Genomic DNA, 56577 nt, shown 5'->3' with positions numbered 1-56577 from the left:
TACTGCGACGATATGCGCCATAAAAACCGCCTGCTCGACCACATCTTGCGTGATGCCAATATCGATCAATGTGTGATTTTCACATCGACCAAAGCCATGACCGAAGTTATCGCGGATGAATTGTACGAAAAAGGTTTTGCCGCCAACTGCCTGCACGGCGATATGCCGCAAGGCTGGCGTAACCGCACGCTGATGGACTTGCGCAAAGGCCGCTGCAAAATTTTGGTTGCCACCGACGTTGCCGCACGCGGTATCGACGTACCAACCATTACCCACGTTATCAACTACGACTTGCCGAAACAGGCAGAAGACTATGTTCACCGCATCGGCCGTACCGGCCGCGCAGGCCGTACCGGTATTGCGATTACTTTTGCCGAAGTGAACGAATACGTCAAAGTACACAAAATCGAAAAATACATCGGCCGCAAATTGCCTGAGCTGACCATCGAAGGCATGGAGCCGACACGCAAACGCAAATCTGCCGGCGGCAAACCGAAAGGCAAAGGCGGCTGGGGCGATCGTAAATCCGGCGGCTGGCGCGGCGATAAGAAACCGGCTAAAGAAGGCTTCGGCGGTAAAGCTCGCGGCGAAGGCCATAAAAAAGACGGTTTCAAGAAAGACGGCTTTAAGAAAGACGGTTTCAAGAAGTCTGACGGTTTCAAAAAAGGCGGCGAAGGCTTTAAAGGCAAACGTAAGTCTAACGACGGCTTTGGCGGCAAACATAAAAAAGGTTGATTGCTTCAATCTTAAGGCCGTCTGAAATAAGACGAAAGGGCGTGTGAAGACACGCCCTTTTTTATGGTTTCGAGTTTTCGCATATAAAAAAGCGTGGGATTGGTCCCACGCTTTTTTCAGACGGCCTCTTACAAAGCGGCCAATACGGCATCGCCCATTTCTGAGCAGGAGACCAGTTTGGTACCTTCTTCGTAAATGTCGCCGGTACGCAAGCCTTGTTGCAGTACTTTTTGTACGGCGTTTTCAACTTGTTGCGCGCGGGCTTCGTCGTTCAGGCTGTAACGCAGCAACATGGCGAGGGACAAAACGGTTGCCAGAGGATTGGCTTTGTTTTGACCGGCAATGTCTGGAGCGGAGCCGTGAGAAGGTTCGTACAGGCCTTTGCCGTTTTCGTCCAAAGAAGCGGAAGGGAGCATACCGATGGAGCCGGTCAGCATGGAGGCTTCGTCAGAGAGGATGTCGCCGAAGATGTTGCCGGTAGCAATCACGTCAAATTGTTTAGGCGCGCGTACCAACTGCATGGCGGCGTTGTCCACGTACATATGGGAAAGCTCGACATCAGGGTATTGTTTGCCGATTTCTTCAAAGACTTCGCGCCACAGTTCGGTGGTTTCCAAAACGTTGGCTTTGCCTACGGAGCAGACTTTTTTGCTGCGTTTTTGGGCGGATTGGAAGGCAACGTGGGCAATACGGCGGATTTCGCTTTCACTGTATTTCATGGTGTTGTAGCCTTCGCGTTCGCCGTTTTCCAGAACACGGATGCCGCGCGGTTCGCCAAAGTAAATATCGCCGGTCAGTTCACGTACGATAAGGATGTCGAGACCGGCTACGATTTCCGGTTTCAGAGTGGAAGCGTTGGCCAGCTCGGGATAAAGGATGGCAGGGCGCAAATTGGCAAAAAGATTCAAGTCTTTACGGATAGCTAATAAGCCGCGCTCAGGACGCAACGGACGGTCGAGATTGTCGTATTGAGGAGAACCGACTGCACCAAGCAGAACCGCATCGGCTTTACGGCAAAGGTTTTGCGTGAATTCTGGATAAGGATGGCCGTATTCGTCATAGGCTTCGCCGCCCAAAGGCGCATATTCGTAGCTGACATCCAAACCTTGTTCGATAAGTTTGTCGAGTACACGGACGGTTTCTGCAACGATTTCAGGGCCGATGCCGTCGCCGCGCAAGATAGCGATATGTTTGGTCATTTCGGGTTTCCTTATGGGAAGGTTTAAAGTAAAGGGCAGGTCGCCTGTTTTTCAGACGGCCTTAAATCAATTTGCTCTGAAAACGCTGATTGTACCATTATGGTACTGGTAAAGCTGGGTAGAAATCGCGTAGGCAGAATCTTCAAATGCCTGCAGGGCAATATTTGCCATCGCTTGCAAAGCCTCTTCATCGGATGGGCTGCAAACGAGCAGGGCATTGCGTGCCGGGACTGCAAAAACGGGATTGGCCGGCAGCATAGGATCGTCTTTAAGTACTTCGTCCAAAAGCAAAATCAGGGAAGCATCATAGTCGTTGTCCAAATGGATTTGGGTCAATGACCAACCTTCGGCATGATGAATTTGGACACGTCCATTCATCCGTTGGCGCAAATTATCCATGGCGGTACGATACAAGGCGTCTTCATCTTCAATACCGGCCTCTTGCATATGCTCACGATTGAGCGTATGCATGGATTCTTCCGTATCCACCATATAAAGCAACATGATATCGCCCGCAATCGGTTTATATACCAGGTAATCGGCAGGTTCGTCTTCGTCCGTATTTGTAATCAGTCTGACGTTTTCCAGATAAATTGTATTTTTAATCGTCGGAAGAATTTGTTGTGCTGAAACACTGGCATCAGCGTCTTGAATCTTATCGATAACCGCTAAATTGGCAGCAACAATAGCTTCCAAGGCCTCGGGATTTTGCAGATAACTTGTGTAATGGTTGCTCAAATATGTGCTGAACGATGCTTCATCGTCTTCGGAAAACTGGACAATAATAGGCGAAGAAGCAATGTTTTCGCCCCAGTCGATTTTCGCCTCAAGATCCAATTCTTCTTGGATGCGACGGGCAAAGTATTCGACAAATTCCTGCCAAGTCATTAATTTAGGTTTAGAGCGGAACAACCTGCTGAAAAAAGACATATTGTGTCCTGAATAAGGAAGTAAGGCCGTCTGGAAAGTTATAGGCGTTCGGTTTCAACACGGATTTTAAAAACAACTTTGCGTATGTTTGCCCTGTCGCCGACCAATGGGGCATGCGCATCATTCGGGAAAAATAGTGCAAATTCGCCGGGCTCCAAGGTCAGCCAAGTTTCCGGCTCGCAGTCGAAAAACTCAATATCGCGCTTTTCGTTGTAGCCCAAACCGTTTTTCAGACGGCCTCTGTCTATCCAGCCATACGTTTCGCTGCCATCAATCGGCGTTTGAATATCAATGTGTTTTAAGTGCGCTTCAGGCTTAGCTTCGCCTTGAGTCCTCATCGGCTCGCTGCCGATAAAAATACGGATATTGGGATTTTCGCACGGCACTTGACCGTCCGGCAGATTGGCAAAATCTAGGGTCTGCAACAGATGGAAGGCCTCTGCAAAGTCGGGATGCAGGGCAGCATAGCGGGTGGCATTGCTTATGGTGTCGGTAATCATAATATATTTGTGTAGATTAAAGGCCGTCTGAAACGCTTAAATTTTTCAGACGGCCTTTGGTATATCAACCGTTAAACAGCCAAGGCTGGCTTTGGCGGCGTTTTTCTTCGAAATCGCGGATTTCGTCGGCGTGTTGAAGGGTCAGGCCGATTTCGTCCAAGCCGTTTAAGAGGCAGTGTTTGCGGTGTTCGGTAATGTCGAATGTGAATGTTTCGCCTCTAGGAGTGGTCAGGGTTTGCTCGGCAAGGTCGATGGAGAGTTGATAGCCTTCGTTGGCTTCAACTTCTTTGAAAAGCTGGTCAACCTGTTCTTCGGTCAAAACGATGGGTAAAAGGCCGTTTTTGTAGCAGTTGTTGAAGAAGATGTCGGCAAAGCTGGGGGCGATGATGGCGCGGAAGCCGTAGTCGTCCAATGCCCAAGGGGCGTGTTCGCGTGAAGAGCCGCAGCCGAAGTTTTTGCGCGTCAACAGGATTTGCGCGCCTTGATAGCGTGGCTGGTTCAGGGAGAAATCCGGATTCAACGGGCGTTTGCTGTTATCCATGCCCGGTTCGCCGTGGTCGAGGTAACGCCATTCGTCAAAGGCATTAGGGCCGAAGCCGCTGCGTTTGATGGATTTTAAAAATTGTTTAGGGATGATGGCGTCGGTATCGACATTGCTGCGGTCGAGCGGGGCGACGATGGCGGAAATTTTGGTAAAGGCTTTCATATCAGATTCTTATAGTAATAATGGGAAATTTTATGGCTATTCGGCTTAGCGCATGCTGTGCAAACCGATTCGGTTGCCTTCTGTATCTTCGATAAATGCGGCAAAGCCGTTGGCAATGCGGAATTTTTCTTGTAAAAGCTTGCCGCCTGCTGCAACGGCTTTTTCTGCGGTTTCGGCACAATCCGGGCAATTGAAGAAAATGGTCGTTCCACCGTGGCCGGGTTGGGCATTGCTGTCATGCCAAATCATGCCCGCCGTGCCGTGTTGTGTGTAATCGGCCGGAAAAATGATGAAACGGAATCCGTTGCCGCCAACGTCTTGCAAGGGCTTGTCAAATACGGATTCGTAAAAGGCCTTGGCGCGATCCAAATCTTGAGCATGGATGCCGAACCAGCTTGACGGATTACTCATTGCTTCTTCTTTCACTGGGAATCTTAGGATGTCTGAATAGTAGGGAAACAGGCCGTCTGAAACGGATTCAGGAGGCTCAGACGGCCCACCTTACCGAATTATTCGGTAGCTGCTTCGATTTTTTCTCCAACATGGCTCATACCGCGACCTACGGCATTACCGCCTTTTTTAACGGCTTCTCCGGTTTTATCGGCTACGCGCTCGGCAGTCTCTTTGGTTTTGTCCCAATTGCGGTTGGTATCGTCTTTTGCGCCGGACCAAGTGCTGGAACAAGCTGACAGGATAAGGGCTGCGGCAGCCAATGCAAACAGTTTTTTCATACTAGATTCCTTTCAAGTTATCAATGATTAAGAAGGTTTTCGGACGTTTTTCGCAATATAATAAGAAAACTTGCTTGAGCAAGGTATTGTTTCAGACGGCCTGATGAATAAAGGCCGTCTGAAAATACTTTAAGCCATAGTGCGGATGTCGGTAAAGTGGCCGGTAACCGCGGCTGCGGCTGCCATGGCAGGGCTGACGAGGTGGGTGCGTCCGCCGTTGCCTTGACGGCCTTCAAAGTTACGGTTGGAAGTGGAGGCGCAACGTTGTCCCGGGGTCAAGCGGTCGGCATTCATGGCGAGGCACATTGAGCAGCCCGGCTCGCGCCATTCAAAACCGGCTTCGATAAATACTTCGTGCAAGCCTTCTTTTTCTGCCTGCTCTTTAACCAAACCGGAGCCAGGGACAATCAATACGCGTTGTACATTGTCCGCTTTTTTGCGGCCTTTGGCGATAGCGGCAGCTTCGCGTAAGTCTTCAATACGGCTGTTGGTGCAAGAACCGATAAAGACGATATCGACAGGGATTTCGTTTAATGGCGTACCGGCTTCCAAGCCCATGTATTCAAGGGCGCGTTCCATGCCGCTGCGTTTGACCGGATCGGCTTCTTCGGCAGGATTAGGCACTTTGCCGCTGATGTCTAAAACCATTTCAGGCGAGGTGCCCCAAGTTACTTGAGGCTCGATGTCTTCGGCTTTGAAGTGGTATTCTTTATCAAATACGGCACCTTCGTCAGACACCAGCGTGCGCCAGTATTCGACGGCTTTGTCCCATGCTTCGCCTTTAGGTGCGAAAGGTTTGCCTTTTACATAGTCGATGGTGGTTTGGTCGACGGCAACCATGCCTGAGCGCGCACCGGCTTCAATCGCCATATTGCACAAGGTCATGCGGCCTTCCATAGAAAGGCTGCGGATGGCTTCGCCACCAAATTCAATGGCGTAGCCTGTGCCGCCGGCCGTACCAATTTGACCGATGATATAAAGCGCTACGTCTTTGGCGGTAACACCGGGTTTCAGACGGCCTTCAACGGCAATCAGCATGGATTTGGATTTTTTTGCGGTAATGCACTGGGTCGCCATGGTGTGCTCGACTTCGGAAGTACCGATACCGTGCGCCAATGCGCCGAATGCGCCATGGGTAGAAGTGTGCGAGTCGCCGCAGACAACGGTCATGCCGGGCAGGGTAGCGCCTTGTTCCGGGCCCATAACGTGTACGATGCCTTGGCCTTTATCCATAAACGGGAAGTAGGCGAGTGCGCCAAACTCTTTAATGTTTTTGTCCAAGGTATCGACTTGCAGCTTGGAAATCGGGTCTTGGATACCTTTGTCCCAGTCGCCGGTCGGAGTGTTGTGGTCGGCTGTGGAGACCACGCTGTCGATACGCCAGAGTTTGCGGCCGGCCATTTTCAAGCCTTCAAATGCTTGCGGGCTGGTTACTTCGTGAACCAGGTGGCGGTCGATGTAAAGCAGGACAGTGCCGTCTTCTTCTTCGCGGACGACGTGGCTGTTCCAAAGTTTATCGTAAAGGGTTTGTGCGCTCATGATGAGTATTCTTTGCTATTGGTAGGTATGAATGATGGTTTGCGTTTATGGGCGGATTTTAGGCTTTTTATAGGGGCTGTGCAATAGAAATTTGTCCAATTTTTAAAATTTGTCGCAAAGTTTCAAAATAACTTGTCAAAAATTAGACAAATTGTAGAATTGTTGACAAAAAAGATGCATCTTATCTGAAAGAATGCTTGTCGAAATGCACTAAAAAGTTCTATCATTCTCACTCAACCACACTTACCAAGAGGTATAGAGAATGAAATTACCGGTAATGGCTCCTGAGCATTTGACTCAATTACGGAAATTTGAGAAAAAAGTCCTTGCCAATCATGCCAAAATCGAAGCATGGTTCCGTTCGCATTGGAACGAACACCGTCCGCCATTTTATGGTTCGGTTGACATCCGTAATGCCGGTTACAAAATTTCATCTATCGATATGAACCTGTTTCCGGGCGGCTTCAATAATTTGAATCCCAACTTTATCCCGCTGGCGGCGGTTGCCGCGCAAGATGCGGTACAGCGCGCCTGTGAAACGGCAAAATCCGTATTGATTATTCCTGAAAACCACACACGCAACACATTCTATCTGCAAAACGTTTACGCCCTCAGCGAGATTTTGCGTTCGGCAGGATACGAAGTGCGCTTGGGCAGCTTGAATCCTGAAGTGACTGAGCCGACCGAGTTTGAAACCGCGTTGGGCGACAAAATTTTGCTTGAGCCTTTATTGCGCACCCGTGAGCGTGTACATCTTGCAGACGGTTTCTCACCTTGCGTCGTCCTGTTGAATAACGACTTGTCTGCGGGCATCCCTGAAATCCTTAAAGACATCAGTCAAACCGTTTTGCCTCCATTGCACGGCGGCTGGACGACTCGCCGTAAAACCGAACATTTCGGCGCATATAATCAAGTTGCTGCCGACTTTGCGAAGTTGATTGACATCGACGAATGGCAAATCAATCCTTATTTTGAAAAAATCAGCGGTTTGGATTTCCAAGAGCGTGAAGGCGAGGATGCGTTAGCAGACGCGGTAGAGCGCGTATTGGCGAAAATTCAAGCCAAATACGATGAATTGGGCATTACCGACCAGCCTTTCGTTATTGTGAAAGCCGACGCAGGTACTTACGGCATGGGCGTGATGAGCGTTAAATCTGCGGATGAAGTGCGCGGATTGAACCGTAAAAACCGCAACAAAATGGCGAAAGTCAAAGAAGGCTTGGAAGTCAGCGAAGTCATTGTCCAAGAAGGTATTTATACCTACGAAACCATGAACGGCGCCGTGTGTGAACCTGTCGTTTATATGATGGACCGTTTCGTTATCGGCGGTTTCTTCCGTGTACACGAAGGCCGTGGTGCAGACGAAAACCTCAACGCCGGCGGCATGGTATTCGTCCCGCTGTCCAACAGCATCCCCACCGGCAGCGGCGACAATTCCCAAGAAGCGCCTGAAGCCTGCAAACGCGTATTTGAACAATGGGATTCGCTCGGTATGCCGCGCTCTGAAAAAGACTGCGACGTCGACAACGAACACAACCGCCTCTACGTTTACGGCGTAATGGCGCGCCTGTCCTTGCTTGCCGCTGCATTGGAGTTGGAGAAAACCGCGCCCCAAGCCTAATAAAGCGTTGATCGATATTGTCAGGCCGTCTGAAAATTAGTTTTCAGACGGCCTTTTCTGTCTGTACAATTCATTCTAACTAAAAAAACATGATTTATTTTTATGAGCAAACCAGCCAATCCAGTTGAAATAACCGACAATCTGCAAGACCAAACCATGAAGCGCAGCAATACCGACAATGCGCCGCGTTCTGCTATCCATCAAACCTTGTATTCCGCCGATACCTTTGCTCAGCATGATTATCTTGCCGGAAAAAACTTGCCCGATATTGTCCGTCCGCAAGAAGGCCAAATCAACTGGCTACATTTTGTCGGTATCAATGATGTTGCCTTGCTCAAGCACGCGCTTGAGCCTTATGGCATTCATGAGCTGGTTATTGAAGATATTCTCAGTCGTAAGCAGCGTCCGAAAATTGAAGATTACGGCAACTATGTTTTTACTGCCGCACAGGTTTACCACTATACCTCTACGGGCAAACTCCATTCTGACCAAGTGTATGTGATTATCGGCAAAGATTTTGTGTTGTCTTTCCAACAAAAACCGCTGGGCTTATTCAGCCATCTTCGCCGGCAGATGCACGAGAATCCGCACAATATTTTGAACAAAAATACAGCGTTTCTTGCTTATTGCCTGCTCGACCGTATTGTGGACGACTATTTCATTGTTTTGGAGTCGTACAACAACCGTGTCGAAGTAATAGACAAGTCGCTGTTTAAAAATGAAAACAGCGATATTCTCAGTAAGATTCACCGACTCAAACGCGATGCCGTCCGTCTGCGGCGCACACTTTTGCCATTGCGCGATGTGTTCTACCAACTGGCCGTACGCGGCGATTTTGCCATTTTCAAAGGCGAATCGACCGTCTATCTGCGCGATGTGTACGACCACAATATGCAGCTTATCGAATCGCTTGATGCCTCGCGTGATATGGTGTTGAGCATGATGGACATTTATCTTTCCTTCCAATCCAACCGCATGAACCAGCAAATGCGCGTGTTGACGGTTATCACCATCATCTTTATGCCGCTGACCGTCATCACCGGTATCTACGGCATGAACTTCGACAATATGCCCGAGCTGCATTGGCATTACGGCTATTTCATGGTTTTGGGTGTGATGCTGTGCATCATCATCGGACTGCTGATTTTCTTTTCGCGTAGAAAATGGTTATGATCAGGTGTGGTAGATTGAATTTTTCCACTCAAAAACGGTAGAATCAAAATTCCTACAAAACATGCCGTCTGAAATACTAGGCGGCCTTAAAAACAAACCACTTCAAGAGGCCAAACTATGGAACAAGCACGCCAACTTCCTTCTCACGAACTCATTATGTCCGAGCTGATGATGCCGGATACGGCAAATTTCAGCGGCAACGTCCACGGTGGCGAATTATTGCGCTTGCTCGACCAAGTCGCTTATTCCTGTGCCAGCCGATACAGCGGCAACTACTGCGTTACCTTGTCTGTCGATAAAGTTTTGTTTAAAGAGCCTATCCATGTCGGCGAACTGGTAACCTTTTACGCCAGCATTAACTACACCGGCCGCACTTCTATGGAAGTCGGCATCCGTGTAGAAGCGCAAAACATCCGCACCGGTGAAGTGCGCCATACCAACAGCTGCTACTTCACCATGGTTGCCGTAGAAGACGGCAAGCCGGTTGCTGTGCCGCCTTTGGAAATCAATACACCGCGCCAACGTTGCCGTTATGAAAAGGCTAAAAAGCGCAAAGCATTGAGTTTGCAGGCTTCCGATGAAGATTCTTGCAGCAGTTAAATAAAGTTATTAAATAATGAAGGCCGTCTGAAATCCTGTTTCAGACGGCCTTCACGCAAAAGCCATAAACCGCTTGTTTTGTGGTAGAATCAACAAGATTTTTGCCATACGAAATTACAGATAATCATGACCGACGCAACCATCCGCAACGACCATAAATTTGCACTTGAAACCCTGCCTGTCAGCCTTGAAGACGAAATGCGCAAGAGCTACCTCGATTACGCCATGAGCGTGATTGTGGGTCGAGCCCTGCCGGATGTCCGCGACGGTCTCAAGCCGGTACACCGCCGCGTGTTGTACGCGATGCACGAGTTGAAAAACAACTGGAATTCCGCCTATAAAAAATCGGCGCGTATCGTCGGCGACGTTATCGGTAAATACCATCCCCACGGCGATACAGCCGTTTACGACACCATCGTCCGCATGGCGCAAGACTTCTCCATGCGTTATGTACTGATCGACGGTCAGGGCAACTTCGGTTCTGTCGATGGCTTGGCCGCGGCGGCCATGCGTTATACCGAAATCCGCATGGAAAAGATTTCTCATGAAATGCTGGCGGATATTGAAGAAGAAACCGTCAATTTCGGCCCTAACTATGACGGCAGCGAACATGAGCCGCTGGTATTGCCGACCCGTTTCCCTGCATTGTTGGTAAACGGTTCGTCCGGTATTGCCGTCGGTATGGCAACCAATATCCCGCCGCACAATTTGGGCGATACCATCAATGCCTGCCTGCGCTTGTTGGATGAGCCTGAAACTGAAATCGACGAGCTGATCAACATCATCCAAGCGCCCGATTTCCCGACCGGCGCGACTATTTACGGCTTGAGCGGCGTGCGCGAAGGCTATAAAACCGGCCGCGGCCGCGTGGTCATGCGCGGTAAAACCCATATCGAGCCTATCGGCAAAAACGGCGAGCGCGAAGCCATCGTTATTGATGAAATCCCATATCAAGTAAACAAAGCCAAGCTGGTTGAGAAAATCGGCGAATTGGTACGCGAAAAAACGTTGGAAGGCGTATCCGACCTGCGCGATGAGTCCGACAAATCCGGTATGCGTGTCGTGATTGAATTGAAACGCAATGAAAATGCCGAAGTCGTTTTGAACCAACTCTACAAACTGACCCAGTTGCAAGACAGCTTCGGTATCAACATGGTGGCCTTGGTTGACGGCCAGCCGCGTTTGTTGAACCTGAAACAAATCCTGTCCGAATTCCTGCGCCACCGTCGCGAAGTCGTTACCCGTCGTACTTTATTCCGCCTGAAAAAAGCGCGTCATGAAGGCCATATTGCCGAAGGTAAAGCGGTGGCCTTGTCCAATATCGACGAAATCATCCGTCTGATTAAAGAATCTGCCAATGCGCCGGAAGCCAAAGAAAAATTGCTGTCCCGTCCATGGCGCAGCAGCTTGGTTGAAGATATGCTCAGCCGTACGGATTTGGACCTGCAAATGATGCGTCCTGAAGGCTTGCCTGAAAATTTGGGTCTGCACAGTCAAGGCTATTATCTGAGCGAATTGCAAGCCGATGCCATCCTGCGCATGAGCCTGCGCAACCTGACCGGCCTCGATCAGGAAGAAATTGTTGGCGAATATAAAAATCTGATGAGTAAAATCATTGATTTCGTGGATATTCTTTCCAAACCAGAGCGTGTTACCCAAATCATCCGCGAAGAATTGGCAGACATCAAAGCCAACTTCGGCGATGAGCGTCGTAGCGAAATCAATCCATTCGGTGGCGACATTGCCGATGAAGACCTGATTCCGCAACGCGAAATGGTCGTTACCCTGACTCATGGCGGCTACATCAAAACCCAGCCGACAACCGATTATCAGGCGCAGCGTCGCGGCGGTCGCGGTAAACAGGCAGCGGCCACCAAAGACGAAGATTTTATCGAAACCCTGTTTGTTGCCAATACGCATGATTATTTGATGTGCTTTACCAATTTGGGCAAGTGCCACTGGATTAAGGTTTACAAACTGCCTGAAGGCGGACGCAACAGCCGCGGCCGTCCGATTAACAACGTCATCCAATTGGAAGAAGGTGAAAAAGTCAGCGCCATCTTGGCCGTCCGCGAGTTTCCGGAAGACCAATACGTCTTCTTCGCCACTGCACAAGGCATGGTGAAAAAAGTCCAGCTGTCTGCGTTTAAAAATGTCCGCAGCCAAGGCATTAAAGCCATCGCGCTTAAAGAAGGCGATTACTTGGTCGGCGCAGCGCAAACCGGCGGTGCGGACGACATTATGTTGTTCTCCAACTTGGGCAAAGCCATCCGTTTTAACGAATACTGGGAAAAATCCGGTAACGATGAAGCAGAAGATGCCGATATCGAAACCGAAAATGAAGATTCAGACGGCCTGGATGATGAAAATGCCGAAAACGCATTGCCAAGCGGCAAACACGGTGTCCGTCCGTCCGGTCGCGGCAGCGGCGGTTTGCGCGGTATGCGCCTGCCGGCCGATGGCAAGATTGTCAGCCTGATTACCTTCGCCCCTGAAGCCGAACAAAGCGATTTGCAAGTATTGACCGCTACCGCCAACGGCTATGGCAAACGTACGCCGATTGCCGATTACAGCCGTAAAAACAAAGGCGGCCAAGGCAATATCGCCATCAATACCGGCGAGCGCAACGGCGATTTGGTTGCCGCGACTTTGGTCAGCGAAACCGACGACCTGATGCTGATTACCAGCGGCGGCGTCCTGATTCGTACCAAAGTTGAGCAAATCCGTGAAACCGGCCGTGCTGCCGCAGGTGTCCGCCTGATTAATCTGGATGAAGGCGAAACCTTGGTCAGCTTGGAACGCGTGGCCGAAGAGGCTGAAGATGAAGCCGCTTTGGAAAGCGATGCAGCTGAAAACCAAGTGGTAGAAGCTGAAGATACTCCGTCTCAAGAATCTTAAACGTCAATGAAAAAGGCCGTCTGAAACATTTTCAGACGGCCTGCTTATTCCAAAAGAAAATCCCGTGAGAGCAACCGAACCGTTCGATTTACCTCTTTTTTTGAAAAATCTGCCCAATCTGCCGGGCGTGTACCGTTTTTTTGACGAAGACAATAATGTTTTGTATGTCGGCAAAGCGGTCAATCTCAAGCGGCGCGTTTCTAGCTATTTCCAAAAAAACGACCATTCGCCGCGTATCGCATTGATGGTAAAACAGGTTCACCACATCGAAACCACCATCACACGTTCCGAAGCCGAAGCGCTGATTCTCGAAAATAACTTCATTAAAGCCCTGTCGCCGAAATACAATATTCTTTTCCGCGATGACAAAAGCTATCCTTATTTGATGATCAGCGGCCATCAATATCCGCAAATGGCGTATTACCGCGGCACGCTGAAAAAGCCTAATCAATATTTCGGTCCGTATCCCAACAGCAACGCCGTGCGCGACAGCATTCAAGTGTTGCAAAAAGTCTTTATGCTGCGTACCTGCGAGGACAGCGTATTCGAGCATCGCGACCGTCCTTGTCTGCTTTATCAAATCAAACGCTGCACCGCGCCTTGTGTCGGCCACATCAGCGAAGAAGATTACCACGACAGCGTGCGCCAAGCCGCGACTTTCCTTAATGGCAAAACCGACGAACTAACGCGTACCTTGCAACACAAAATGCAAACCGCTGCCGCGAATCTGCAATTTGAAGAAGCTGCGCGTTATCGCGACCAAATTCAAGCACTCGGTATCATGCAGAGTAATCAGTTTATCGACAGCAAAAATCCGAACAATCCCAACGATATCGATTTACTTGCGCTGGCGGTTTCAGACGGCCTGGTCTGTGTACACTGGGTCAGCATACGCGGCGGGCGGCACGTCGGCGATAAAAGCTTTTTCCCCGACACCAAAAACGATCCCGAGCCAAACGGACAAGATTACGCCGAGGCCTTCGTCGCCCAACATTATCTGGGCAAAAGCAAACCCGACATCATCATCAGTAACTTTCCCGTTCCCGATGCGTTGAAAGAGGCTTTGGAAGGCGAACACGGCAAGCAGATGCAGTTCGTGACCAAAACCATAGGCGAACGCAAAGTCTGGTTGAAAATGGCGGAACAAAACGCACAAATGGCGATTGCCCAACGCCGCCTGCAACAAAGCAGCCAGCAACACCGCATCGACGAACTGGCCAAAATCCTCGGCATGGATTCAGACGGCCTTAACCGCCTTGAATGCTTCGACATCAGCCACACGCAAGGCGAAGCCACGATTGCGTCCTGCGTTGTGTACGATGAGCAAAACATCCAGCCTTCTCAATACCGCCGCTACAACATCACTACCGCCAAACCCGGCGACGACTACGCCGCCATGCGCGAAGTGTTGACGCGCCGTTACGGCAAAATGCAGGAAGCCGAAGCCAACGGCGAGGCCGTCAAATGGCCCGATGTCGTATTGATTGACGGCGGCAAAGGGCAAATCGGCGTTGCCGTATCGGTATGGGAAGAACTCGGGCTGCACATTCCTTTGGTCGGTATCGCCAAAGGCCCCGAGCGCAAAGCCGGCATGGAAGAACTCATACTGCCTTTTACCGGAGAAGTTTTCCGCCTGCCGCCCAACAGTCCGGCTTTACATTTATTGCAAACCGTACGCGATGAATCGCACCGCTTTGCCATTACAGGCCACCGCAAAAAACGCGACAAAGCACGCGTTACTTCCTCACTCAGTGAAATCCCCGGTATCGGCAGCAAACGCCGCCAAGCATTGCTCACCCGATTCGGCGGCCTGCGCGGCGTGATTGCAGCCAGCCGCGAGGATTTGGAAAAAGTGGAAGGCATCAGCAAAGCTTTGGCGGAAACCATTTACGAGCATCTGCACTGATTGGCTTGAACAGCAAAAAGGAACAATATGAAATCTGTCATCATCAAAAATATCGAGATCGGCAAAGGCCTGCCTAAAATTGCCGTGCCGCTGGTGGCTGCTAATATGCAGGAGTTGGCGCAGGCTTTGCACGTATTGAAAGAGACAGCTTTTGACATCATCGAATTTCGTGCGGATTTTTTTCAAGAGGCGCTTGATGCCGAATTTATTGCCGAGCAATTAGGCATTGTCCGACAGGCTTTTCCTGCCAAGCCTTTGCTGTTTACGTTTAGAAGGGCGCAAGAGGGCGGCAATACGCCTTGTTCGGATGACTATTATTTTGAATTATTGGAAAAAATCATCTGTTCCAAACAAGCCGATATTATCGATATCGAGCTTTTTGCCGAGGAGGGCGGCGTCAAACAAACCATTGCCTTGGCACATGAACATCAAGCTGCCGCCTTGCTTTGCAATCACGATTTCCAAGCCACGCCGTCTTTGGCAGACATTACAGGCCGTCTGAAAACAATGGCCGAGTGGGGCGCGGATATCTGCAAAATTGCCGTTATGCCGCAATCGCCGCAAGATGTGTTGACCCTGTTGCAGGCAACATATGATGCTTCACAAATTATCGACCGCCCGATTATTACTATGTCCATGGGTAAAACCGGAGCCGTCAGCCGCTTGGCCGGCTCGACTTTCGGCTCAGCCGTTACCTTTGGCGCGGCACAAAAAACGTCGGCACCCGGCCAAATTGATGCTAATGAATTGAGGAAAATCTTGGCAATTTTGGGATAGTTTAATTATTAATATTCAAGGCCGTCTGTAAAATATTTTTCAGACGGCCTGATTTTTTTAAATTTATTTCTTTTAATTTTAAATAAAACCTGTAACAATGGGTTTCCTATTTCTAATAACTAGAGGAGAAATAAAATGACTACTACTAAAGAAAACCTGGCGAACCCAGGTCCAGTAGGCCTGTGTGGCTTTGCATTGACAACTTGGTTGCTCAGTCTGATTAACGGCGGCTTTTTTACTGCTCAAGAGGGTGTCGGCTTAGTTTTGGGCATGGCTCTCGCCTTTGGTGGTATCGCCCAAGTTATTGCCGGTATGTTTGAGTTCAAGAAAGGCAATACGTTCGGCTTTACCGCTTTTATCAGCTATGGCGCCTTCTGGTGGACATGGGCTTTGTTCACCATCTTTTTTAAAGGTGAAACAGCCCCGGCATTTATCGGCTGGTATCTTTGCGCATGGGGTATGTTTTCGCTGATGATGTTTGTGGCCACCTTGACCAAGCCTAAAGTATTGAGTGCCATATTCTTTTTCTTGACGCTGACGTTCTTTGCCCTGGGCATTGGCGATGGCATGGAAAATCATAGCATCGTCCATATCGGCGGTTGTTTAGGCTTGGTAACTGCACTTGGTGCGTTCTACTTGGCCGCTGCGGAAGTTATTAACGAATCTTTCGGCAAAACAGTTTTGCCGGTTGGCGAGCGTAAATAAGCTTTGTCATACAAAATGCCGTCTGAACGGTGGAAATGAAATCAAAGATTTCGGCCATAATGTTCAGACGGCATTTTTTATTTGTCTTCAAATAAATCGACATCAAATAAATCCGGCTCTTTGATGCGTTCCCGACAATCAAGTTTGATGTCTTCGGTAACCCGACAGCAGCACGGCAAAATTTCTCCGGGTGCGACAAAAGCGAGCGGAAAATTATCATAAGAGACTTTCCCATCCAAGATTTTAACCCGGCATGAACCGCAATAACCGCTGCGACATTGGTATTCAACTTCGTGTCCAGTGCGCTCCAAGCCCTCCAATAAGGTTTCGCCTTGTTGGAGTTGGAAGGTTTTGTCGTGTGTGCTAATGAGTGCCATGTGTGTTTTAGGGCATAGGGGCCGTCTGAACAATGTTTCAGACGGCCTTAAATATATAAAATTCAAATAATCAAGCCTTTTTCCCACAAGGCCAAAACGACATGAAGCTGGCTGTTATATTTTTTTTCATTACCCACAATTTCGCGCCAGAAAACGGATTTTTTCTGATTTGCCCATTCGGGATCATTTTTTAAAAGGCTGACCGCTGCAACGGCATATTCTCCGTTTTTGGAATGTTTGGTTTTGACTTTTTCCGGGTTGATTCCTTTAACCAACCCCGCACGACACAATCCCAAAAATGCATTCTTTGGGCATCCTTTTTTTCTAATTGACTCCTTGATGGGAAATGATGCCGCAATCTCTGTCCAAGCTTGTTCCATATCTTCATATTTAGAATATGATTCAGCTGCTTTTACCGCAATGTCGCCATAAATCTTCATTTTTGGTTATACCTTGAGGATTGAAAAGAGATTTTCAGACGGCCGGTTACGCCCAAAGGCCGTCTGAAACGCGGTTTACAGCTCGAAATCGCCCAAATCGTCCGCGCTGACTTCCGAATCAATCTGACCGATTAAGTAAGAAGAAATTTCCACTTCCTGCGGCGCAACCTGTACATTGTCAGAAGACAGCCATGCGTTGATCCAAGGAATCGGATTTTGGGTCGCACCTTCAAATCCGGCAGGAAGGCCAACCGCCTGCATACGCAGATTGGTAATGTATTCAACGTATTGAGCCAGAATTTCCTTGTTCAGGCCAATCATTGAGCCGTCTTTAAACAGATAGGCCGCCCATTCTTTTTCCTGCTCGGCTGCTTTTTTGAAGAGGTTGAAACACTCGTCCTGCAATTCATTCGCAATTTCAGCCATTTCAGGATCATCGGCACCGGCACGCATCAGGTTGAGCATATGCTGGGTGCTGGTCAGGTGCAGGGCTTCGTCGCGGGCAATCAGCTTGATGATTTTAGCGTTGCCTTCCATCAATTCACGCTCGGCAAAGGCGAACGAGCAGGCGAATGAAACGTAGAAGCGGATGGCTTCCAATACATTGACGCACATCAGGCAGAGATAGAGCTTTTTCTTCAACTCGCGCAAAGACACGGTAACGAGCTTGCCACCGATATTGTGCGAACCTTCGCCCAACAGATTGTAATACTGGGTGTATTCAATCAAATCATCGTAATAGCAGGCAATGTCTTCGGCACGAGCGATGATGTATTTGTTTTGCACAATATCATCGAATACGACTGACGGATCATTCACGATATTACGGATGATATGAGTATAGCTGCGCGAGTGGATGGTTTCGCTGAAGCTCCACGTTTCAATCCACGTTTCCAGCTCAGGAATAGACACCAAAGGTAAGAACGCAACATTCGGGCTGCGGCCTTGGATCGAATCGAGTAGGGTTTGGTATTTCAGATTGCTGATGAAAATATGTTTTTCGTGTTCGGGCAGATTGGCGTAGTCAATACGGTCGCGCGATACGTCGATTTCTTCGGGACGCCAGAAGAAAGACAATTGTTTTTCAATCAGTTTTTCAAATACTTCGTATTTCTGCTGGTCATAACGGGCGACATTTACCGGTTGACCAAAAAACATCGGCTCTTTCAGCGCGTCGTTTTTGGTTTTGGAAAAAGTGCTGTATGACATAGTTAAGTGTTCGCAGGACATGGCTGTTTCTCTTAGGGATAGAATTTACAAATTTAAAGAGTACGTATTTATATAAATCAACAACATATATTCACAAACATATTTCCTAATGAAGTTAATTCACACACACCTTTTTTCAACTCTACTTTTTTTTCTTCTAAACAATCCTCAATATCTAAAATAGAAATATTCAAATCTAAAGCAATTTCATTTTTAGAATAATTTTTTTCTAATAAACTTTGAATTTTTAATCTTAAATCTGTAAGTGGATTACATATGCTTAAAGACTCAAGTAAACTAGTAGAATAAAAATCTTCATATTGCTTATCATCTAGAAAACATCTATCAAAATCAATACGTACCAAACCTAATTGGATTAAATTATCTATAGATATTGCCGTTTTTTCAATGTCTTGCTCTCCAAATGCAAGGCAAACAATTAAATTAAAAAAAATTAATGCATCGTCATTATTTTTTTTAATATAATATTTGCTAATTGCTATACTTTTTAAGTCTTTCATTAATTGAAGAAGTTTTGCATCATGGGATGATAAAGACTTAACTTTTTCAACAAAGCTATTGTGGATCTTTCCATTATTTCTAGCATCAAAGGAGGTAGATACTAATTTTGCAAATATTTCCCTAAGCTCTTCTTCTTCAAGGTAATATTGAGATGCCTCGATTGCAGGTCCTAAAATACTATATTTAGGTTCTTGAATTTCTTCTTGAGGAATTTTTTCTAAATTTTTATTAAGTCTATCACTGAAATCAGCTAACTCTTTTTTCCTTTTTAATTGTTGTTTTTCCATCCATAAATCAATAGGTCCAAATACTTGTTTCCACACTAGATTTAATGTATGAGCTGGTGCCTCAGCTCCCTTTGTCAATAATGTTGTAGCACCTGCAGTTAAAATAGTTATAGCTGTTGTATCCATAATACTCATATTAAATTTTCTTACAAATCTTCAACAATCTTTAATATGCTCAAATCTTACAAGCCCCACCTGCGCAGCCATCATCTTGAATATCGGTCTGCGTATCGTCCGCGCCGTCTCGGGTGTTATGGTAGTACAGGGTTTTGACGCCGTATTTATAGGCGGTCAGCAGATCTTTCAGCATTTGTTTCATGGAAACTTTGCTGCCTTCAAATTTGTTCGGGTCGTAGGCGGTATTGGCGGAAATCGATTGATCGACGAATTTTTGCATTACGCCGACGAGTTTCAGGTAGCCTTCGTTGCCGGGAAGCTGCCACAGGGTTTCGTAGGCGTCTTTCAGGGTTTCAAACTCCGGTACGACTTGTTTCAGGATGCCGTCTTTCGATGCTTTAACACTGACCAGGCCGCGTGGGGGCTCGATGCCGTTGGTGGCGTTGGCAATTTGCGAGCTGGTTTCAGACGGCATGAGTGCGGTCAGGGTAGAGTTGCGCAGGCCGTATTTGACGATGTCGGCGCGCAGGCTTTCCCAGTCGTAGTGCAAAGGCTCGTTGCACACGGCGTCCAAGTCTTTTTTGTAGGTGTCGATAGGCAGTTTGCCTTGCGAATAAACGGTTTGGTTAAACAGCGGGCATGCGCCGTATTCTTTGGCAAGGTTTACCGATGCTTTGAGCAGGTAATACTGCATGGCTTCAAAGGTGCGGTGGGTCAGGCCGAGGGCGGAGTCGTTGCTGTAACGTACGCCGTTTTTCGCCAAATAGTAGGCGTAGTTGATGACGCCGATGCCGAGTGTGCGGCGGTTCATGGTTGCGGTGCGCGCTGCTGCAACCGGATAGTCTTGATAATCCAACAGGGCATCAAGTGCGCGTACGGTCAAATCGGCAAGCTCTTCCAGTTCGTCCAAGTTGTTCAATGCGCCCAAGTTGAAGGCGGACAAGGTACATAGGGCGATTTCGCCGTTCGGATCGTTGATGTTGTCCAAAGGTTTGGTCGGCAGGGCGATTTCCATGCACAAGTTGGACTGATGAACAGGCGCAACACGCGGATCAAACGGGCTGTGCGTGTTGCAGTGGTCAACGTTTTGGATGTAGATACGACCGGTACCGGCGCGCTCCTGCATCAGGGTAGAGAACAATTCTGTTGCCGGCAAAGTACGTTTGCGGATGTTTGGATCTTGCTCGTATTGAGTGTAGAGGCGCTCGAATTCGTCTTGATCGGCGAAGAAGGCATCATACAAACCCGGAACTTCATTCGGCGAGAACAGGGTAATGTTGCCGCCTTTGATCAAGCGGGTGTACAGCAGGCGATTGATTTGTACGCCGTAGTCCAGTTGGCGGATACGGTTGTCTTCTACGCCGCGGTTGTTTTTCAATACCAACAGGCTTTCGGCTTCGATGTGCCACAATGGGTAGAACAAGGTTGCAGCACCGCCGCGTACGCCGCCTTGCGAGCAGGATTTAACGGCCGCTTGGAACATTTTGAAGAATGGGATACAGCCGGTGTGTTGTGCTTCGCCGCCACGGATTTCACTGCCCAAGCCGCGGATACGGCCGGCATTGATGCCGATGCCTGCTCGTTGGGAAACGTATTTCACAATCGCGCTGGTGGTGGCGTTGATGGAGTCAAGGCTATCGTCGCATTCAATCAATACGCAGCTTGAGAATTGGCGCGTAGGCGTGCGCACGCCGCTCATAATCGGGGTCGGCAGCGATACTTTAAATGTGGAAACGGCATCGTAAAAGCGTTTGACGTAATCCAAACGGGTCTCTTTCGGATATTTGCTGAAGAGACACATGGCCACCAAAATGTATAAGAACTGCGGCGTTTCATAAATTTGGCGGGTAACGCGGTTTTGAACCAGATATTTGCCTTCCAGCTGTTTTACGGCAGCATAAGAGAAGGTCATATCACGGCTGTGGTCGATATAGGCATTCAGCTCGTCGAATTCTTCGCGGCTGTAATCTGCGATGATGTGGCGGTCGTATTTGCCTGCTTCGGTCAGTTTTTTAACGTGATCGTAGAGGTGAGGCGGTTCGAATTCGCCATAAGCGATTTTGCGCAGATGGAAAATAGCGAGGCGGGCGGCCAGATATTGATAATCGGGCGTATCTTGTGAGATCAGGTCAGCCGCGGCCTTGATGATGGTTTCATGGATGTCGTCGGTACGGATACCGTTGTAAAACTGAATATGTGATTTGAGCTCGACTTGCGATACGGAGACGTTTTGTAAGCCTTCCGCCGCCCAAGTAACAACGCGGTGGATTTTGTCTAAATTGATATCTTCCAAGCGTCCGTCGCGTTTGGTTACTTTAATATTCGTTGCTGCATTCATTGTTCAGTCCCCCATTAAAAAACACAAGATACGGTATGTGATTGCTTTGAACGGCACAATATAATGTATTTTTCTTTGTTTAACTAGACTTGACAATGCGCTTTTTTCGGGGTGTGGATTAGAGGATGGGAGGTTTAAACTAGATTTTATGTGGCTTTGTGGCGATTTGGCATTATTTTGCGTTTGCATCACATTTGGCTAGACATTGGCTAGAGGCTTATGAAATAAAGAAATTTATATTCAGGTTTCGTCTAAATGGAAGGTGTGTTAAATTTTGCAAAGCAAGTAGTATGATGTAGTAATTAACCACATTTTTGTCATGTAAAAAATGGGCGTTTTGCCGGTGCCCTGGCGAAACATATAATGGAAAAACTATTTAGGAGGCGAATCATGTTAATGTTGAAAAATTTAGGTTCCGCACTGGCGGCAGTTGCCGTATTGGGTTTGGGTGCTTATTCTGCCGAGGTGGCAGCCAAGCCGCATGGCCCTCATGTGAATAAACACCAGCCAGCGAAGAAAAACAAATTGCATCCTGCTTGCAAGAGATACCTTGAGCGTCGTGCCGCTTGGTATCGCTATAAGGGCAACAAGGCCGAGTTGAGGGAAAACCATAAAGCGGCAAAAGCGTTCCGCGGTTTGCCTTATGCCGAGCAAAAAATCCAATGCCAAGCCGCTTATCAGGCATTTGATGATTTTGATCACGGCAAATTCCGCCGCCGTTAATCGTCTGATTTAAACAAAGGCCGTCTGAATGTTTCAGACGGCCTTTGATATTTATTTCTCAACAATGATTTTGTTTTCGGCTTGAGGCTCGTATTGGGTGGATTCATCACCGTAATACAACACGCCCAGCTTGATGGGGATGCGGCCTTGCGATTTGCGGTGGGCATTGGAGTCGCGCAGGGAGTAGGCGCAACCGCAATATTCTTGTTGGTAGAAATGCTCGCGCTTGCTGATTTCAATCATGCGTGCGCTGCCGCCGCCTTTGCGCCAGTTGAAATCCCAATAAACCAAGTCATCGTACGGCTCTGCAGCGCGATGGCCGCAGCCGTTGATCTGTTTCATGTCTTTCCAGCGTGAAATGCCCAGTGAGCTGGTGAAAACATGAAAGCCGTTTTCATGGGCATATTGTGCCGCTTTTTCAAAACGCATATCGAAACACATGGTGCAGCGGATACCGCGTTCGGGTTCAAATTCCATGCCTTTGGCTTTGACAAACCATTCTTTGCGGTCGTTTTCGTAGTCGTCGTCTTTATCGACAAAAGGGATGCCGAATTTGTCCGCAAAGCGCATGTTTTCTTCTTTGCGCAACATATATTCTTTGTGCGGATGGATATTGGGGTTGTAAAAATAAATGGTGTAGTCGATGCCGCTGGCAAGCATGGCTTCCATCACTTCGCCGGAACATGGGGCGCAGCAGGAATGCAGCAGGACTTTTTTATGGCCGCCGGGCGGAACGAGAATAGGGCGGTCAATATCGGTAACGATAGGTGTGGTTTTTTCGGTCATGGTTGTATTCTATTTTTGATATTTTTTTCAGACGGCCTTTATCTCTGAGGCCGTCTGAAGGGGTTGAAATCTATTTGTCTATTTTAACAGAGCAATACTTTATGGAACAGATTGTTTCTGTGTTTCTTTTTCGTTTAACGGTTTGAAATCTTTAGCGTCCGGCAGCGGTTCGGCAAAGATGGCGTCGGGATTGTGGTGCGCTGCAAATTCTGTCAGCAGGTTGCGGTAGTCCAACGATTGCTTCATCAGTTCGGCAGCGCTGGTACGCAGGTTGTCCACATCTTCCGGCGGCAGATAAAAACTGGTCGGAATGTTCAATACTTTTTCCCTCAACTCGGAAGGAGGGAGGTCTTTGAGGTTGAGGCTGACGAAGGAGAAGCTGATGCCGTCGGTTTGTTTGTCTTTATTCCACTGATCGACGAAGGCACGGAAACGGCGCAGGGATTCTTGCGAGTTTTGGTCAATGGGGATATTGACGATAGAGGAGACGACATCGCGGAAACCGGGAACGGCCGCGGTTTTGTCCAAATTGCTGCTGACTTGGTTTTGCGCATTGACGTTGATGACGACGATATGGCGGATGTTGTTTTGCAGGATTTTGTTTGTTAGGATTTTTTCTGGGTACATTTCCGTCATATCCAAAAGGCTGCGCATACCCAGATTGTCGGTCAGGCCGCCGTCTATCAGGTGGATGTAGGGTCGGTTTTTCCCGTCTGCGTATTTTTGGAAGCGCTCGTAAAATTCTTTTATGGTGCGGCTTTGTTGTCTGCCTGTTTTGCTGTCGTCTGCATCTTCGATTTTGATCGGCGGTGTGTAGTTGCAGCGTCCGCCGTTGTTGTTTAGGGTAATCGGTGCAAACACCATAGGCACGGAGCTTGAAGCAGCGACAGCGCGGGCAAGTCGCAAGTCGCCTAAGTTGATACACATCGGGTCGAAATATTCTTGCGTGAAATTGAAACGCTCGCCTATGCCCATATCGGTGGCGGAAATGATGGCAAACGGGCCTTTGGCATTTTTTTCTAAATCGCGGAAAGTGGTTTTGCCGAAAAGGTAGTTTTCAAACTGCTCCTGTAACAGATCGCCGCGTCCGTATTCAGGCGAGGCCAGTCGGGGAAGGTTGGACATGGAAAATGCTTGTTTGACAACTTGGCGTTGGAAGTTTTGGTGGAGAAAACGTTTGTAAAACAAGGGAATAGTTTCTTCGCCCTTGAGTGCAAAATAAGCCGCCAAAACCGAACCGCCGGATACGCCGACCACCACATCGACATTCGACATCAAAGACTGTTTTTTACCGCCGATGGTAATCTGTTGCTTATGAAGTTGCTCCAACACGCCATAACCCAAGGCCGCCGCGCGTGTACCGCCGCCGGAGAACATCAACACAATAAGCGTATCGTCTTCGTCGTTGCGCTGAAGCCGGCTGGTTTCAAAGCGGTAGCCGCGTTGCAGGTCGACCGTATCAATACCGGCAACAGGCTGATATTTCACCAGCGAGCAGGCGGACAATAGGGCTGCGGAGAGCAGGGAAAGGGCGGATTTAAAAGGGAATTTCGGCATAAACACAGGAAAGTCGGTTGTTCATTCAAAACGGATTATAAAGGTTTTCAGACGGCCTTTATAGAAGGCAGACTTTCAGACGGCCTTTTTGCGTCGATTTTCCGTTATAATCGACACAATCTTTATCTTTCCAAACCCTTATGGCGCAACCAAACCGCATCAACCACGAACCTATCTTTCTGCTTGCTTCCGCCCCGTGGCGCGAGAGCAGCTTGTGGGTGGAGGCTTTCAGCCGCCGTTATGGGCGGGTGGCTTTGTTGGCCAGAAGCGCGCGCAAACGGCAGAGCGAATTGCGCGGCGTGTTGGTGCCGTTTGTGCCGGTGAGCGCATCTTGGTATGGTTCGCAAGAGTTGAAGACCCTGCATCGCGCCGAATGGATAGGCGGGTGGCCGCAGCCGCAGGGCAGGGCTTTGTTCAGCGGATTGTATGTGAACGAGTTGATGCTGAAGTTGACCGTCCGCGAAGACCCGTTGCCCGAGCTTTACGATGTTTTGGCAGAAACCATGAAAACCATTTGTTGCGAGGCCAACCATATTGCCGCTTTGCGCCGTTTTGAGTGGTCGCTGTTGACACGCTTGGGCTTTGCCCCTGATTTGTTTCATGACGGCAACGGCAATGAAATCAATGGCGAAGAAACATATTGGCTCACACCGGAAGAGGCTGTGGTTCCCCTAGCCGAGGCCAACCGTTTCCATGCGCTCAATAAGGGCGTTGCCGTATTGGGCGCGACTTTAATCGATTTGAGGGAAGGTAGTTTCGTTCATCAGGAAAGTCTGGGGCAGGCTTTGAAAGTAACGCGGCTTTTGATTGACAACCTTCTCCCCGAGGGCATCAAATCTCGGCAGGTTTTGCAGCAGTTGCAACAGTTTGGTTTGGGCAGTTGAATTTTTTCAGACGGCCTTTGATAGGTAATGACTCAGGCCGTCTGAAACCTTAATGAAAGGACATTATTATGTTGTTAGGCGTAAACATCGACCATATTGCCACCGTCCGCAATGCGCGCGGTACGATTTATCCCAGCCCTGTCGAAGCGGCGCTGATTGCGGAAACCCACGGCGCAGATTTGATTACCATGCACTTGCGTGAAGACCGCCGCCATATTAAAGATGCGGACGTGTTTGCCGTTAAAAACGCCATCCGCACGCGCCTGAATTTGGAAATGGCGCTGACGGAAGAAATGCTGGAAAACGCGCTCAACGTCATGCCGGAAGATGTGTGCCTCGTACCTGAAAAACGTCAAGAAGTGACCACAGAAGGCGGTTTGGACGTATTGGCGCAACAGGATAAAGTGGCCGAGTTCACCAAAATCCTGACCGACGCAGGCATCCGCGTGTCCTTGTTTATCGATGCCGACAACGCGCAAATCCAAGCCGCTTATGATGTCGGCGCGCCCGTTATCGAATTGCACACCGGCGCATATGCCGATGCACACAGCCACGCCGAGCAAATAAAACAATTCGAGCGCATTCAAAACGGCGCGCATTACGCCAGCGATTTGGGTTTGGTCGTCAATGCCGGACACGGCCTGACCATTCACAACGTTACGCCGATTGCTCAAATCCTCGCCATCCGCGAACTGAACATCGGCCATTCGCTGATTTCCCAAGCACTCTTCCTCGGCCTGCCTGAAGCAGTCCGCCAGATGAAGGAAGTCATGTTCAGAGCCAGAATGTTGCCTTAATGGCATTAGCTATACCGGCTAAGGAGATTTGCTTTGGCCGGTATCCACACTTTCAGACGGCCTGACTATTTAAACAAGGAGCAGACCCATGATTTACGGAATTGGTACAGACATTGTTTCCCTCAAACGCATTATCCGCCTGAACAAAAAATTCGGACTGGCATTTGCGCAACGCATTCTCAGCCCGGAAGAGCTGTTGGAATTTCCGCAGGCAGGCAAACCGGTCAACTATCTTGCCAAACGCTTTGCCGCCAAAGAGGCTTTTGCCAAAGCCGTCGGTACGGGCATACGCGGCGTGGTGTCTTTCCGCAATATCGGTGTCGGGCATGATGTATTGGGCAAACCTGAATTGTTTTTTGCACCGGCTTTGACCAAATGGCTGGAAGAGCAGGGTATCAGCGGTTGTCATCTGAGCATGAGCGATGAAGAAGATACCGTCATGGCTTTTGTCATTGCGGAAAAATAAGGCCGGATTTAAGTATTCTGAAAGATAAAATCCTTTTCAGACGGCCTGAAGGGTTAGATATTTGTTGAAAGTCGGGCGTATGGGCCCGACATCGTTTTTTTACGCATAAATCGGCAGGTGTCGCCGCCTGCCTCATATAAGAATAATCTCATGATGACTGAAGACACACGTCCATTGGTGCAAGTGGTTGCCGGGATTTTGCTCGACAAAAACGGCCGCTACCTGCTCAGTTCCCGCCCCGAGGGCAAACCGTATGCCGGCTATTGGGAATTTGCCGGCGGCAAGGTGGAAGCCGGTGAAAGTGATTTTCAAGCCTTGCAACGCGAGTTTGAAGAAGAACTCGGCATCCGTATCCTCGCCGCTACGCCGTGGCTGACGAAAGTCCATTCCTACGAACACGCACATGTACGTCTGCATTTTTTATGGGTGGAAGCCGACCAATGGACGGGCGAAATCCAATCGAGGGAAGGGCAGAAATGGGCATGGCAGAAGGCAGGGGATTTTACCGTTGCGCCGATGTTGCCTGCCAATAGCGCATTATTACGTTCCCTATCCATTCCGCGCCAGCTTCAAGGCCGTCTGAAAAGCGGATTTATCGGTCAAAACAGCATGGGCGAATATCATGTTGTGCCGTATCTGTCGGCTCAGCATCAAACCGCATCTGCTGCATTGTTGGATTTTGCCGATTGGCAACAAGGCAAACCGATAGAAGCACCCAGCGTGTGGCCAATCATTGAAAACGCCGCACAATGGCAGCAGGTGCAAAATGCCGATGCTGTCGTTTGGAAAGTAGCGAATGAAGCGGCAGCCAAGCAAGTTGTCGATATTTTGGCGCAAGGCGTGCCTATGCCGCTGATTGCAGCTGCGCCGGAAAGTATGGTTTCCATTTATCGCGAACAGTGGCAGAGCATGGGTGTGCATGCTGTTTTGACCGATAATGACATTGAGGCCGTCTGAAATGAGTAAAAATCAAAAACTACTGATTGCCGCTGTCTTACTGATTGTGTTTGCGGCGGCCAAACTGCTGCTCTTGGATTGGTGGCAGCAACAGCAATCAAAAACGAAAGTAGTCGAATGTAATTTGACACAAGGCTGCGTCCTGCCTGACGGTTCAAAAGTGCGTGCAACATCCATCAATACGCACGAGCCATTTGATATTGTGGTGGAGAATGTCCCGAAGAATACGGGCGCGGTCAGTATCAGTTTCAGTATGAAAAACATGGACATGGGCTTCAACCGCTACAACCTGACGCAACAATCGCCGCAAAGTTGGCAGGCTGCGCAAATCCGCTTGCCATTTTGCGTCGAAGGCCGCCATGATTACACTACCGACATTACCATTGGCAAACAGACTTTTCAGACGGCATTTAGTGCAGAGTAGTCATCATGCAAAGGCCGTCTGAAAATTTAAAGGCAAAAATTTTAATTTTTTCAGAAGGTATATTTAAAAGTTCTTTATAAATGAATCAATTATAAATTATTTTTAGACAGATTGTTTACAATTATTCTGACTATCAGCCAAAAGTACAAAACGGACAGAAGCTAGGCCACACAAGGATTTGATGTGGTGCAACCTGTCCGTTTTTTACATTTGTTGCAAAAAAATCGTTTATTAATAACTGAATTTTTTATAATTTTTTTGAAAAAAGTGTTTGACAAGACCGGTTTTATTTTTTAAATTTGTTTCCATAAATAAAAACTACATCGCACTACAAAGGAACATCATCATGAATCTGTATCAAACCACTCTCTCTTGTTATAGATTTTCTCCCATCTCTGCCGCTCCCGTCGCCGCCAGCTTATTGGCAGTCCCGACGGTCTGAAGGCTCTCAACCCGAATCCAGTTTCCGTATTCCTACAAACGCTTCGGGTTTTAAAATATCTGTATCCCCAACAGCATTCATATACTGATTAATAAAAATTAAAAAACGTATACCTTCGCTTCAGCCTTATTGTATTTATTATTTTTGATAACTATTTGTATTTATTGATTTTAAATTTTCAGATGGTTGATGATTGAAATTTTACAGGCCGTCTGAAAACAGTTTTTAGAACGATTGTTTCTTTTTAAACGGTTCGTTTCAAGTTGTGAAAAAACTGAGCCGTCCGATTAATACTGAAAAAAAGTCTATAAAGGAGAAATATGATGAGTCAACACTCTGCCGGAGCACGTTTCCGCCAAGCCGTGAAAGAATCGAATCCTCTTGCCGTCGTCGGTTGCGTCAATGCTTACTTTGCACGATTGGCCACCCAAAGCGGTTTCAAAGCCATCTATCTGTCTGGCGGCGGCGTGGCAGCTTGCTCTTGCGGTATCCCTGATTTAGGCATCACCACAATGGAAGATGTGCTGATCGACGCACGACGCATTACGGATAACGTGGATACGCCTTTGCTGGTGGACATCGATGTGGGTTGGGGCGGGGCATTCAATATTGCCCGTACCATTCGCAACTTTGAACGCGCTGGTGTTGCAGCGGTTCACATCGAAGATCAGGTAGCGCAAAAACGCTGCGGCCACCGTCCGAACAAAGCCATTGTATCTAAAGATGAAATGGTCGACCGTATCAAAGCTGCCGTCGATGCTCGCGTTGATGAAAACTTTGTGATTATGGCGCGTACCGATGCGCTGGCGGTAGAAGGTTTGGATGCCGCTATCGAACGCGCTCAGGCTTGTGTCGAAGCCGGTGCAGACATGATTTTCCCTGAAGCCATGACCGATTTGAAAATGTACCGCCAATTTGCAGATGCAGTGAAAGTACCTGTATTGGCCAACATTACCGAGTTTGGTGCTACACCGCTTTATACGCAAAGCGAGCTGGCTGAAAACGGCGTGTCGTTGGTTCTGTATCCGCTGTCATCATTCCGCGCAGCAAGCAAAGCCGCTTTGAATGTTTATGAAGCGATTATGCGCGATGGCACTCAGGCTGCAGTGGTTGACAGTATGCAAACCCGTGCCGAGCTGTACGAGCATCTGAACTATCATGCCTTCGAGCAAAAACTGGATAAATTGTTTCAAAAATAAGTAACCGCTTTCAGACGGCCTTTCAACAAATCCGCATTGGCCGTCTGAAGAAATAAAACCCATAAAAATACAAAGGAGAAATACCATGACTGCAACTACGCAAACCCCGACTTTCAAACCTAAAAAATCCGTTGCGCTTTCCGGCGTTGCGGCCGGTAATACCGAATTGTGTACCGTTGGCCGTACCGGCAATGATTTGAGCTATCGCGGTTACGACATTCTGGATTTGGCACAAAAATGCGAGTTTGAAGAAGTCGCCCACCTGCTGATTCACGGTCATTTGCCCAACAAATTCGAGTTGGCCGCTTATAAAACCAAGCTCAAATCCATGCGCGGCCTGCCTATCCGTGTGATCAAAGTTTTGGAAAGCCTGCCTGCACATACCCATCCGATGGACGTGATGCGTACCGGCGTATCCATGCTGGGTTGCGTTCATCCTGAACGTGAAAGCCATCCGGAAAGTGAAGCGCGCGACATCGCCGACAAACTGATCGCCAGTCTCGGCAGCATCCTGCTGTACTGGTATCAATATTCGCACAACGGCAAACGCATTGAAGTTGAAAGCGACGAAGAGACCATCGGCGGTCATTTCCTGCACCTGTTGCACGGCAAACGCCCAAGCGAATCACATATCAAAGCCATGCACGTTTCACTGATTCTGTATGCTGAACACGAGTTCAACGCTTCTACCTTTACCGCTCGCGTGATTGCTGGTACAGGCTCTGATATGTACTCCAGCATTACCGGTGCAATCGGCGCGCTGAAAGGTCCAAAACACGGCGGCGCGAACGAAGTGGCTTACGATATTCAAAAACGCTACCGCAATGCCGACGAAGCCGAAGCCGACATCCGCGAACGCATCGGCCGTAAAGAAATCGTGATCGGTTTCGGTCATCCGGTGTACACCATTTCCGACCCTCGCAACGTTGTCATTAAAGAAGTGGCACGCGGTTTGAGCAAAGAAACCGGCGATATGCGCCTCTTTGACATTGCCGAACGCTTGGAAAGCGTGATGTGGGAAGAGAAAAAAATGTTCCCGAATCTGGACTGGTTCTCTGCCGTTTCCTACCAAAAATTGGGCGTACCGACCGCTATGTTCACACCGCTGTTCGTGATTTCCCGTACAACCGGTTGGAGCGCACACGTTCTCGAGCAACGCAAAGACGGCAAAATCATCCGTCCGAGCGCAAACTACACAGGCCCTGAAGATTTGGCATTCGTGGAGATTGAAAACCGCTAATACGCGTAACAGTAGGGTGGGCCGCCAGCCCGCCCCATCTCGAAATGCCGTTTGAAAACAATGAATAAATTAAGTTTTCGTTTTTCGACGGCCTAGTGCAGTATGCGAGAGAGAGAGCCGGCCGTTTGGAAAACATGCTGCTCTGCTGTCGTCATTCCCATACAGGCAGAAATTCAAAAGTTGAAATGTTCTGCTGTAAAGAGTGCTGAAAGATTTAAGTTTGGATTTCCGTCTATACGGGAATGATGGTAGCGGAGCAGCAATTTTTTTTTCATACCGCGAATAGATTTCAGACAACAAGCAATAAAACAGAATTTATGGTTTCAGACGGCCTGAAGGTCCGAATCAACAGGCCGTCTGAAACCCCAAAACCAAAAAAAGAATAGATTTTAGGAGAACCGACATGACTGCCAACCAACGCTACCGCAAAGCTTTACCCGGTACGGATTTGGAATATTACGACGCGCGTCAGGCGTGTGAAGATATCAAACCAGGCTCTTACGACAAGCTGCCTTATACAAGCCGCATCTTGGCTGAGAACTTGGTCAACCGCGCAGACAAAGTCGACCTGCCTACGCTGCAAAGCTGGCTGGGTCAGCTGATTGAGGGAAAACAGGAAATCGATTTCCCTTGGTATCCGGCGCGCGTGGTGTGTCACGATATTCTGGGTCAGACAGCGTTGGTGGATTTGGCAGGTCTGCGCGATGCGATTGCCGAAAAAGGCGGCGATCCTGCCAAAGTGAATCCTGTGGTGCAAACCCAGCTCATCGTCGACCACTCTCTGGCCGTTGAATGTGGCGGTTACGATCCTGATGCTTTCCGCAAAAACCGCGAAATCGAAGACCGGCGTAACGAAGACCGTTTCCACTTCATCAACTGGACAAAAACCGCCTTTGAAAATGTGGACGTGATTCCAGCGGGCAACGGCATTATGCACCAAATCAACTTGGAAAAAATGTCGCCGGTTGTCCAAGTCAAAAACGGCGTGGCGTTTCCCGACACCTGCGTCGGTACTGACTCACATACGCCGCACGTCGATTCACTGGGCGTGATTTCCGTAGGCGTGGGCGGTTTGGAAGCCGAAACCGTGATGTTGGGTCGTGCCTCCATGATGCGTCTGCCTGATATTGTCGGCGTTGAGCTGACCGGTAAACGCCAGCCAGGCATTACTGCCACCGACATCGTGTTGGCACTGACCGAATTTTTGCGTAAAGAGCGCGTGGTTGGCGCATTTGTCGAATTCTTCGGCGAGGGCGCAAGAAGCCTGTCCATCGGCGACCGTGCCACTATTTCCAACATGACCCCTGAGTTCGGCGCGACTGCCGCGATGTTCGCTATTGATGAGCAAACCATTGATTATTTGAAACTGACCGGTCGCGACGACGCGCAAGTGAAATTGGTGGAAACCTACGCCAAAACTGCAGGCTTGTGGGCAGATGCCTTGAAAACCGCCGTTTATCCTCGTGTTTTGAAATTTGATTTGAGCAGCGTAACGCGCAATATGGCAGGCCCAAGTAACCCCCATGCCCGTTTTGCGACTGCCGATTTGGCCAGCAAAGGCTTGGCTAAACCTTATGAAGAGCCTTCAGATGGCCAAATGCCTGACGGTGCAGTGGTTATTGCCGCAATTACTTCATGTACCAATACTTCCAATCCGCGCAACGTTGTAGCCGCCGCGCTGTTGGCACGCAATGCCAACCGCCTCGGCTTGAAACGCAAACCTTGGGTGAAATCTTCGTTTGCCCCGGGTTCAAAAGTAGCCGAAATCTATTTGAAAGAAGCAGGCCTGCTGCCTGAAATGGAAAAACTCGGCTTCGGTATCGTTGCCTTCGCATGTACCACTTGTAACGGCATGAGCGGCGCGCTGGATCCGAAAATCCAGCAGGAAATCATCGACCGCGATTTGTACGCCACTGCCGTATTGTCAGGCAACCGAAACTTCGACGGTCGTATCCATCCGTATGCGAAACAGGCTTTCCTCGCTTCGCCTCCGTTGGTCGTTGCCTACGCGCTGGCAGGCAGCATCCGTTTCGATATTGAAAACGACGTACTCGGCGTTGCAGACGGCAAAGAAATCCGCCTGAAAGATATTTGGCCTACCGATGAAGAAATCGATGCCATCGTTGCCGAATATGTGAAACCGCAACAATTCCGCGACGTTTATATCCCGATGTTCGACACCGGCACAGCGCAAAAAGCACCAAGCCCGCTGTACGACTGGCGTCCAATGTCCACCTATATCCGCCGCCCGCCTTACTGGGAGGGCGCACTGGCAGGGGAACGCACATTGAGAGGCATGCGTCCGCTGGCGATTTTGCCCGACAACATCACCACCGACCACCTCTCGCCGTCCAATGCGATTTTGGCCAGCAGTGCTGCAGGCGAATATTTGGCGAAAATGGGTTTGCCTGAAGAAGACTTCAACTCTTACGCAACCCACCGCGGCGACCACTTGACCGCCCAACGCGCCACCTTCGCCAATCCGAAACTGTTTAACGAAATGGTGAGAAACGAAGACGGCAGCGTACGCCAAGGTTCGTTGGCACGCGTTGAACCCGAAGGTCAAGTGATGCGTATGTGGGAAGCCATCGAAACCTATATGAACCGTAAACAGCCGCTCATCATCATTGCCGGTGCGGACTACGGTCAAGGCTCAAGCCGCGACTGGGCTGCAAAAGGCGTACGCCTTGCCGGCGTGGAAGCGATTGTTGCCGAAGGCTTCGAGCGTATCCACCGCACCAACTTGATCGGTATGGGCGTGTTACCGCTGCAGTTCAAACCAGGCACCAACCGCCACACCCTGCAACTGGATGGTACGGAAACCTATGATGTTGTCGGCGAACGCAAACCGCGCTGCGACCTGACCCTCGTGATTCACCGTAAAAACGGTGAAACCATCGAAGTTCCGGTTACCTGCCGCCTAGATACCGCAGAAGAAGTGTTGGTATATGAAGCCGGTGGCGTGTTGCAACGTTTCGCACAAGACTTTTTAGAAGGAAATGCAGCGTAAGGTAAATCGGGCATAGTCAAAATGTCCGGGCTACGCTCAAAAAGGTTTTCAGACAGCCTCGAATGTTTGAGGGGTCGTCTGAAAAAACCATACTAAAAATACAAAGGAGAACTCGAAATGCCGCAAATTAAAATTCCAGCCGTTTACTACCGCGGCGGTACATCTAAAGGCATTTTCTTCAAACGTACCGATCTGCCGGTCGCTGCGCAGGAGGCAGGCGAGGCACGCGACAAAATCCTCTTGCGCGTACTTGGCAGCCCAGACCCTTACGGCAAACAGATTGACGGTTTGGGCAACGCCAGTTCGTCCACCAGCAAAGCCGTAATTTTGGACAAATCCGAACACGCCGATCACGATGTCGATTATTTGTTCGGACAAGTTTCCATCGACAAACCTTTTGTCGATTGGAGCGGCAACTGCGGCAATCTGACCGCCGCCGTGGGCGCATTTGCCATCGAACAAGGCTTGGTCGATAAATCCAAAATCCCTTCAGACGGCCTGTGTACTGTCAAAATCTGGCAAAAAAACATCGGCAAAACCATTATTGCCCATGTGCCGATGCAAAACGGCGCAGTTTTGGAAACAGGCGATTTTGAGCTTGACGGCGTAACGTTTCCGGCAGCCGAAGTACAAATCGAATTTCTTGATCCGGCCGACGGCGAAGGCAGTATGTTCCCAACCGGTAATTTGGTCGATGAAATTGATGTGCCGAATATAGGCCGTCTGAAAGCCACGCTTATCAATGCCGGCATTCCAACCATTTTCCTGAATGCCGCAGATTTGGGCTACACAGGCAAAGAGTTGCAAGACGATATCAACAACGATGCCGCGGCTCTGGAAAAATTTGAAACCATTCGCGCGTATGGTGCGCTGAAAATGGGCTTAATCAGCGACGTATCCGAAGCCGCCACCCGCGCCCATACTCCGAAAGTCGCTTTTGTCGCCCCTGCGGCCGATTACACCGCTTCAAGCGGTAAAACCGTCAAAGCTGCCGACATCAACTTATTGGTGCGCGCGCTGAGCATGGGCAAATTGCACCATGCGATGATGGGTACCGCTTCAGTTGCCATCGCTACCGCCGCCGCCGTGCCCGGAACGCTGGTCAACCTTGCAGCCGGAGGTGGAGCGCGTAAAGAAGTCCGCTTCGGTCATCCGTCAGGCACACTGCGTGTCGGTGCCGCCGCCGAATGTCAGGACGGACAATGGACGGCCACCAAAGCGGTCATGAGCCGTAGCGCACGCGTGATTATGGAAGGACAAGTCCGAGTGCCGGAAGATTGCTTTTAAGTTTTCAGATGGCCGCAGCATTAAACAAGGCCGTCTGAAAACCAAATAAGCAGATTTTAGTCAGGTAGCGATACCTGCAATGGAGATTAGGATTGGGCATGAAGCCTGACTAAACACCAAACCAAAGGCAATCTGGAAAGCTCTCAAATGTTTTTGCTTTTTTCAGACGGCCTGAAGCCAAAAAAACAATCAAAATTCAAAGGAGAAACACCATGTCCAACCAACTCATTCTTGTTCTGAACTGCGGCAGCTCTTCACTCAAAGGTGCCGTTATCGACCGTAAAAACGGCAAAGTTCTTCTGAGCTGTCTCGGCGAACGCTTGGGTACGCCCGAAGCAATCATTACGTTCAACAAAGACGGTAAAAAATGCCAAACTGCTTTGACCAGCCGTAACGACCACGCCGGTGCAGTAGGCATGTTGCTGAAAGAACTGGAAAAACATGGTCTGCACGACCAAATTAAAGCCATCGGCCACCGCATCGCACACGGCGGCGAAAAATACAGCGAATCTGTTTTGATCGACCAAGCAGTCATGGACGAACTCAATGCCTGCATTCCGCTCGCTCCGCTGCACAACCCTGCCAATATCAACGGTATTTTGGCCGCACAAGAACATTTCCCGGGTCTGCCCAATGTCGGCGTGATGGATACTTCGTTCCACCAAACCATGCCGGAGCGTGCCTACACTTATGCCGTTCCGCGTGAATTGCGTAAGAAATACGCTTTCCGCCGCTACGGTTTCCATGGTACCAGTATGCGTTACGTTGCCCCTGAAGCCGCTCGCATCTTGGGCAAACCGTTGGAAGACATCCGCATGATTATTGCCCACTTAGGCAACGGCGCATCCATTACCGCCATCAAAAACGGCAAATCCGTTGACACCAGTATGGGCTTCACGCCGATCGAAGGTTTGGTAATGGGTACACGCTGCGGCGACATCGACCCGGGCGTGTACAGCTATCTGACTTCCCATGCCGGTTTGGATGTTGCCCAAGTTGATGAAATGTTGAACAAAAAATCAGGATTGCTCGGTATTTCCGAACTTTCCAACGACTGCCGTTCTTTGGAAATCGCGGCGGACGAAGGTCATGAAGGTGCGCGTTTGGCCCTGGAAGTCATGACCTACCGCCTTGCCAAATACATTGCTTCGATGGCTGTGGCTTGCGGCGGCGTTGACGCGCTCGTGTTTACCGGCGGTATCGGCGAAAACTCGCGCAACATCCGTGCCAAAACCGTTTCTTATCTTGATTTCTTAGGTCTGCACATCGACACCAAAGCCAATATGGAAAAACGCTACGGCAATTCAGGCATTATCAGCCCGACAGGTTCTTCTCCGGCTGTTTTGGTTGTGCCAACCAATGAAGAGCTGATGATTGCCCACGATACGGCACAGTTGGCAGGATTTTTGGAAGAAGTAGGCTAGGGTAGTGTAAATAAAAAAGTGCGGATTCATCATCCGCACTTTTTCATTGCATCTCAAATCAAGCCACTTGGGTTTGATGCTCGTCGCCGTTGCGTTCACGAATAACGCCCAAACGATAAACGGTTTCGCCTTGTTCGCTCAAGAATGCCTGTACCGCATCGGCATCTTCTTTGGCAATGATAACGACCATGCCGATACCGCAGTTGAACGTACGGTACATTTCTTGGGTTTCCACATTGCCCGCTTTTTGCAGCCATTGGAACAATTTAGGCAATTCCCACGCTTTGGCATCGATTTGCGCAACGGTATTTTCAGGCAAAATGCGAGGTACGTTTTCGGTAATGCCGCCGCCGGTAATGTGGGCCATGCCTTTAATGGTAAATTTTTCCAAAGCGGCAAGAATAGGTTTCACATACAGGCGGGTAGGAGCGATGATGGCTTCGCGCAAGGTTTTGCCGTTGTCGAATTCCGCGTCCAAATCAGGATTGTCGCGCTCGATGATTTTGCGTACCAAGGAGTAGCCGTTGGAGTGTGCGCCGTTGGAAGCCAAGCCCAAAACAACATCTCCGGCCTGAATGCTGCGGCCGTTAATCACGCGTTCTTTTTCGACCACGCCGACGGCAAAACCGGCCAAGTCGTATTCGCCTTCGGGATACATGCCCGGCATTTCGGCAGTTTCACCGCCAATCAAAGCGCAACCGGATTCTTCGCAACCTTGAGCAATACCTTTAATCACATCAGTCGCGCGGGCAACATCCAGCTTGCCGCAAGCGAAATAGTCCAAGAAGAACAAAGGTTCTGCACCTTGAACCAAAATGTCGTTGACGCTCATGGCAACCAAATCGATGCCGACGGTATCGTGTTTGTCCCAGTCGAATGCCAGTTTCAGCTTGGTGCCGACGCCGTCCGTACCGGAAACCAATACCGGATTTTTGTATTTCTTGCCGATTTCGACCAAAGCGCCGAAACCGCCCAAATCACCCAACACTTCAGGGCGCATAGTACGTTTGGCAAAAGGTTTGATGTTTTCGACCAGTTGATCGCCTGCGTCGATATCCACGCCTGCGTCACGATAGCTCAAAGAAGTGCTCATTGGATTTCCTTATTCGGGTATGGGTAGATTGTCGGAGCGTATTTTATCTTAAATTGGAGGATTCAGGCTGAATTTTTTGGCGTTATTGTTAACAATTTTATTTTGCCTTGATTGGTGCCGCACTTTCAGACGGCCTTTGTGAATCTGTTATACTGCTTATTTATTTTGAAAACCTTAAACATCAATTGGGAAATACCTTTTTATGTATCAAAAGAAAGAGCGTGGCGCAAAACCGTGGGTAATTATGGCTTGCGTCGTTGCAGCCTTTATTTGGCTTTTATATGCCTTGGGCGATGTTTTGACGCCGTTTATTGTGGCCGCCGTTTTGGCCTATGTTTTAAATCCCTTGGTCGAATGGCTGCAATTGAAGCGTATCCGCCGCGCACCGGCCTCCATGATTATTATGGCGTTTGCCTTGCTGGTATTGCTGTCGTTAGTGCTGATTATCGTGCCTATGTTGTTGAACCAGTTTAACAATCTGGCCGAACGCCTGCCGCAAATCGTGGGCTTTGTTCAAAACAAACTGCTGCCGTGGCTCAACAGCGTCAGTGGGGATTATATTCAAATCGATCAAGAATCAATCATCGCATGGTTACAGTCGCATACGGATGAGTTGAGCAATACGCTCAAAGCGTGGATTCCTACCTTGATGCGTCAAAGCGGCAACGTAATCAGCGGCGTCAGCAATTTGGTATTGTTGCCTTTGCTGTTGTATTACTTTTTGTTGGACTGGAAACGCTGGTCTTCCGGAATCAGCAAATTGGTTCCGCGCCGTTTTATCGAGACCTACACACGTATCAGCGGCAATATGGACGAAGTTTTGGGCGAATTTCTGCGCGGCCAGCTGATGGTTATGATGATTATGGGCTTGGTCTATGGCTTGGGCTTGATGTTGGTCGGTTTGGATTCCGGATTTGCCATCGGTATGATTGCCGGTATCTTGGTGTTTATCCCGTATTTGGGTGCATTTACCGGCCTTTTGCTGGCCACGGTTGCCGCGCTTTTGCAGTTCAACTCATGGCAGGACTTGTTGATGGTCTGGGCTGTATTCGGTGTCGGACAATTTTTGGAAAGCTTTTTCATTACGCCTAAAATCGTCGGTGACCGCATCGGTCTTTCGCCTTTCTGGGTGATTTTCTCGTTGATGGCTTTCGGGCAACTGATGGGCTTCGTTGGTATGCTTGCCGGCCTGCCGCTTGCCGCCGTCACGTTGGTTCTATTGCGTGAAGGTGCATCTGCCTATTTCGGCAGCCATTTCTACAAACATAAATAAATCGATCATTAAGGCCGTCTGAAATCCAAGTTTCAGACGGCCATTGATAACAAAGGAAGTCTATATGTTAGCCATTATCGGCGGCAGCGGTTTGACAAAACTGCCGGAGCTCGAAATTACTGAACGAAAAATCGTACGCACCCCTTACGGCTTAACCAGCAGCCCTATTTTGTTCGGCAGGTTAGGGCGCTTGGATATTGTTTTTCTTGCCCGCCACGGCTTCAGCCATACCATCGCGCCGCATGAAATCAACTATCGCGCCAATATTTGGGCATTACACTCTTTAGGCGTTGAAAACATTATTGCCATTTCCTCAGTCGTCGGTATCAATCCCGATTTTGAAAACGGCAGTTTGGTGTTGCCGGACGATTTAATCGACTATACCTATGGCCGTAAAGATACTTTTTTTGAAGGCCAAGAATGCCCTGTCGTCCATACCGATTTTTTCAACCCTTATTGCGATGAATTGCGACAAGAATTGTTGAATATCACGAAAGCGCACAATGTGCCGATTTACGATTCCGCCGTTTATGGTTGCCTGCAAGGCCCGCGCCGTCCGACCCGAGCAGAAATCGCCCGTTATCGCCGTGACGGGGTAGATGTACTCGGTATGACCGGTATGCCTGAAGCCGTTTTGGCCAGGGAGTTGAAAATGGCCTATGCCCACTTTTGCAGCGTCAGCAGCATTGATTGCTTTGATAGCGGAGTAGGGACTGATGGCTGTGATGAACAGACTTCTATGGCGATGACGAAAATCCGGCAATTATTGAATGGTTTGTAACTGATAATGCCGTCTGAAATAATGTTTTCAGACGGCATTGTTTTATTTAAGAAGCCGTTTCACGCGCCCAATGGGGCAGGGAAGCTTTTTGTTTGCGGAACGAGGCAAGTTGCATGCCCCGACATTTTTCAAAAATCAATTCGACCCCGCTTTGCAGCTGTAAAATCAAATTGGTATGCGTTTCCGTTTTAATAAAATCGATATTGCGTTGTACCAAGCGTTGAATGACGGCATATACATCAAGGCAGCCATTTGCAAAAAACCACGGATTCAACTTTACCCAACGGCCGCCGCTTAATGCAGTATTAGGCTGAAAATCAGCACGAATCTGTGTCAGCCGATTATCGGAGAAATGCAGTTCAATATCGCCATAAAGCCAAATATTCCAGCCTTTTTGTACCAACAAGCCTTTAGGGACGCAATCAGGCGCAGGAAACATCTGCAAAATAGACTCTGCCGATTGTCCGATTTCCAGATAGTCAAACCGGCCGGTATACAAAAAATCATAAATATCAATGGCAATAGGAAAGTGGTAACGCATGGCAACAACCATAGAAAAGCAATTAACCAAGCTATCTTAAACTTAAAATATAATGAAATCAATTCTTATTACTATTTATCAATATAAGAAAGGCCGTCTGTTGTTCAGACGGCCTTGTAGCTTTGGCTTAAACCGATATTTTGGTTTACTCAGCCTTTAAATCAGCTACGCACTGCTTATCGCGTGCCTCAAAAGCTTCCGCGCCACCCAAGAGTTTGAGTTGCTCCTCAGGGCTGATTTTGCCGAAGTTACGGATTTGCTCGTCAGAGAGTTTGCTTAAGGGCTGATCCCACATGCAGACACAATAGTCTTGAGCCAATTTCTCGTTTTGCGGATCCAAACCTTTTGCCTTTAAATCAGCTTGCCATTTTTCAGCAAAAGGAATGTTTTTCACACAAGACTCCACCACATTTTGTTTCATCTGCGGCTTGTTCATGGCGCATTGTGAGAGCAGGGCAGTCAGAGCCAGCAAAGACAAAATAATCCATGCCCAAATGCGGATGGTGCGGATTTTTGCCTTGGCTTTCTTTCTGGCTGCCAGTTGCTCTTCAGACGGCCTTTCCGTTTGTTGCTCAGTCATGCAGGCTTTCCATGCGGATCATGGTGATCGGAGCATCCACGCAGCTCAGAGCTTCAATCGCTGCGATAGCGCGTTTGACGTTGTGTTCCACTGTGGTGTGAGTCAGAATCACGATTTCGGCAGTGCTTTGATTAATCACGCCTTTTTGAATCAGAGCCTCGATAGAAACATTTTCTTTGGCCAAGAGTGCGGCAATTTGACCCAAAGTGCCCGGTTCGTCAGTTGCTTGAACGCGCAAATAGTAGCTGCTGGTGATTTCATCCATAGGCAGAATATTTTGCGCTTGAACTTGTGAAGGCTGGAATGCCAAGTGAGGAACACGATGGTCAGTTTCCGCTTCAATCAGGCGGGCAATATCAATGATGTCGGCAACTACGGCAGAAGCAGTCGGCAATGCACCGGCGCCTGCACCATAATACAAGGTTTCACCAACCATATCGGCATTGACACGGACAGCATTCATCACACCGTTAACGTTAGCCAGCAGACGGCTTTCAGGAATCAGAGTAGGGTGTACACGCAACTCAATGCCTTTGTCGGTTTTACGGGTAATGCCCAACAATTTGATACGGTAGCCGAGTTCTTCAGCATATTTGATGTCGCGGCTGTCGAGTTTGCTGATGCCTTCCAAATAGCAGGCAGAAAAGTTCATTGGCGTACCAAATGCCAATGCGCTCATAATCGTAATTTTATGGCCTGCATCATGACCTTCGATGTCAAAAGTAGGGTCAGCTTCAGCATAGCCCAAAGCCTGAGCTTCTTTCAGTACGTCTGCAAACGCGCTGCCTTTTTCGCGCATTTCAGTCAGAATGAAGTTGCTGGTGCCATTAATGATACCGGCGATACTGCGGATTTGGTTCGCAGCCAAGCCTTCACGCAAAGCCTTGATAATAGGGATACCGCCGGCAACAGCAGCTTCAAACTGCACCATGACATTTTTTTCTTCCGCCAAAGGGAAAATTTCATTGCCGTATTCAGCCAGCAGTTTTTTATTGGCAGTAACAATGTGTTTGCCGTTTTCAATCGCTTTTAATACCGCATCTTTGGCAATACCGGTACCGCCAAACAATTCAACAACAACATCAACATCTTGATGCTGAACCAGCTCAAACGGATCTTTGATAAAAGCAGCATTCGGGCAAATTTGTTTGGCTTTTTCTTCGCTCAAATCACAAACAGCAGAAATACGGACTTCACGCCCCAAGCGGCGGCTGATTTCCGCAGCGTTGTCCTGCAATACAGTGGCCGTACCGCCACCGACTGTACCCAAACCTAAAAGACCGATATTTACTGGCTTCATTGTGTCTCCTTTTGAGCCGATACTTTAAAATAATCACGAAAAACCAAGGCTTGTTATAATCGCTTGCAATCGTAAATTCAGAGCAAAGCATCAATGCACAAGGTTAAACGTTGAATCCTACCTGATATTGCTTGATTTTGCACCTTTTTTTGCAAGTTTCCCAAGGCCGTCTGAAAAATCGTTCTACCATAAAAACAGGAATTGCCATGAAAATCACAGAAAACCATATCGATGAAGCCACATCATTTTTTTCATCCTCACAAGGCATATTGCAAATCGGAGAACAAACATATTCAGAACCCATTTCCTGGCAAGATGGTAAAGTGAGCATCATTCCTCAAACAACCATCGAAGAATTAAACGAACAAATTTTTACATCAGCAATTGAAATAGCAGAAAACCGTCCAGAAGTCATTATTGTAGGCACAGGAGCAAAACAAAAATTTCTGCATCCTAAAATTGCAGCAGCATTATCAGCCTACGGAATCGGCTTAGAATGCATGAACACAGCCTCAGCTTGCCGAACTTTAGTTTTACTGCAAGGAGAAGGCCGAAGCACATGGGCTTGGTTGTGGCCATAATTTGTAGAAAAGACTTTTGCATCATACTAGTAAAAATTCGCATAATTTATATTATGTTAAATTCATAATGCTAGCATTTGTTCATTAAGATATCTGTTGCTCGTTTATTTAAACCTACTAAACTAATTCACGTTCCCTCATCTCAATATTCTCTTTTTTCTCACTAAGCTTTTTTTTATCTTAAAATAAAGTATAATTCAGCCAATAGATATCAATATTCATAATCACCGGCTCAACAATGCGCAGTCGCACCAAATTAGAAAAGGCAGAAATCACCCAATCCTTACGCAACGAGCTCTGGGAAAAACTCGGCAACGGTGAAATCGGCAAACCGATTATTCATCAAGTATTTGATTTTAAAGACGTAGCAAGAGCCCATATAGAAATGGACAAAGGCACGCATATTGGGAAAGTGATGTTGGATTTCACTTTGCTCAATCAATAAGGAGAAACACCATGAAACTTTCTATTCTCAATCTTGCCCCCGTTCGTGAAGGGCAAACTTATTTGCAAGCGGTCGATTCGATGGTGAATCTTGCAAAACATGCTGAGAACATTGGCATTGAACGCTATTGGATTGCTGAGCATCATAATATGAAAAATTTGGTGAGTTCAGCGACCGCACTTTTAATTCAACATACGCTAGCCAATACGAAAACTTTGCGTGTGGGGTCAGGTGGTGTGATGTTACCGAATCATTCGCCGTATGTAGTAGCTGAGCAATATGGCACACTGGAGACGCTTTATCCAAACCGTGTTGAACTCGGTTTAGGCCGTGCACCAGGAACTGATATGCAAACGGCTGCAGCACTTCGCCGTGGACGAAACAGTCTGGATTTCCCTGCTGAAATTGCAGAACTTCGAGGTTACTTTAAAGATTGCAACCCAGTTTCTGCTTATCCTTCTGCGGGCTTGAATATACCGTTTTACATTTTAGGATCTAGCACCGAAAGTGCGTATCTTGCGGCAGAGCTTGGCTTGCCTTACGCCTTTGCTTCACACTTTGCGCCACGCATGATGGAAATGGCGGTTGAGATTTACCGCAAAAACTTCAAACCTTCTACCTATCTTGCTGAACCTTATGTCATCTTAGGTGTGAACGCGATTGTTGCTGAAACCGATAAAGAAGCGAAACAACTGGCGACAACACAAACACTATTTTTCTTAAGCGTGGTGACTAACGCACAACAAAATTTACAACCGCCTATGGCTTCAGAAGAAGATGTTTGGAAAGCTCAAATGCACGCCCAAAAGAAACCGCACTTTGGCCCTGTCAATTTCGAGGAAATCCCAATTTACAACCAAGAGCGTGCCGTAGTAGAACAAATGACTGCTTGTTCGCTTATCGGTAGTCCTGAAAGCGTGGATTTTCAACTCAAGCAATTACGTGAGCGGGTACATTTTGATGAAATTATGGCAGTGAGCTATATTTTTGATGAACAAAAACAAACCCAATCTTACACGATGTTGAAAGCGATTGTGGATAAGCTATTGTAAAAAAACATGGCGAGATTATCTCGCCATGTTTTTATGCCTTAACCATTTTCGCTAACAAGATCTCTTTTAGTTTGTTATATACCCATATCACCCGCTCGGCAACAATCGTTTGATATGGTCGATACAAATAAAGCTGCCATTTTCCCTTTTCAATTTCAGGGAAGAGCTCCACCAATTGACCGTTTTCTAAATAGGGATCACAAACACTGTTAATAAGATAAGAGCAAGTGCGTCCAGCCAATGCTGATTGCAGTTCGCTTTGCACATCTGAGGCAAAAAAAATCGCGCGGTTTGGCATAAAGCGTTGTTCAGCATTGATTTGCCACTGCCAAATACGTTTGAGCTTAGGGTCAATCAAACCACTCAGCGGATAATTTTGAGCTAAATCTTGCAGATCTTTAGGAAAATCTAATCGCTTGAGCAAAGTTGGCGTCCCGACCAATTCCAGAATTTTGTCGTAGCTTTGGTCGGTTTGTATTTTGTCATCGGCTTCAGTAATCACTTCGTCAAATCAGACCGCCTGCAAACGGGCAGCTTTGGCAGGATTACGCGTTGAACCGTGCAGTACCACATGCGGAAACTGCGCTTTGAGCAGCTGTGCAAAGGCTACGCCCACGCCGCTGCCTGCACCACGCACCAGCACACGATCTTGCGGCGCGATACGAAGCTGCTGCAATGAGCCGAACGCGGTGTAGTAGGTTTCGGGGATGGCGGCAAGGGTTGTCCAATCCAAATCGGTATGAACGGGGTAAATTTGCTCGTTGGGTAGCAACAAATATTCGGCGTAGCTGCCGTCAAAGGCGCGCCCCATTTCGCCCATAATAGAGACGACCCTTTTGTCCGACCGCCAGCGCGGGCGTGGAACTTTGCGCCACTTCGCCTACACATTCAATGCCTAAAATGCGCAGAAAATGCACGGATGGCGATTTGCCTTCACGCGTGAAAATCTCAGAATGGTTGATGCCGAAGCCTTTGATTTTTACCAGTGACCAACCCTCTTTGATATCAGGTGTTGGCACGTCTTGATAAATTAGTTGTTCCAGGCCGCCAGCTTGGTAGATTTTTACGGCTTTCATGAAGTTTCCTAATAAATTGTTTTTACAGGGCGATTGCTGGGAGATATGTTAGCTTCGCAGAAACTTGCCCCGCACCGTTTTCAGGTAGCCCGAAGGCCGTCTGAAAACTCGGGAGAGGGCGTGCAGGCTGCTTTTTATGCTTTCAGGCTACCTGAAAACACCCCCTGCTAGTTTCACTTTCCTAACCACCCATTCTTCTCCAAATAATCCCGCGCCACGTGTTCCGCGTTTTCACCTTGCACTTTCACGCGGTAGTTCATCTCGCTCATTTCCTCTTCGCTAATTTTTCCCGCCAGTCGGTTAAGTGCGGTCACAATTTGACGATTTTTTTCGGCAAATTCCACTTTCATCAATGGTGCCCCCTGGTAAGCAGGAAACAGAGAAATATCGTCTTTCAGCAGGCGCAACTGGTATTGCTTCAATTCTGCATCGGTAGAAAAGGCTTCCACCAAGTCGATTTTGTCATTCAACAATGCGGTATAGCGTAAGGCAGGTTCCAAGCTAACAATATGTTTCAGCGTGATACCTGCTGCCTGCATGCCTTTGTAGCCGTCTGCTCGGTCGGTAAACTCCAGTGAGAAACCTGCTCGGATATCGGGTGCTACCTGCTTCAAGTCGCTGATGGCATTCAGTTGGTGCTCCGCGCCGTAGCTTTCTTTGACTGCCAACGCATAAGTGTTCTGATAAGACATTGGTGGCAGAAACTCTAACTGATATTGTTCCGCCAATAATTGTTTGCCCCGTTGATAGGTTTCATCTGGCGACAGATGGCGCTTCTTCTGTTCAGTTGGTACTTGTACTAAGGCTTCCAGCACTGTGCCGGTGAATTCAGGATAAATATCGATTTCGCCACTATTCAGTGCGCTAAACAGGAAAGTAGTTTTGCCAAAATTAGGTTTGACTGTGACTTTCACGTTCGAATTCTCACGTTCAATCAATAATTTATACATGTTAATCAGAATATCCGGCTCACTCCCCATTTTGCCGGCAACCACCACGTTTTTTGTGGCAGGTGTAAATGAAATCTGCGACAGACCGAGTGCGCCGAAGCCCACCACCAATGCAAGAATAATCGGCAACTTGCGTCGTGATTTCTGCAACAGCCCGATAATGCCGCTTACACCGACAGCCAATAATGCGGAGAGCAATGCGCCGGTAAACGTCATTGTCATGTTGTTGCGGTCAATGCCGAGCAGAATCAGGTTACCCAAGCCGCCTGCACCAATTAACGCCGCCAGAGTTGCCGTGCCGACAATCAGCACCGCCGCCGTGCGAATGCCCGAAATCATGGCAGGCAAAGCCATCGGTAGCTCAATCCGCCACAATGATTGCCAGCGCGATAGTCCGAATGCAGTGTATGCATCTTGAATCGATTGGTCGATTTGGGTCAGCCCCAAATAGGTATTTTGAAAAATCGGCAACAGCGCGTATAGCGTGAGCGCAATCAAGACGGGCGGCGAACCGATACCAACAAACGGAATCAGCAAACCCAGCAGCGCCAAAGACGGAATGGTTTGCAATATATTGGTGAACTGCAATACCGCTTCCGCTGCCCGCTGTCTGCGCGCAAACAACACGGCCGCAGGCACCGCAATTGCCACTGCCACGAGCAAAGCCAGTCCGGAAAGCCATAAATGCGTAAGTAGCATTTGCCAGAGTTCTGCTAGGGTAACGTTTAGGGATGAGAGCATAGTTTTAATTGTTATGGTTAGTATGTTGAATAATAGATGTTTATGTTTGCTTTACAGTAAGGTATTAGCGCCTTGAAAGAGGTTTCAGACGGCCTTCACCATCATAACATTGCCCTTCTCACAGCTTCCTGTCCCTGTTTATCCAACCGTAAGAATTGGTGGATGATGCGTTCGGCATCGGGTGCGTCGGCGGTGGAAAACAGCGATTGCACATAATCATTTGCCGGCTGCTTTTTGATTTCTTCAGGTGTGCCGATTTGTACCAGTTTGCCATTATGCATTACACCGATACGGCAAGCGAGTTTGGCGGCTTCCTGCATATCATGGGTAACGAAAACGATAGTGGTGCCAAATTTTTGGTGAATCATAGCAATTTGGTCTTGCAGCACGGTGCGCACCAGCGGGTCAAGTGCTGAAAACGGTTCGTCCATCAGCAGAACTTGGGGCTTGGCTGCAATGGCTCGCAAAATGCCGATGCGCTGCTGTTCACCGCCGGAAAGTTCGTGCGGATAGCGGTCGCGGTAGTGCGCAGGGTCAAGTTCCACCAGCTCCAATAATTCATTCACACGCGTTTTGCGTTCGGCTTTCGGCCAGCCCAGTACGTCAGGCATGAGTTCGATATTTTCCGCGACGGTCATGGTGGGAAAAAGCGCGATTTGCTGCAATACGTAACCAATTTGGTGGCGGAGCTGACGGATGTCGTAGTCTTTAATCCGTTTCCCGTGCAGATAAACGTTGCCATCGGTCGGTTCAATTAGCGCGTTAATCATGCGTAAAGTGGTGGATTTGCCGCTACCCGAGCCACCCACCAACACGAAAAATTCACCCTGATAAATGGTCAAATCCAAATCACGCACAGCATATTTGCCGTCATAATGCTTGCCTGTGCCACGAAACTCGATAAATGGGACAAGATTATTTTGCATATTGTGCCTTTACTACGTCTTCAAAACTAATCGGTGCGCGTCCCAACAACTGCGGCAGGTCGTCTGAAACGGTAGCAAGCTCGCCTTTGGCAATGGCAGTGTAGGTAGAAACCCAGGCTTCAATCTGCCAATCGGGCGTGTCAGGATACTCAGCTTTGCGGCTGGCGAAGGCTTCTTCCACAGTTTCATTGTGGTAGCAGTGCGGTTTGCCGGTGATTTCGGTTAAGATGGCGGCTATTTCAACAAAACTTAATGATTGGGAACCGGTCAGTGTGTAGGTCTGATTATCGTGGTGGTGATTGTCGCAAGCGATGTCGGCGATAACGTTTGCCGCTGCTTGGGCGACATCGCGCTGTGAAATGCAGGTAACGCGCCCGTCGTCGGCTGGGCCTGCGATGATGCCGTCTGCATTAGCAATTGTTGCCATCATCTCACTGTAAAAATTGTCGCGCAGAAAGGTGTAGCGCATATTTGTTTGCCGGATTGCATTTTCGGTAACCGCATGAGTACGCGCCAGCGTGAAGGTGCTGTCCAACGCCGCTTGAGCAAAAGAGAGATAGACAATATGCTTCACGCCCGCTTCCGAAGCAGCCTGCACCAAAGTCAAATGCTCCTGTTCGCGCATCGGACTTTCGGCGGCGGACACCATAAACAGCACGTCCACCCCATTTAAAGCCTGCTTAGCAAGCTCCAAATCGCCATAGGCAAACCGTCGCGCCTCGCAGTTCGTGAGATTGGGCGCTTTGGCGGGGTTACGCAGCGGCAGGATAAGCGGCAGGCCGCATGTGCTCAGATGACGGGCGACCATACCACCGATGTTGCCGCTGGAGCCAGTGATGGCTAGATTCATGTTGTTTTCCTTATGCGTTTTCTAAAGAGACAGCTTTGCCGTTTACAGGGTTTCTGTAAAACCATGTGCATGCTGCTTTTTGAGTTTCAGGTAGACTGAATAGATTCAAGGGATGGTTTATTGATGGTTATTATTGTAGCAGTTTTCCTACATACGATAAGCCGCGAAAGACTTACTTGATTATTAAGCTGAATAATACCGCAGGGCGATTTTTCAGGTATATTACGACCAAGCAGGTAATGGAAAACAGGCAGACCCCGACTATATGCGCTGGCAGCCTGTTGCGGTATGGGATGCCTACCTGCGTTATAAAATCGGCAAAAATCTGACTGCCGAACTGGTGGGCAGCAATCTGACCAACCGCTACTATCTCGACCCGATGAGCCGCTCCTATCTGCCTGCACCAGGTAGGACAATCCGTATTGGGATAACTGGAAAATGGTAATGACCAATTAATCATTTTGAGAGTAAAAAGCCGTCTGAACATTGGATTTCAGACGGCTTTTTACATGATGGCTTAGTTATGCCCTACTCTTTCATGTTATATGAAAGTTGAAGCTAACCTGCATAATTTTTATATCTTCTGCTTTGGAATTAAAAAAGCTGTTTGAAAATGAAACGTCTATATTTCAGACGGCCTTTGCTTTATAGCAAACTCAAAATTTAAGCCGCGAAATCCAACCCTATGTCCAACGAACGGCTGCTGTGGGTCAGATAGCCGAGGGCGATGCCGTCCACGCCGGTTTGTGCCACACGCTTCAGGCGGTTGAAGCCGATGCCGCCCGATGCTTCGCAATAGATAGTGTGTGTGTGGCAACGGTTTGCCGCTTCTTTCAAGGTTTCATCGTCCATGTTGTCCAGCAAAATCCGTTCCGCGCCCGCCGCGATGGCTTCGTCCAGTTGCGCCAATGTGTCCACTTCGATTTCCACGCAGGTCAACGGTCCGACCGCCTGTTTTGCCTGCTGCACAGCTTGGGCGATGCTGTCACAATAGGCAAGATGGTTGTCTTTGATGAGGATGGCGTCGTCCAAGCCCATGCGGTGGTTCACACCCCCACCTGCTCTGACGGCGTATTTTTGCAGGACGCGAAGCAGTGGGATGGTTTTGCGGCTGCACACGATGTCCACATTGTAACCAGCAACTTCGGCTACTGCGCGAGCGGTAGCGGTGGCGATGCCGCTTAAGTGCGTGAGGTAGTTGAGCGCGGTGCGTTCGGCGGCGAGCAGCGCGCGGGCGTTGCCTTCGACGGCGGCAAGCGTCTGACCTGCGCGGACGGCTTGTCCGTCTCGGTTTTCGGCTTGGAAGCGGACGGACGGATCCATCGTCTGAAAGGCAAGACGTGCCAAGTCCATGCCGGCGATGACGCCGTTTTCGCGGCTGACGAGGAAGAGTTTGGCGGTTTTATCGGGGGCGATGACGGCGGCGGACGTAATGTCGCCGCGCCTGCCCAAGTCTTCGCTCAGGGCTTGTTCGACCATGGGGCGCAACAGGGTGTCGGGCAGGGGGAAGAGGGTGTTTTCAGACGACATGGGGTTTCCTTTGTTGAAAAAGATTGATGTTGCACCGATGGAGCAAAACTTCATTTTATAGTGGATTAACAAAAACCAGTACGGCGTTGCCTCGCCTTAGCTCAAAGAGAACAATTCTCTCCGGCGTCATCTGATTATTTTGAAATTGCCATTTCAATGACTTGCTCAACATAGTTGTTTTCCAAATCAATTACGTCTCCTTTTCTTTGTTTTGATATTTTTAATTCGTCATACGCGTAAAAAATAGCAATTTTTTTCCCTTCACAAAATAAATGTCTGTCGGATTTATTCATCATATACATACTTTCATTCCTTACGATGCCTTCACCATCTATAAAACTAAAACTATTCGGTATGTTTCTTCTTTCCATTCCCGCCTCATATATTGACGATATTACTCCGGAAACGCTTCTGGTGATAATCTGTCCGGAATCAATATTAGCCCACCATTCATCCGACGCAAACAATCCTTTGTCTTTTTTGATGCCAAAGATACTTTCGTCATTCAATGACAGTAATCTTGTATCTTCAATATGCTCCTTCTTTTTTCTATTTTTCATATCTTTTTTAAAATCATAAACCAAATACATATCATCATCTAAATTTAAATAGCTCATTTTATATCTCCAATTTTTTCAAAATGAATAATCTGTTTCTCAAAAGCTTCTTTGCCGCCAGATTTCCCCAGTCCTGTATTGACTACCCCTTTTCCTTTATTCACATGTGGTTTTCCTTGGCCTTCAAGCTTGAATTGCACTTGTGTTTTTTCAGTCCATCCCTTATTTGTGCGAGGTAAATCTGGAAAAAGTTTGCCTGTGGCTGAGTTGCCTGTGGTGCCAATCTTTTTTAAAACTTCCATAGTTCCTGGTAAGGTGTTCAAGCACCAAGTGAATCGGTTCCGTACTATCTGTACTGTCTGCGGCTTCGTCGCCTTGTCCTGATTTTTGTTAATCCACTATAGGTCGTCTGAAAACGGGCTAACGGCTGCCCAGCGGCAGTCCGATGTCCGAAATCAGCCTGTCGGGCAGGACGTCGTCGCGGAAGCGGTAAAGCTGCGCGGGACGGCCTTTGCTGCCCGATACGCCGGTATCCGACGGCTCGATGAGGTTTTGCTGCTGAATCTGGCGGCGGAAGTTTTGTTTGTGCAGCAGTCTGCCGCTGATGGCTTCGACACTGTTTTGCAGTTGCAGCAGCGTAAATTCGGGCGGCATCAGTTCGAAAATAACGGGGCGGTATTTGATTTTGGCGCGCAGGCGGGACAGGGCGGTTGCCAACACGCGGCGGTGGTCGTGGCGCATGGGCTGCCCCGTGAGCGCAAAGTCGAAGTTTGCCTGCGGCTCGGCGGCTTCCGCTATCAGGCCGCTTTCATACAGCATTTCATAGCGTTGCAAAACGTATTCTTCCGACCAGTTTTCCGGTTCGACGCCCCAGCACAAATGAATGCGCTTGAGCCGCTTTTGGCGCACTTCCTCCGTGTCCGCCGAGTTTGCCCAAATGCGCAGGCGGCTGATAATGGCGTCGCGCTGCCCGCCGTCGGTGCGCAAGTCTTCCCACGGGAAATAACCGTAGCAGTCCTGCCATTTCGCGTCGGGATGCAGGATGCTGTCGGCGGCCTCGCGTACCAGCCCCAAATAGCTGACGTACAAGACGGGCATGCCGTGTTCGTTGCGGCGGTGGGTATCGACAAAGGTGTAAAGCTGTTCCACATAGCCCATAGGCTGCGAAGTCTGCTTGGCGACCCACATCCTGACTCCTGCTTGCAGAGAGTGGCGAAGCGGTGCAAGCAGGCCATTGGGTAATAGCTCTCCTTTGGCAACTGTCAAAACCCTCAAGCTGCCGTTTGTAATGGCAATAAGTACAGGAACCAGCTCGACGATACTTTGCGGATTGGCTGCTGTTTCAGGATAGGCATCCATGCGTAGCTTTCATTCAAGAGAAAACCTTATTGTAAACCAAAGCGGTTTTCAGATGACCTTGCATATTATACTCAAGTTGAGCATAATATAAAAACTATTTGAAACATAGACGGCAAACCTTTATGCCGTCTGAAAAACAGCCACAAGGAAACATCATGCAAACCGCCGCCCGCCGCTCGTTCGACTACGATATGCCCCTCATTCAGACGCCGACTTCCGCCTGCCAAATCCGTCAGGCGTGGGCGAAGGTTGCCGACACACCCGACCGCGAGACGGCAGGCCGTCTGAAAGATGAAATCAAGGCTTTGTTGAAGGAGAAAAACGCGGTCTTGGTGGCGCATTATTACGTCGATCCGCTGATTCAGGATTTGGCTTTGGAAACGGGCGGATGCGTGGGCGATTCGCTGGAGATGGCGCGCTTCGGCGCGGAACACGAAGCCGATACATTGGTGGTGGCGGGCGTACGCTTCATGGGCGAGAGCGCGAAAATCCTCTGCCCTGAAAAAACAGTGCTGATGCCTGATTTGGAAGCAGAATGTTCTTTGGATTTGGGTTGCCCGGAAGAGGCGTTTTCAGCGTTTTGCGACCAACACCCCGACCGCACAGTCGTAGTGTACGCCAACACTTCCGCTGCCGTGAAAGCGTGTGCCGACTGGGTGGTCACGTCTTCGGTGGCGTTGGAAATCGTGTCGTATTTGAAATCGCGCGGCGAGAAGTTGATTTGGGGACCCGACCGCCACCTCGGCGACTACATCCGCCGCGAAACGGGCGCGGATATGCTGCTGTGGCAGGGTTCGTGTATCGTCCATAACGAATTCAAAGGGCAGGAATTGGCGGCGTTGAAGGCGGAACATCCCGACGCGGTGGTGCTGGTTCATCCCGAATCGCCTCAAAGCGTCATCGAATTGGGCGACGTGGTCGGCTCGACCAGCAAGCTACTCAAAGCCGCCGTATCGCGCCCCGAAAAAAAATTCATCGTGGCGACCGATTTGGGCATCCTGCACGAAATGCAAAAGCAGGCACCCGACAAAGAGTTTATCGCCGCCCCGACGGCGGGCAACGGCGGAAGCTGCAAAAGCTGCGCGTTCTGCCCGTGGATGGCAATGAATTCGCTGGGTGGCATCAAATACGCCCTGGCAAGCGGGTACAACGAAATCCTGTTGGACAGAAAGCTGGGAGAAGCCGCCAAACTGCCTTTGCAGCGTATGCTCGACTTCGCGGCAGGGCTGAAGAAAAAAGATGTGTTCAACGGCATGGGCCCCGCCTGATTTTCCGTCCATATTGCCGTTTCAGACGACCTCTCAAACAAGGACAACACCATGCAAACCGATTGCGACGTATTGATTGCCGGAAACGGGCTGGCGGCATTGACGCTCGCCTTGTCGCTGCCTGAATCGTTCCGCATCGTCATTTTGTGCAAAAACTGGCTGGACGACACCGCCAGCCGTCATGCGCAAGGCGGGATTGCGGCGGTGTGGTCGGGAGAGGATGACATCGGAAAACACGTTGCCGATACTTTGGAAGCGGGAGCAGGTTTGTGCAACGAAGCCGCCGTCCGCACCATCCTGTCGCAGGGCAAACCGGCAATCGAATGGCTGCTGGCGCAGGGCGTGGCGTTCGACCAAAATAATAACGACCTGCACCTGACGCGCGAAGGCGGGCATACCTGCCGCCGAATCGTCCACGTCGCCGACTACACGGGCGAAGCCGTCATGCAGAGCCTGATCGCCCAAATACGCCGCCGCCCGAACATCCGCGTTTGCGAGCGGCAGATGGCGTTGGACGTTCAAACCGAATCAGGCGCAGTGTGCGGGCTAACCGTCCTTGACCGCCGAACGCAAGAAACCTACCGCATCCACGCCCATCATACCGTACTTGCAGGCGGCGGCTTGGGGCAGATTTACGCCGCCACCACCACGCCGCCCGAATGCACGGGCGACGCTATCGCCATGGCGATACGCGCAGGCTGCGTAGTCGAAAACCTCGAATTTATCCAATTCCACCCTACAGGCTTGGCAAGGCCGTCTGAAAACGGCCGCACCTTCCTGATTTCCGAAGCCGTGCGCGGCGAAGGCGGCATCCTAACCAACCAATCGGGCGAACGGTTTATGCCGCATTACGACCGCCGCGCCGAACTCGCACCGCGCGACATCGTTGCCCGCGCCATCGCCGCCGAAATCGCCAAACAAACGCAAGACTTCGTCTCACTCGACATCAGCCATCAACCCGCGGCGTTCGTCCGTCAGCATTTCCCGTCCATCTATCGGCACTGCCTGTCCCAATGCGGCTTGGACATCACGCGCCAAGCCATCCCCGTCCGCCCCGTGCAACATTACACCTGCGGCGGCATCCAAACCGACCCCTGCGGCAGAACCTCCCTGCCGCAGCTCTACGCCTTAGGCGAAACCGCCTGCACAGGGCTGCACGGAGCCAACCGCCTCGCCAGCAACTCCCTGCTCGAATGCGTCGTGACCGCCAGACTTGCCGCACAAACCATCGCGGACGGACAAGCGTTCCAAACCGAACCATTCCAAAGGCCGTCTGAAAGCTCCTCCGCCGAAGCTGGCATCTTTTCAGACGGTCTCCAAAACGCATTCAGCCGCCCCACCCTGCAAGCGTTCAACCAACGCCATCTGGGCATCCTCCGCAACGATACCGACCTGCGCCGCGCTATCGCCCAACTGCGGCTTTGGAAGCAAAACCTGGCCAAACCACACACTGCGTCCGAATACGAAAACCGCAACCTACTCGAATGCAGCCTCGCCCTTGCCCAAGCCGCATACAGGCGGAGACAGAACATTGGCGCGCATTTTAATAGTGATTGTTAAAACTGATAGAGACCTTTGCAAAATACCCCTCTTCCTTATTTCCCCCATATGGGAAAACCACCTATCATCATTTTCTCGTACATGGGATTCAACTATTGACAATGAAATTCCCATTTCTTGCTCTATTTGACTTAAAAAAGATACTGCGATTTTCTTTGCTTCTTGATAATTAATTATCATGGCAATACTCCAAATTGAAAATGTTTGAAGGTAGTAAAATTGACTTCGCCTCCTTTTTGTATTTGCCTATTAATATACCTTTTTGGACAACTGCGCTTTATAGCCCGCGCAAGATCGGCACATTAAACAAAGGCCGTCTGAAACCGTATTTGTTGTTTCAGACGGCCTTTTGGCTCAAAACCTGAGAACCGCATGCGTGCGTTCCGCACACATGCTACTTGTTGAGTTTAAGTTTTATATGGGCTATGGTTTGCATTTCCAAATGCGCTTGTTATTTAAAAAAAGAAAAATAAACCTGTCTGTTTGGAAATAGCCAGCTGAGTTAAAAATAAAATATTTTGATATATTCTAAGAGGGATATCTGTCAATGCCTGATGGGAATTATCTTGTAAAAAATTTCTTAGAATAATTAATTTTCTTAAATCAATTATTTTTTCATCCTCATAATCATCTATATATGTATCTATTATCTCATTTATTTCATCGAAGAAATTTTTCTCAAATAACAAATTAACCTCTTGTTCTGAAAGTTTAAATACATATAGCTCATTATCATCAGCTTGATCGTAATCTAATTTTTTCATGGCCTCAACACTTAAAGGGACAACTATCTGTTTCATATCAATGACTCCTTATCTTAAAATGTGTTATTTCATTATATTCAGCTTGAGTGCATCCCTGCTGCTTACCATTCGCATTAATTTTATTATTTGGTATATTACCATTCAAATCCAAATAAGGTCGTTTTCCAGATATTTTAGTATCTAAAATTCTAAAATAATTTCCTTCAATATCATGAATAATTTGGATCCCATTTTGCCCCTGATAAATTGCCTTACCTTTAGGGGTAAAGCTAACTGATGGGTTTGTCCCTACAAATTTTCTTATTGCCGCATTTAAATCTGCTTCTTGCCAATTTTGACTATACAAATTAGCTCTGCCTGCTCCACCAGCTTTATTTTGCTGAGTAAATCCCATCTCCCCATCGAGGATGGACATCTTCCCAGTCTTTTGTACCAGTGGTTTATGTGTTTCCGCTGTCTTAATACTTTTAGCTAATTTAGAGGGGACATTAACAGCCTTTGACGGCAAACTCCGTCCCAAAGACACAGCTGCTACCGCTTTCTCCGTTACATCCTCTACCTGCTTGCCGATGGCGCGTTCAACAGGATTCTCGTATGGAACAAGTTCTTTGCCCCAGTTCGAATAGTCCGTAATGCCGAATACATAATGCGGCGGACCCGCCTGCAGGTTGTTGGCTAGGGTATTGCCGATGCCCTTACCTACTCCTCTGCCTATTGTGCCGTAGGTCTTTTCTTCAATGGTTCTGTTCCTTTGCGCTTCGGTATGGACCGGATTTTGTCCCAACTTTGCTCTTAGATCTCGATAGCCTGTATGTTCGGCAAATTTACCGCTGTCTCTGTAATA

At 48.8% G+C, this 56577-nt stretch carries 56 protein-coding genes and 1 pseudogene (1 of these 57 only partly in view); 27 read left to right on the top strand and 30 right to left on the bottom strand.

Annotated features, from left to right (window positions below):
* Positions 1–735 carry the 3' portion of a DEAD/DEAH box helicase gene (locus tag HMPREF2675_RS04310; protein WP_070814174.1) on the top strand. 675 nt of this gene lie to the left of the window's left edge, so only the last 735 of its 1410 coding nucleotides appear in the window; its start codon lies off the left edge, out of view; its stop codon occupies positions 733–735.
* Positions 736–863: 128 nt separating this feature from the next.
* Here HMPREF2675_RS04310 and leuB read toward each other — a convergent pair whose 3' ends face one another.
* The 7 genes from leuB to leuC all read right to left on the bottom strand — a co-directional run bounded on the left by leuB (position 864) and on the right by leuC (position 6340).
* On the bottom strand, positions 864–1934 hold the full coding sequence (leuB, locus tag HMPREF2675_RS04305; protein ID WP_070814173.1) for a 3-isopropylmalate dehydrogenase: 1071 nt from the start codon (positions 1932–1934) through the stop codon (positions 864–866).
* Positions 1935–2000: 66 nt separating this feature from the next.
* Entirely contained in the window at positions 2001–2864 is an 864-nt protein-coding gene (locus tag HMPREF2675_RS04300; RefSeq protein WP_070814172.1) for a DUF1444 family protein, read from the bottom strand.
* Between the two features lie 38 nt (positions 2865–2902).
* Positions 2903–3364 (bottom strand): NanQ anomerase/TabA/YiaL family protein, encoded by a 462-nt coding sequence (locus HMPREF2675_RS04295; protein WP_004520346.1) that lies wholly within the window; start codon positions 3362–3364, stop codon positions 2903–2905.
* Between the two features lie 64 nt (positions 3365–3428).
* Entirely contained in the window at positions 3429–4070 is a 642-nt protein-coding gene (leuD, locus tag HMPREF2675_RS04290; protein WP_004520347.1) for a 3-isopropylmalate dehydratase small subunit, read from the bottom strand.
* 45 nt (positions 4071–4115) lie between these two features.
* Positions 4116–4481 carry a VOC family protein gene (locus HMPREF2675_RS04285; RefSeq protein ID WP_039862329.1) on the bottom strand — a complete coding sequence of 122 codons (366 nt, stop codon included), beginning with the start codon at positions 4479–4481 and terminating at the stop codon, positions 4116–4118.
* 98 nt (positions 4482–4579) lie between these two features.
* Positions 4580–4801 carry a hypothetical protein gene (locus HMPREF2675_RS04280; RefSeq protein ID WP_004520349.1) on the bottom strand — a complete coding sequence of 74 codons (222 nt, stop codon included), beginning with the start codon at positions 4799–4801 and terminating at the stop codon, positions 4580–4582.
* Between the two features lie 129 nt (positions 4802–4930).
* Positions 4931–6340, bottom strand: a complete 1410-nt coding sequence (leuC, locus tag HMPREF2675_RS04275; protein WP_004520350.1) for a 3-isopropylmalate dehydratase large subunit — start codon at positions 6338–6340, stop codon at positions 4931–4933.
* A gap of 262 nt (positions 6341–6602) precedes the next feature.
* Here leuC and gshA point away from each other — a divergent pair, with 262 nt between their 5' ends.
* The 7 genes from gshA (at position 6603) to HMPREF2675_RS04240 (ending at position 16020) form a co-directional block, all read left to right on the top strand.
* Positions 6603–7961: a glutamate--cysteine ligase gene (gene gshA, locus HMPREF2675_RS04270; RefSeq protein WP_070814171.1), complete on the top strand. Its 1359-nt coding sequence runs from the start codon at positions 6603–6605 to the stop codon at positions 7959–7961.
* 102 nt (positions 7962–8063) lie between these two features.
* Entirely contained in the window at positions 8064–9134 is a 1071-nt protein-coding gene (gene corA / locus HMPREF2675_RS04265) for a magnesium/cobalt transporter CorA (RefSeq protein WP_070644802.1), read from the top strand.
* Between the two features lie 117 nt (positions 9135–9251).
* Positions 9252–9734, top strand: a complete 483-nt coding sequence (locus HMPREF2675_RS04260) for an acyl-CoA thioesterase (protein WP_070814170.1) — start codon at positions 9252–9254, stop codon at positions 9732–9734.
* A gap of 126 nt (positions 9735–9860) precedes the next feature.
* On the top strand, positions 9861–12632 hold the full coding sequence (gene gyrA / locus HMPREF2675_RS04255; protein ID WP_070814169.1) for a DNA gyrase subunit A: 2772 nt from the start codon (positions 9861–9863) through the stop codon (positions 12630–12632).
* A gap of 64 nt (positions 12633–12696) precedes the next feature.
* A complete protein-coding gene (uvrC, locus tag HMPREF2675_RS04250; RefSeq protein ID WP_070814168.1) occupies positions 12697–14538 on the top strand; it encodes an excinuclease ABC subunit UvrC in 1842 nt (613 codons plus the stop codon).
* Between the two features lie 27 nt (positions 14539–14565).
* Positions 14566–15315, top strand: coding sequence for a type I 3-dehydroquinate dehydratase (gene aroD, locus HMPREF2675_RS04245; protein WP_070814167.1), 750 nt, complete (start codon positions 14566–14568; stop codon positions 15313–15315).
* A gap of 135 nt (positions 15316–15450) precedes the next feature.
* Complete coding sequence (locus HMPREF2675_RS04240) at positions 15451–16020, top strand: acetate uptake transporter (RefSeq protein WP_070814166.1); 570 nt, start codon at positions 15451–15453, stop codon at positions 16018–16020.
* 77 nt (positions 16021–16097) lie between these two features.
* Here the strand turns inward: HMPREF2675_RS04240 and yfaE are convergent, their stop codons facing one another.
* The 5 genes from yfaE to nrdA form a co-directional block, all read right to left on the bottom strand.
* A complete protein-coding gene (gene yfaE, locus HMPREF2675_RS04235; RefSeq protein ID WP_003686421.1) occupies positions 16098–16397 on the bottom strand; it encodes a class I ribonucleotide reductase maintenance protein YfaE in 300 nt (99 codons plus the stop codon).
* 62 nt (positions 16398–16459) lie between these two features.
* Positions 16460–16837 (bottom strand): DUF6979 family protein, encoded by a 378-nt coding sequence (locus HMPREF2675_RS04230; RefSeq protein WP_009427512.1) that lies wholly within the window; start codon positions 16835–16837, stop codon positions 16460–16462.
* 75 nt (positions 16838–16912) lie between these two features.
* Entirely contained in the window at positions 16913–18046 is a 1134-nt protein-coding gene (nrdB, locus tag HMPREF2675_RS04225; RefSeq protein WP_049331034.1) for a class Ia ribonucleoside-diphosphate reductase subunit beta, read from the bottom strand.
* Positions 18047–18123: 77 nt separating this feature from the next.
* Positions 18124–18990, bottom strand: coding sequence for a DUF4393 domain-containing protein (locus tag HMPREF2675_RS04220; RefSeq protein WP_070608978.1), 867 nt, complete (start codon positions 18988–18990; stop codon positions 18124–18126).
* Positions 18991–19030: 40 nt separating this feature from the next.
* A complete protein-coding gene (gene nrdA / locus HMPREF2675_RS04215) occupies positions 19031–21310 on the bottom strand; it encodes a class 1a ribonucleoside-diphosphate reductase subunit alpha (protein ID WP_070814165.1) in 2280 nt (759 codons plus the stop codon).
* Between the two features lie 390 nt (positions 21311–21700).
* On the opposite strand from nrdA, the gene HMPREF2675_RS04210 reads away from it, so the two are divergent.
* Positions 21701–22033, top strand: a complete 333-nt coding sequence (locus HMPREF2675_RS04210; RefSeq protein WP_070608983.1) for a stress response protein — start codon at positions 21701–21703, stop codon at positions 22031–22033.
* Positions 22034–22084: 51 nt separating this feature from the next.
* Here HMPREF2675_RS04210 and HMPREF2675_RS04205 read toward each other — a convergent pair whose 3' ends face one another.
* A complete protein-coding gene (locus HMPREF2675_RS04205) occupies positions 22085–22819 on the bottom strand; it encodes an epoxyqueuosine reductase QueH (protein WP_070608985.1) in 735 nt (244 codons plus the stop codon).
* A 99-nt stretch (positions 22820–22918) separates the two neighbouring features.
* Entirely contained in the window at positions 22919–24376 is a 1458-nt protein-coding gene (locus HMPREF2675_RS04200; protein WP_070814164.1) for a patatin-like phospholipase family protein, read from the bottom strand.
* A gap of 140 nt (positions 24377–24516) precedes the next feature.
* Here HMPREF2675_RS04200 and recO point away from each other — a divergent pair, with 140 nt between their 5' ends.
* From recO to HMPREF2675_RS04150, 10 genes are all read left to right on the top strand, one after another.
* Positions 24517–25260, top strand: a complete 744-nt coding sequence (gene recO, locus HMPREF2675_RS04195) for a DNA repair protein RecO (RefSeq protein WP_070814163.1) — start codon at positions 24517–24519, stop codon at positions 25258–25260.
* Positions 25261–25328: 68 nt separating this feature from the next.
* Positions 25329–26057: a pyridoxine 5'-phosphate synthase gene (gene pdxJ / locus HMPREF2675_RS04190; protein ID WP_070814162.1), complete on the top strand. Its 729-nt coding sequence runs from the start codon at positions 25329–25331 to the stop codon at positions 26055–26057.
* 88 nt (positions 26058–26145) lie between these two features.
* Positions 26146–26523, top strand: coding sequence for a holo-ACP synthase (acpS, locus tag HMPREF2675_RS04185; protein ID WP_070814161.1), 378 nt, complete (start codon positions 26146–26148; stop codon positions 26521–26523).
* A gap of 153 nt (positions 26524–26676) precedes the next feature.
* A complete protein-coding gene (locus HMPREF2675_RS04180) occupies positions 26677–27480 on the top strand; it encodes an NUDIX domain-containing protein (RefSeq protein ID WP_283122359.1) in 804 nt (267 codons plus the stop codon).
* A gap of 1 nt (position 27481) precedes the next feature.
* Positions 27482–27904, top strand: coding sequence for a hypothetical protein (locus tag HMPREF2675_RS04175; protein WP_070711957.1), 423 nt, complete (start codon positions 27482–27484; stop codon positions 27902–27904).
* A 765-nt stretch (positions 27905–28669) separates the two neighbouring features.
* A complete protein-coding gene (gene prpB, locus HMPREF2675_RS04170) occupies positions 28670–29545 on the top strand; it encodes a methylisocitrate lyase (RefSeq protein WP_070814160.1) in 876 nt (291 codons plus the stop codon).
* 85 nt (positions 29546–29630) lie between these two features.
* Complete coding sequence (gene prpC, locus HMPREF2675_RS04165) at positions 29631–30785, top strand: bifunctional 2-methylcitrate synthase/citrate synthase (protein ID WP_070814159.1); 1155 nt, start codon at positions 29631–29633, stop codon at positions 30783–30785.
* Positions 30786–31188: 403 nt separating this feature from the next.
* Positions 31189–33795 carry a Fe/S-dependent 2-methylisocitrate dehydratase AcnD gene (gene acnD / locus HMPREF2675_RS04160; RefSeq protein ID WP_070814158.1) on the top strand — a complete coding sequence of 869 codons (2607 nt, stop codon included), beginning with the start codon at positions 31189–31191 and terminating at the stop codon, positions 33793–33795.
* Between the two features lie 117 nt (positions 33796–33912).
* Positions 33913–35082 (top strand): 2-methylaconitate cis-trans isomerase PrpF, encoded by a 1170-nt coding sequence (gene prpF, locus HMPREF2675_RS04155; RefSeq protein ID WP_070814157.1) that lies wholly within the window; start codon positions 33913–33915, stop codon positions 35080–35082.
* Positions 35083–35294: 212 nt separating this feature from the next.
* Positions 35295–36506, top strand: coding sequence for an acetate kinase (locus HMPREF2675_RS04150; protein WP_070814156.1), 1212 nt, complete (start codon positions 35295–35297; stop codon positions 36504–36506).
* A gap of 58 nt (positions 36507–36564) precedes the next feature.
* On the opposite strand, the gene purM is transcribed toward HMPREF2675_RS04150, so the two are convergent.
* Positions 36565–37599, bottom strand: a complete 1035-nt coding sequence (gene purM, locus HMPREF2675_RS04145) for a phosphoribosylformylglycinamidine cyclo-ligase (RefSeq protein WP_070814155.1) — start codon at positions 37597–37599, stop codon at positions 36565–36567.
* A 202-nt stretch (positions 37600–37801) separates the two neighbouring features.
* Between purM and HMPREF2675_RS04140 the strand changes: the two genes are divergently transcribed.
* Together HMPREF2675_RS04140 and HMPREF2675_RS04135 are read left to right on the top strand one after the other, a co-directional pair.
* Positions 37802–38872, top strand: coding sequence for an AI-2E family transporter (locus tag HMPREF2675_RS04140; protein WP_070814154.1), 1071 nt, complete (start codon positions 37802–37804; stop codon positions 38870–38872).
* A gap of 64 nt (positions 38873–38936) precedes the next feature.
* The gene (locus HMPREF2675_RS04135) at positions 38937–39653 is read left to right on the top strand and encodes an S-methyl-5'-thioinosine phosphorylase (RefSeq protein ID WP_070814153.1); all 717 of its coding nucleotides are present in this window, start codon (positions 38937–38939) and stop codon (positions 39651–39653) included.
* A gap of 46 nt (positions 39654–39699) precedes the next feature.
* On the opposite strand, the gene HMPREF2675_RS04130 is transcribed toward HMPREF2675_RS04135, so the two are convergent.
* From HMPREF2675_RS04130 to HMPREF2675_RS04120, 3 genes are all read right to left on the bottom strand, one after another.
* On the bottom strand, positions 39700–40194 hold the full coding sequence (locus HMPREF2675_RS04130) for a hypothetical protein (protein ID WP_070814241.1): 495 nt from the start codon (positions 40192–40194) through the stop codon (positions 39700–39702).
* A gap of 145 nt (positions 40195–40339) precedes the next feature.
* Positions 40340–40774: a hypothetical protein gene (locus HMPREF2675_RS04125; RefSeq protein ID WP_070814152.1), complete on the bottom strand. Its 435-nt coding sequence runs from the start codon at positions 40772–40774 to the stop codon at positions 40340–40342.
* Complete coding sequence (locus HMPREF2675_RS04120) at positions 40767–42074, bottom strand: homoserine dehydrogenase (RefSeq protein WP_049330891.1); 1308 nt, start codon at positions 42072–42074, stop codon at positions 40767–40769. The genes HMPREF2675_RS04125 and HMPREF2675_RS04120 overlap by 8 nt, the downstream gene beginning before the upstream one ends.
* A gap of 206 nt (positions 42075–42280) precedes the next feature.
* Between HMPREF2675_RS04120 and HMPREF2675_RS04115 the strand changes: the two genes are divergently transcribed.
* The 3 genes from HMPREF2675_RS04115 (at position 42281) to HMPREF2675_RS04105 (ending at position 44152) form a co-directional block, all read left to right on the top strand.
* Positions 42281–42655 (top strand): Mth938-like domain-containing protein, encoded by a 375-nt coding sequence (locus HMPREF2675_RS04115; protein WP_070814240.1) that lies wholly within the window; start codon positions 42281–42283, stop codon positions 42653–42655.
* Between the two features lie 238 nt (positions 42656–42893).
* Entirely contained in the window at positions 42894–43100 is a 207-nt protein-coding gene (locus HMPREF2675_RS04110) for a zinc-binding dehydrogenase (RefSeq protein WP_049249357.1), read from the top strand.
* A gap of 11 nt (positions 43101–43111) precedes the next feature.
* Complete coding sequence (locus HMPREF2675_RS04105) at positions 43112–44152, top strand: LLM class flavin-dependent oxidoreductase (protein ID WP_070814151.1); 1041 nt, start codon at positions 43112–43114, stop codon at positions 44150–44152.
* 31 nt (positions 44153–44183) lie between these two features.
* On the opposite strand, the gene HMPREF2675_RS11370 is transcribed toward HMPREF2675_RS04105, so the two are convergent.
* The 6 genes from HMPREF2675_RS11370 to HMPREF2675_RS04080 form a co-directional block, all read right to left on the bottom strand.
* Positions 44184–44654: a type 2 periplasmic-binding domain-containing protein gene (locus HMPREF2675_RS11370; RefSeq protein WP_210399845.1), complete on the bottom strand. Its 471-nt coding sequence runs from the start codon at positions 44652–44654 to the stop codon at positions 44184–44186.
* 9 nt (positions 44655–44663) lie between these two features.
* Entirely contained in the window at positions 44664–44972 is a 309-nt protein-coding gene (locus HMPREF2675_RS11365) for an MDR/zinc-dependent alcohol dehydrogenase-like family protein (protein WP_168167154.1), read from the bottom strand.
* Positions 44947–45228, bottom strand: a complete 282-nt coding sequence (locus HMPREF2675_RS11360) for an alcohol dehydrogenase catalytic domain-containing protein (protein ID WP_070814150.1) — start codon at positions 45226–45228, stop codon at positions 44947–44949. Before HMPREF2675_RS11360 ends, HMPREF2675_RS11365 begins: the two co-directional genes overlap by 26 nt.
* Before the next feature lie 173 nt (positions 45229–45401).
* Positions 45402–46919: an ABC transporter permease/substrate-binding protein gene (locus HMPREF2675_RS04090; protein ID WP_070814149.1), complete on the bottom strand. Its 1518-nt coding sequence runs from the start codon at positions 46917–46919 to the stop codon at positions 45402–45404.
* A 101-nt stretch (positions 46920–47020) separates the two neighbouring features.
* Positions 47021–47845, bottom strand: a complete 825-nt coding sequence (locus HMPREF2675_RS04085; RefSeq protein WP_070814148.1) for an ABC transporter ATP-binding protein — start codon at positions 47843–47845, stop codon at positions 47021–47023.
* Positions 47835–48695 carry an SDR family oxidoreductase gene (locus HMPREF2675_RS04080; RefSeq protein WP_070814147.1) on the bottom strand — a complete coding sequence of 287 codons (861 nt, stop codon included), beginning with the start codon at positions 48693–48695 and terminating at the stop codon, positions 47835–47837. Before HMPREF2675_RS04080 ends, HMPREF2675_RS04085 begins: the two co-directional genes overlap by 11 nt.
* A gap of 265 nt (positions 48696–48960) precedes the next feature.
* Between HMPREF2675_RS04080 and HMPREF2675_RS04075 the strand changes: the two genes are divergently transcribed.
* The gene (locus HMPREF2675_RS04075) at positions 48961–49140 is read left to right on the top strand and encodes a TonB-dependent receptor (protein ID WP_070461572.1); all 180 of its coding nucleotides are present in this window, start codon (positions 48961–48963) and stop codon (positions 49138–49140) included.
* 218 nt (positions 49141–49358) lie between these two features.
* Here HMPREF2675_RS04075 and nadC read toward each other — a convergent pair whose 3' ends face one another.
* The 4 genes from nadC to HMPREF2675_RS04055 all read right to left on the bottom strand — a co-directional run bounded on the left by nadC (position 49359) and on the right by HMPREF2675_RS04055 (position 52141).
* Positions 49359–50225 carry a carboxylating nicotinate-nucleotide diphosphorylase gene (nadC, locus tag HMPREF2675_RS04070; protein WP_070814146.1) on the bottom strand — a complete coding sequence of 289 codons (867 nt, stop codon included), beginning with the start codon at positions 50223–50225 and terminating at the stop codon, positions 49359–49361.
* A gap of 134 nt (positions 50226–50359) precedes the next feature.
* Positions 50360–50842 (bottom strand): hypothetical protein, encoded by a 483-nt coding sequence (locus HMPREF2675_RS04065; RefSeq protein WP_013449309.1) that lies wholly within the window; start codon positions 50840–50842, stop codon positions 50360–50362.
* Positions 50839–51084: a hypothetical protein gene (locus HMPREF2675_RS04060; protein WP_016687381.1), complete on the bottom strand. Its 246-nt coding sequence runs from the start codon at positions 51082–51084 to the stop codon at positions 50839–50841. The genes HMPREF2675_RS04065 and HMPREF2675_RS04060 overlap by 4 nt, the downstream gene beginning before the upstream one ends.
* 118 nt (positions 51085–51202) lie before the next feature.
* A complete protein-coding gene (locus tag HMPREF2675_RS04055; RefSeq protein WP_070814145.1) occupies positions 51203–52141 on the bottom strand; it encodes an NUDIX hydrolase in 939 nt (312 codons plus the stop codon).
* A 155-nt stretch (positions 52142–52296) separates the two neighbouring features.
* On the opposite strand from HMPREF2675_RS04055, the gene nadA reads away from it, so the two are divergent.
* Complete coding sequence (gene nadA, locus HMPREF2675_RS04050) at positions 52297–53409, top strand: quinolinate synthase NadA (RefSeq protein ID WP_070814239.1); 1113 nt, start codon at positions 52297–52299, stop codon at positions 53407–53409.
* A gap of 51 nt (positions 53410–53460) precedes the next feature.
* Positions 53461–54969: an L-aspartate oxidase gene (gene nadB / locus HMPREF2675_RS04045; RefSeq protein WP_070814144.1), complete on the top strand. Its 1509-nt coding sequence runs from the start codon at positions 53461–53463 to the stop codon at positions 54967–54969.
* 455 nt (positions 54970–55424) lie between these two features.
* Here nadB and HMPREF2675_RS04040 read toward each other — a convergent pair whose 3' ends face one another.
* Both HMPREF2675_RS04040 and HMPREF2675_RS11515 read right to left on the bottom strand, forming a co-directional pair.
* Positions 55425–55769: a hypothetical protein gene (locus HMPREF2675_RS04040; protein ID WP_070814143.1), complete on the bottom strand. Its 345-nt coding sequence runs from the start codon at positions 55767–55769 to the stop codon at positions 55425–55427.
* Position 55770: 1 nt separating this feature from the next.
* Positions 55771–56577: pseudogene (locus HMPREF2675_RS11515) on the bottom strand (hypothetical protein); the annotation flags it as partial.

The organism is Neisseria sp. HMSC061H08, from assembly GCF_001836795.1.
Lineage (GTDB): Bacteria > Pseudomonadota > Gammaproteobacteria > Burkholderiales > Neisseriaceae > Neisseria > Neisseria subflava_A.
This window is presented reverse-complemented; position numbering and strand designations above follow the sequence as displayed.

Excerpts from the sequence above, each read along its gene's own strand:
- leuB (WP_070814173.1), bottom strand. The coding sequence starts at position 1,934 with ATGACCAAACATATCGCTATCTTGCGCGGCGACGGCATCGGCCCTGAA.
- HMPREF2675_RS04300 (WP_070814172.1), bottom strand. The coding sequence starts at position 2,864 with ATGTCTTTTTTCAGCAGGTTGTTCCGCTCTAAACCTAAATTAATGACT.
- HMPREF2675_RS04295 (WP_004520346.1), bottom strand. The coding sequence starts at position 3,364 with ATGATTACCGACACCATAAGCAATGCCACCCGCTATGCTGCCCTGCAT.
- leuD (WP_004520347.1), bottom strand. The coding sequence starts at position 4,070 with ATGAAAGCCTTTACCAAAATTTCCGCCATCGTCGCCCCGCTCGACCGC.
- HMPREF2675_RS04285 (WP_039862329.1), bottom strand. The coding sequence starts at position 4,481 with ATGAGTAATCCGTCAAGCTGGTTCGGCATCCATGCTCAAGATTTGGAT.
- HMPREF2675_RS04280 (WP_004520349.1), bottom strand. The coding sequence starts at position 4,801 with ATGAAAAAACTGTTTGCATTGGCTGCCGCAGCCCTTATCCTGTCAGCT.
- leuC (WP_004520350.1), bottom strand. The coding sequence starts at position 6,340 with ATGAGCGCACAAACCCTTTACGATAAACTTTGGAACAGCCACGTCGTC.
- gshA (WP_070814171.1), top strand. The coding sequence starts at position 6,603 with ATGAAATTACCGGTAATGGCTCCTGAGCATTTGACTCAATTACGGAAA.
- corA (WP_070644802.1), top strand. The coding sequence starts at position 8,064 with ATGAGCAAACCAGCCAATCCAGTTGAAATAACCGACAATCTGCAAGAC.
- HMPREF2675_RS04260 (WP_070814170.1), top strand. The coding sequence starts at position 9,252 with ATGGAACAAGCACGCCAACTTCCTTCTCACGAACTCATTATGTCCGAG.
- gyrA (WP_070814169.1), top strand. The coding sequence starts at position 9,861 with ATGACCGACGCAACCATCCGCAACGACCATAAATTTGCACTTGAAACC.
- aroD (WP_070814167.1), top strand. The coding sequence starts at position 14,566 with ATGAAATCTGTCATCATCAAAAATATCGAGATCGGCAAAGGCCTGCCT.
- HMPREF2675_RS04240 (WP_070814166.1), top strand. The coding sequence starts at position 15,451 with ATGACTACTACTAAAGAAAACCTGGCGAACCCAGGTCCAGTAGGCCTG.
- yfaE (WP_003686421.1), bottom strand. The coding sequence starts at position 16,397 with ATGGCACTCATTAGCACACACGACAAAACCTTCCAACTCCAACAAGGC.
- HMPREF2675_RS04230 (WP_009427512.1), bottom strand. The coding sequence starts at position 16,837 with ATGAAGATTTATGGCGACATTGCGGTAAAAGCAGCTGAATCATATTCT.
- nrdB (WP_049331034.1), bottom strand. The coding sequence starts at position 18,046 with ATGTCATACAGCACTTTTTCCAAAACCAAAAACGACGCGCTGAAAGAG.
- HMPREF2675_RS04220 (WP_070608978.1), bottom strand. The coding sequence starts at position 18,990 with ATGAGTATTATGGATACAACAGCTATAACTATTTTAACTGCAGGTGCT.
- nrdA (WP_070814165.1), bottom strand. The coding sequence starts at position 21,310 with ATGAATGCAGCAACGAATATTAAAGTAACCAAACGCGACGGACGCTTG.
- HMPREF2675_RS04210 (WP_070608983.1), top strand. The coding sequence starts at position 21,701 with ATGTTAATGTTGAAAAATTTAGGTTCCGCACTGGCGGCAGTTGCCGTA.
- HMPREF2675_RS04205 (WP_070608985.1), bottom strand. The coding sequence starts at position 22,819 with ATGACCGAAAAAACCACACCTATCGTTACCGATATTGACCGCCCTATT.
- HMPREF2675_RS04200 (WP_070814164.1), bottom strand. The coding sequence starts at position 24,376 with ATGCCGAAATTCCCTTTTAAATCCGCCCTTTCCCTGCTCTCCGCAGCC.
- recO (WP_070814163.1), top strand. The coding sequence starts at position 24,517 with ATGGCGCAACCAAACCGCATCAACCACGAACCTATCTTTCTGCTTGCT.
- pdxJ (WP_070814162.1), top strand. The coding sequence starts at position 25,329 with ATGTTGTTAGGCGTAAACATCGACCATATTGCCACCGTCCGCAATGCG.
- acpS (WP_070814161.1), top strand. The coding sequence starts at position 26,146 with ATGATTTACGGAATTGGTACAGACATTGTTTCCCTCAAACGCATTATC.
- HMPREF2675_RS04180 (WP_283122359.1), top strand. The coding sequence starts at position 26,677 with ATGACTGAAGACACACGTCCATTGGTGCAAGTGGTTGCCGGGATTTTG.
- HMPREF2675_RS04175 (WP_070711957.1), top strand. The coding sequence starts at position 27,482 with ATGAGTAAAAATCAAAAACTACTGATTGCCGCTGTCTTACTGATTGTG.
- prpB (WP_070814160.1), top strand. The coding sequence starts at position 28,670 with ATGAGTCAACACTCTGCCGGAGCACGTTTCCGCCAAGCCGTGAAAGAA.
- prpC (WP_070814159.1), top strand. The coding sequence starts at position 29,631 with ATGACTGCAACTACGCAAACCCCGACTTTCAAACCTAAAAAATCCGTT.
- acnD (WP_070814158.1), top strand. The coding sequence starts at position 31,189 with ATGACTGCCAACCAACGCTACCGCAAAGCTTTACCCGGTACGGATTTG.
- prpF (WP_070814157.1), top strand. The coding sequence starts at position 33,913 with ATGCCGCAAATTAAAATTCCAGCCGTTTACTACCGCGGCGGTACATCT.
- HMPREF2675_RS04150 (WP_070814156.1), top strand. The coding sequence starts at position 35,295 with ATGTCCAACCAACTCATTCTTGTTCTGAACTGCGGCAGCTCTTCACTC.
- purM (WP_070814155.1), bottom strand. The coding sequence starts at position 37,599 with ATGAGCACTTCTTTGAGCTATCGTGACGCAGGCGTGGATATCGACGCA.
- HMPREF2675_RS04140 (WP_070814154.1), top strand. The coding sequence starts at position 37,802 with ATGTATCAAAAGAAAGAGCGTGGCGCAAAACCGTGGGTAATTATGGCT.
- HMPREF2675_RS04135 (WP_070814153.1), top strand. The coding sequence starts at position 38,937 with ATGTTAGCCATTATCGGCGGCAGCGGTTTGACAAAACTGCCGGAGCTC.
- HMPREF2675_RS04130 (WP_070814241.1), bottom strand. The coding sequence starts at position 40,194 with ATGCGTTACCACTTTCCTATTGCCATTGATATTTATGATTTTTTGTAT.
- HMPREF2675_RS04125 (WP_070814152.1), bottom strand. The coding sequence starts at position 40,774 with ATGACTGAGCAACAAACGGAAAGGCCGTCTGAAGAGCAACTGGCAGCC.
- HMPREF2675_RS04120 (WP_049330891.1), bottom strand. The coding sequence starts at position 42,074 with ATGAAGCCAGTAAATATCGGTCTTTTAGGTTTGGGTACAGTCGGTGGC.
- HMPREF2675_RS04115 (WP_070814240.1), top strand. The coding sequence starts at position 42,281 with ATGAAAATCACAGAAAACCATATCGATGAAGCCACATCATTTTTTTCA.
- HMPREF2675_RS04110 (WP_049249357.1), top strand. The coding sequence starts at position 42,894 with ATGCGCAGTCGCACCAAATTAGAAAAGGCAGAAATCACCCAATCCTTA.
- HMPREF2675_RS04105 (WP_070814151.1), top strand. The coding sequence starts at position 43,112 with ATGAAACTTTCTATTCTCAATCTTGCCCCCGTTCGTGAAGGGCAAACT.
- HMPREF2675_RS11365 (WP_168167154.1), bottom strand. The coding sequence starts at position 44,972 with ATGGGCGAAATGGGGCGCGCCTTTGACGGCAGCTACGCCGAATATTTG.
- HMPREF2675_RS11360 (WP_070814150.1), bottom strand. The coding sequence starts at position 45,228 with ATGAAAGCCGTAAAAATCTACCAAGCTGGCGGCCTGGAACAACTAATT.
- HMPREF2675_RS04090 (WP_070814149.1), bottom strand. The coding sequence starts at position 46,919 with ATGCTCTCATCCCTAAACGTTACCCTAGCAGAACTCTGGCAAATGCTA.
- HMPREF2675_RS04085 (WP_070814148.1), bottom strand. The coding sequence starts at position 47,845 with ATGCAAAATAATCTTGTCCCATTTATCGAGTTTCGTGGCACAGGCAAG.
- HMPREF2675_RS04080 (WP_070814147.1), bottom strand. The coding sequence starts at position 48,695 with ATGAATCTAGCCATCACTGGCTCCAGCGGCAACATCGGTGGTATGGTC.
- HMPREF2675_RS04075 (WP_070461572.1), top strand. The coding sequence starts at position 48,961 with ATGCGCTGGCAGCCTGTTGCGGTATGGGATGCCTACCTGCGTTATAAA.
- nadC (WP_070814146.1), bottom strand. The coding sequence starts at position 50,225 with ATGTCGTCTGAAAACACCCTCTTCCCCCTGCCCGACACCCTGTTGCGC.
- HMPREF2675_RS04065 (WP_013449309.1), bottom strand. The coding sequence starts at position 50,842 with ATGAGCTATTTAAATTTAGATGATGATATGTATTTGGTTTATGATTTT.
- HMPREF2675_RS04060 (WP_016687381.1), bottom strand. The coding sequence starts at position 51,084 with ATGGAAGTTTTAAAAAAGATTGGCACCACAGGCAACTCAGCCACAGGC.
- HMPREF2675_RS04055 (WP_070814145.1), bottom strand. The coding sequence starts at position 52,141 with ATGGATGCCTATCCTGAAACAGCAGCCAATCCGCAAAGTATCGTCGAG.
- nadA (WP_070814239.1), top strand. The coding sequence starts at position 52,297 with ATGCAAACCGCCGCCCGCCGCTCGTTCGACTACGATATGCCCCTCATT.
- nadB (WP_070814144.1), top strand. The coding sequence starts at position 53,461 with ATGCAAACCGATTGCGACGTATTGATTGCCGGAAACGGGCTGGCGGCA.
- HMPREF2675_RS04040 (WP_070814143.1), bottom strand. The coding sequence starts at position 55,769 with ATGAAACAGATAGTTGTCCCTTTAAGTGTTGAGGCCATGAAAAAATTA.